The sequence below is a fragment of the Achromobacter marplatensis genome (assembly GCF_002209535.1).
GTDB classification, from domain to species: Bacteria; Pseudomonadota; Gammaproteobacteria; order Burkholderiales; family Burkholderiaceae_B; genus Achromobacter; species Achromobacter marplatensis.
Genome location: NZ_NJIG01000008.1, coordinates 111,253 through 168,923, shown reverse-complemented (window position 1 = coordinate 168,923; position 57,671 = coordinate 111,253). Strand labels below are relative to the sequence as shown.

General features: G+C 65.8%; 48 protein-coding genes (2 of these 48 only partly in view). 17 read left to right on the top strand and 31 right to left on the bottom strand.

Going from position 1 to position 57,671, the window contains the following annotated elements; genetic code table 11:
* Both CEY09_RS32705 and purN read right to left on the bottom strand, forming a co-directional pair.
* Positions 1-441, bottom strand: partial view of an RsmB/NOP family class I SAM-dependent RNA methyltransferase gene (locus CEY09_RS32705; protein ID WP_088590126.1) — the start only. Its footprint begins 1,020 nt before the window's first position; 441 of the gene's 1,461 nt are visible here — the first part of the coding sequence; the start codon lies at positions 439-441; the stop codon falls past the left edge of the window.
* 1,079 nt (positions 442-1,520) lie between these two features.
* Positions 1,521-2,186 (bottom strand): phosphoribosylglycinamide formyltransferase, encoded by a 666-nt coding sequence (gene purN / locus CEY09_RS20255; RefSeq protein WP_006227930.1) that lies wholly within the window; start codon positions 2,184-2,186, stop codon positions 1,521-1,523.
* Positions 2,187-2,352: 166 nt separating this feature from the next.
* Here purN and CEY09_RS20250 point away from each other — a divergent pair, with 166 nt between their 5' ends.
* The 4 genes from CEY09_RS20250 to coaBC all read left to right on the top strand — a co-directional run bounded on the left by CEY09_RS20250 (position 2,353) and on the right by coaBC (position 8,067).
* A complete protein-coding gene (locus CEY09_RS20250; RefSeq protein ID WP_006227929.1) occupies positions 2,353-3,318 on the top strand; it encodes a bifunctional riboflavin kinase/FAD synthetase in 966 nt (321 codons plus the stop codon).
* Positions 3,308-6,169 (top strand): isoleucine--tRNA ligase, encoded by a 2,862-nt coding sequence (ileS, locus tag CEY09_RS20245; protein WP_088590038.1) that lies wholly within the window; start codon positions 3,308-3,310, stop codon positions 6,167-6,169. The genes CEY09_RS20250 and ileS overlap by 11 nt, the downstream gene beginning before the upstream one ends.
* A 2-nt stretch (positions 6,170-6,171) precedes the next feature.
* Complete coding sequence (gene lspA, locus CEY09_RS20240; protein WP_088590037.1) at positions 6,172-6,705, top strand: signal peptidase II; 534 nt, start codon at positions 6,172-6,174, stop codon at positions 6,703-6,705.
* Between the two features lie 165 nt (positions 6,706-6,870).
* The gene (coaBC, locus tag CEY09_RS20235; protein ID WP_006227926.1) at positions 6,871-8,067 is read left to right on the top strand and encodes a bifunctional phosphopantothenoylcysteine decarboxylase/phosphopantothenate--cysteine ligase CoaBC; all 1,197 of its coding nucleotides are present in this window, start codon (positions 6,871-6,873) and stop codon (positions 8,065-8,067) included.
* A gap of 270 nt (positions 8,068-8,337) precedes the next feature.
* Here the strand turns inward: coaBC and CEY09_RS20230 are convergent, their stop codons facing one another.
* From CEY09_RS20230 to CEY09_RS20210, 5 genes are all read right to left on the bottom strand, one after another.
* Positions 8,338-9,330, bottom strand: coding sequence for a Bug family tripartite tricarboxylate transporter substrate binding protein (locus CEY09_RS20230; RefSeq protein WP_088590036.1), 993 nt, complete (start codon positions 9,328-9,330; stop codon positions 8,338-8,340).
* Between the two features lie 115 nt (positions 9,331-9,445).
* Positions 9,446-10,135 (bottom strand): AroM family protein, encoded by a 690-nt coding sequence (locus CEY09_RS20225; RefSeq protein WP_088590035.1) that lies wholly within the window; start codon positions 10,133-10,135, stop codon positions 9,446-9,448.
* Positions 10,132-11,061, bottom strand: coding sequence for a DUF1177 domain-containing protein (locus tag CEY09_RS20220; protein WP_006227923.1), 930 nt, complete (start codon positions 11,059-11,061; stop codon positions 10,132-10,134). The genes CEY09_RS20225 and CEY09_RS20220 overlap by 4 nt, the downstream gene beginning before the upstream one ends.
* Positions 11,058-11,762 carry a dipeptidase PepE gene (gene pepE, locus CEY09_RS20215; RefSeq protein ID WP_088590034.1) on the bottom strand — a complete coding sequence of 235 codons (705 nt, stop codon included), beginning with the start codon at positions 11,760-11,762 and terminating at the stop codon, positions 11,058-11,060. The genes CEY09_RS20220 and pepE overlap by 4 nt, the downstream gene beginning before the upstream one ends.
* A 67-nt stretch (positions 11,763-11,829) precedes the next feature.
* Entirely contained in the window at positions 11,830-12,597 is a 768-nt protein-coding gene (locus tag CEY09_RS20210) for an IclR family transcriptional regulator (RefSeq protein WP_088590033.1), read from the bottom strand.
* 158 nt (positions 12,598-12,755) lie between these two features.
* Between CEY09_RS20210 and CEY09_RS20205 the strand changes: the two genes are divergently transcribed.
* Both CEY09_RS20205 and CEY09_RS20200 read left to right on the top strand, forming a co-directional pair.
* The gene (locus CEY09_RS20205) at positions 12,756-14,015 is read left to right on the top strand and encodes a M24 family metallopeptidase (RefSeq protein ID WP_088590032.1); all 1,260 of its coding nucleotides are present in this window, start codon (positions 12,756-12,758) and stop codon (positions 14,013-14,015) included.
* Positions 14,016-14,047: 32 nt separating this feature from the next.
* Positions 14,048-14,683: a CerR family C-terminal domain-containing protein gene (locus CEY09_RS20200; RefSeq protein WP_088590031.1), complete on the top strand. Its 636-nt coding sequence runs from the start codon at positions 14,048-14,050 to the stop codon at positions 14,681-14,683.
* 18 nt (positions 14,684-14,701) lie between these two features.
* On the opposite strand, the gene CEY09_RS20195 is transcribed toward CEY09_RS20200, so the two are convergent.
* A complete protein-coding gene (locus tag CEY09_RS20195; RefSeq protein WP_088590030.1) occupies positions 14,702-15,742 on the bottom strand; it encodes a metal-dependent hydrolase in 1,041 nt (346 codons plus the stop codon).
* Positions 15,743-15,849: 107 nt separating this feature from the next.
* Between CEY09_RS20195 and CEY09_RS20190 the strand changes: the two genes are divergently transcribed.
* The 3 genes from CEY09_RS20190 (at position 15,850) to CEY09_RS20180 (ending at position 17,794) form a co-directional block, all read left to right on the top strand.
* Entirely contained in the window at positions 15,850-16,488 is a 639-nt protein-coding gene (locus CEY09_RS20190) for a DedA family protein (RefSeq protein WP_006227917.1), read from the top strand.
* A 16-nt stretch (positions 16,489-16,504) separates the two neighbouring features.
* Positions 16,505-17,044 carry a hypothetical protein gene (locus CEY09_RS20185; protein ID WP_088590029.1) on the top strand — a complete coding sequence of 180 codons (540 nt, stop codon included), beginning with the start codon at positions 16,505-16,507 and terminating at the stop codon, positions 17,042-17,044.
* A gap of 99 nt (positions 17,045-17,143) precedes the next feature.
* Positions 17,144-17,794 (top strand): dUTPase, encoded by a 651-nt coding sequence (locus tag CEY09_RS20180; protein ID WP_088590028.1) that lies wholly within the window; start codon positions 17,144-17,146, stop codon positions 17,792-17,794.
* A gap of 82 nt (positions 17,795-17,876) precedes the next feature.
* Here the strand turns inward: CEY09_RS20180 and CEY09_RS20175 are convergent, their stop codons facing one another.
* From CEY09_RS20175 to CEY09_RS20150, 6 genes are all read right to left on the bottom strand, one after another.
* Positions 17,877-18,989 (bottom strand): NADH:flavin oxidoreductase/NADH oxidase, encoded by a 1,113-nt coding sequence (locus CEY09_RS20175; protein WP_088590027.1) that lies wholly within the window; start codon positions 18,987-18,989, stop codon positions 17,877-17,879.
* Between the two features lie 105 nt (positions 18,990-19,094).
* Complete coding sequence (gene ehuA / locus CEY09_RS20170) at positions 19,095-19,865, bottom strand: ectoine/hydroxyectoine ABC transporter ATP-binding protein EhuA (protein WP_006227913.1); 771 nt, start codon at positions 19,863-19,865, stop codon at positions 19,095-19,097.
* Positions 19,862-20,533: an ectoine/hydroxyectoine ABC transporter permease subunit EhuD gene (ehuD, locus tag CEY09_RS20165; RefSeq protein ID WP_088590026.1), complete on the bottom strand. Its 672-nt coding sequence runs from the start codon at positions 20,531-20,533 to the stop codon at positions 19,862-19,864. The genes ehuA and ehuD overlap by 4 nt, the downstream gene beginning before the upstream one ends.
* Positions 20,530-21,183, bottom strand: coding sequence for an ectoine/hydroxyectoine ABC transporter permease subunit EhuC (ehuC, locus tag CEY09_RS20160; RefSeq protein WP_088590025.1), 654 nt, complete (start codon positions 21,181-21,183; stop codon positions 20,530-20,532). Before ehuC ends, ehuD begins: the two co-directional genes overlap by 4 nt.
* A gap of 9 nt (positions 21,184-21,192) precedes the next feature.
* Positions 21,193-22,104 (bottom strand): ectoine/hydroxyectoine ABC transporter substrate-binding protein EhuB, encoded by a 912-nt coding sequence (ehuB, locus tag CEY09_RS20155; RefSeq protein ID WP_006227910.1) that lies wholly within the window; start codon positions 22,102-22,104, stop codon positions 21,193-21,195.
* 178 nt (positions 22,105-22,282) lie between these two features.
* Positions 22,283-23,437 carry an ABC transporter substrate-binding protein gene (locus CEY09_RS20150; protein ID WP_088590024.1) on the bottom strand — a complete coding sequence of 385 codons (1,155 nt, stop codon included), beginning with the start codon at positions 23,435-23,437 and terminating at the stop codon, positions 22,283-22,285.
* Between the two features lie 243 nt (positions 23,438-23,680).
* Here CEY09_RS20150 and CEY09_RS20145 point away from each other — a divergent pair, with 243 nt between their 5' ends.
* Positions 23,681-24,106, top strand: a complete 426-nt coding sequence (locus tag CEY09_RS20145; protein WP_006227908.1) for an OsmC family protein — start codon at positions 23,681-23,683, stop codon at positions 24,104-24,106.
* A gap of 131 nt (positions 24,107-24,237) precedes the next feature.
* Positions 24,238-25,527, top strand: coding sequence for an Nramp family divalent metal transporter (locus CEY09_RS20140; protein ID WP_088590023.1), 1,290 nt, complete (start codon positions 24,238-24,240; stop codon positions 25,525-25,527).
* 88 nt (positions 25,528-25,615) lie between these two features.
* On the opposite strand, the gene CEY09_RS20135 is transcribed toward CEY09_RS20140, so the two are convergent.
* Positions 25,616-25,837: a hypothetical protein gene (locus tag CEY09_RS20135; RefSeq protein ID WP_006227906.1), complete on the bottom strand. Its 222-nt coding sequence runs from the start codon at positions 25,835-25,837 to the stop codon at positions 25,616-25,618.
* A gap of 180 nt (positions 25,838-26,017) precedes the next feature.
* Positions 26,018-26,635 carry a TetR/AcrR family transcriptional regulator gene (locus tag CEY09_RS20130; protein ID WP_088590022.1) on the bottom strand — a complete coding sequence of 206 codons (618 nt, stop codon included), beginning with the start codon at positions 26,633-26,635 and terminating at the stop codon, positions 26,018-26,020.
* A gap of 83 nt (positions 26,636-26,718) precedes the next feature.
* Between CEY09_RS20130 and CEY09_RS20125 the strand changes: the two genes are divergently transcribed.
* Positions 26,719-28,002 (top strand): MFS transporter, encoded by a 1,284-nt coding sequence (locus tag CEY09_RS20125; protein ID WP_052017967.1) that lies wholly within the window; start codon positions 26,719-26,721, stop codon positions 28,000-28,002.
* Between the two features lie 16 nt (positions 28,003-28,018).
* On the opposite strand, the gene CEY09_RS20120 is transcribed toward CEY09_RS20125, so the two are convergent.
* A complete protein-coding gene (locus tag CEY09_RS20120; protein ID WP_088590021.1) occupies positions 28,019-28,726 on the bottom strand; it encodes a GntR family transcriptional regulator in 708 nt (235 codons plus the stop codon).
* 128 nt (positions 28,727-28,854) lie between these two features.
* Between CEY09_RS20120 and CEY09_RS20115 the strand changes: the two genes are divergently transcribed.
* The 3 genes from CEY09_RS20115 to CEY09_RS20105 are packed head-to-tail and all read left to right on the top strand — an operon-like array spanning position 28,855 to position 31,986.
* On the top strand, positions 28,855-29,850 hold the full coding sequence (locus CEY09_RS20115; protein WP_088590020.1) for a tripartite tricarboxylate transporter substrate binding protein: 996 nt from the start codon (positions 28,855-28,857) through the stop codon (positions 29,848-29,850).
* A gap of 43 nt (positions 29,851-29,893) precedes the next feature.
* On the top strand, positions 29,894-30,694 hold the full coding sequence (locus CEY09_RS20110) for an enoyl-CoA hydratase/isomerase family protein (protein WP_088590019.1): 801 nt from the start codon (positions 29,894-29,896) through the stop codon (positions 30,692-30,694).
* Between the two features lie 20 nt (positions 30,695-30,714).
* On the top strand, positions 30,715-31,986 hold the full coding sequence (locus CEY09_RS20105; protein ID WP_088590018.1) for a CaiB/BaiF CoA transferase family protein: 1,272 nt from the start codon (positions 30,715-30,717) through the stop codon (positions 31,984-31,986).
* Between the two features lie 328 nt (positions 31,987-32,314).
* Here the strand turns inward: CEY09_RS20105 and CEY09_RS20100 are convergent, their stop codons facing one another.
* The 13 genes from CEY09_RS20100 to clpS form a co-directional block, all read right to left on the bottom strand.
* Positions 32,315-33,043, bottom strand: a complete 729-nt coding sequence (locus CEY09_RS20100; protein ID WP_088590017.1) for an ABC transporter ATP-binding protein — start codon at positions 33,041-33,043, stop codon at positions 32,315-32,317.
* Positions 33,040-33,843 (bottom strand): ABC transporter ATP-binding protein, encoded by an 804-nt coding sequence (locus CEY09_RS20095; RefSeq protein WP_006227898.1) that lies wholly within the window; start codon positions 33,841-33,843, stop codon positions 33,040-33,042. The genes CEY09_RS20100 and CEY09_RS20095 overlap by 4 nt, the downstream gene beginning before the upstream one ends.
* Entirely contained in the window at positions 33,840-34,928 is a 1,089-nt protein-coding gene (locus CEY09_RS20090) for an ABC transporter permease subunit (RefSeq protein ID WP_088590016.1), read from the bottom strand. Before CEY09_RS20090 ends, CEY09_RS20095 begins: the two co-directional genes overlap by 4 nt.
* Positions 34,925-35,776 carry a branched-chain amino acid ABC transporter permease gene (locus CEY09_RS20085; protein ID WP_390882138.1) on the bottom strand — a complete coding sequence of 284 codons (852 nt, stop codon included), beginning with the start codon at positions 35,774-35,776 and terminating at the stop codon, positions 34,925-34,927. Before CEY09_RS20085 ends, CEY09_RS20090 begins: the two co-directional genes overlap by 4 nt.
* 234 nt (positions 35,777-36,010) lie before the next feature.
* Positions 36,011-37,156 (bottom strand): branched-chain amino acid ABC transporter substrate-binding protein, encoded by a 1,146-nt coding sequence (locus tag CEY09_RS20080; RefSeq protein ID WP_088590015.1) that lies wholly within the window; start codon positions 37,154-37,156, stop codon positions 36,011-36,013.
* A 263-nt stretch (positions 37,157-37,419) separates the two neighbouring features.
* Complete coding sequence (putA, locus tag CEY09_RS20075; RefSeq protein WP_088590014.1) at positions 37,420-41,241, bottom strand: trifunctional transcriptional regulator/proline dehydrogenase/L-glutamate gamma-semialdehyde dehydrogenase; 3,822 nt, start codon at positions 41,239-41,241, stop codon at positions 37,420-37,422.
* Between the two features lie 144 nt (positions 41,242-41,385).
* Complete coding sequence (locus tag CEY09_RS20070) at positions 41,386-42,030, bottom strand: PqiC family protein (protein WP_377785551.1); 645 nt, start codon at positions 42,028-42,030, stop codon at positions 41,386-41,388.
* A gap of 5 nt (positions 42,031-42,035) precedes the next feature.
* A complete protein-coding gene (locus CEY09_RS20065) occupies positions 42,036-43,706 on the bottom strand; it encodes a PqiB family protein (protein WP_088590012.1) in 1,671 nt (556 codons plus the stop codon).
* Positions 43,707-43,749: 43 nt separating this feature from the next.
* Positions 43,750-45,099 carry a paraquat-inducible protein A gene (locus tag CEY09_RS20060; RefSeq protein ID WP_088590011.1) on the bottom strand — a complete coding sequence of 450 codons (1,350 nt, stop codon included), beginning with the start codon at positions 45,097-45,099 and terminating at the stop codon, positions 43,750-43,752.
* Positions 45,099-47,411, bottom strand: a complete 2,313-nt coding sequence (gene clpA, locus CEY09_RS20055) for an ATP-dependent Clp protease ATP-binding subunit ClpA (protein WP_006227890.1) — start codon at positions 47,409-47,411, stop codon at positions 45,099-45,101. The genes CEY09_RS20060 and clpA overlap by 1 nt, the downstream gene beginning before the upstream one ends.
* A gap of 55 nt (positions 47,412-47,466) precedes the next feature.
* On the bottom strand, positions 47,467-49,686 hold the full coding sequence (gene pbpC, locus CEY09_RS20050; RefSeq protein ID WP_088590010.1) for a penicillin-binding protein 1C: 2,220 nt from the start codon (positions 49,684-49,686) through the stop codon (positions 47,467-47,469).
* Positions 49,683-54,908, bottom strand: coding sequence for an alpha-2-macroglobulin family protein (locus CEY09_RS20045; RefSeq protein ID WP_167390119.1), 5,226 nt, complete (start codon positions 54,906-54,908; stop codon positions 49,683-49,685). The genes pbpC and CEY09_RS20045 overlap by 4 nt, the downstream gene beginning before the upstream one ends.
* Before the next feature lie 153 nt (positions 54,909-55,061).
* Positions 55,062-55,376 (bottom strand): ATP-dependent Clp protease adapter ClpS, encoded by a 315-nt coding sequence (gene clpS, locus CEY09_RS20040; protein WP_006220276.1) that lies wholly within the window; start codon positions 55,374-55,376, stop codon positions 55,062-55,064.
* 226 nt (positions 55,377-55,602) lie between these two features.
* Here clpS and CEY09_RS20035 point away from each other — a divergent pair, with 226 nt between their 5' ends.
* Positions 55,603-55,848: a cold-shock protein gene (locus CEY09_RS20035; protein ID WP_006220277.1), complete on the top strand. Its 246-nt coding sequence runs from the start codon at positions 55,603-55,605 to the stop codon at positions 55,846-55,848.
* A gap of 94 nt (positions 55,849-55,942) precedes the next feature.
* Positions 55,943-56,455, top strand: a complete 513-nt coding sequence (locus CEY09_RS20030; protein ID WP_088590125.1) for a DUF192 domain-containing protein — start codon at positions 55,943-55,945, stop codon at positions 56,453-56,455.
* Positions 56,456-56,569: 114 nt separating this feature from the next.
* Here the strand turns inward: CEY09_RS20030 and pcaF are convergent, their stop codons facing one another.
* Positions 56,570-57,671: the 3' portion of a 3-oxoadipyl-CoA thiolase gene (pcaF, locus tag CEY09_RS20025; RefSeq protein WP_088590008.1), read on the bottom strand. It continues 104 nt past the right edge of the window; the window shows 1,102 of its 1,206 coding nt (coding positions 105-1,206); the start codon falls outside the window, past its right edge — the gene reads right to left on this strand; the stop codon is at positions 56,570-56,572.

The window sequence follows — 57,671 nt, the reverse complement described above, 5'->3', positions numbered from 1 at the left end:
GGCCTTGAGCGGGTTGACGCGCAGATCCAGGCTGGCTTGGCGGTTCAGCGCTTCGACCAGGGTTTCCGGGCTGTCCATCTGGCTCAGGCGTTCGTCCAGCCAGTCGGGGATGCTGCCGCGCACCGCGCGGGGCAAGGTCGCCAGATCGATCTGCGACACGCGCTTGAGCCATTCGGCTTCGGCGGCGTCCATGCCCTCTTCCAGCGCTTCGGCGCCCAGCGTGGCGTTCAGGCCCAGGATGGCCAGACGGCGCGAGGCCGGGCCCACGCCGCTTTCACCGAACTGGCGGTAGCGGCGCAGATGGCGCAGCACGTCATAGACGGCTTCGGCGACTTCGGAACGGTCGCGCGCGCCCAGGTTGGGATGGTGGCGCAGCCAGTGCGAAAGCGCGGAATCGGCCGGATAGGTCCATTGCAGGATTTCGCCCAGGACACGCTGCACCTGGTCGATACGGATGGCCGCATAGGATTGGCGCGGACGGTTGAATTGCGGCTTTTGCGGGGCCTGCTCGCGATGGCCGTGCGAAGCGTCATCACCGCGCGGCGCATCATAGGACGGCCGGTTCTGGCCTTCGCGGCGCTCGGAACCATACGACGTGCGTTCGCCGCCCCGGCTGTCGCCGCGCGGGCCGTTGCCGTACGACGGACGTGAATCCGGACGGCCGGAGCCTTCGCGGCGATCCGAACCGTAGGAGGCACGTTCGCCGCCACGGCTGTCGCCGCGCGGGCCGTTGCCGTACGACGGGCGCGAATCCGGACGGCCGGAGCCTTCGCGGCGGTCCGAACCGTAGGGAGCGCGTTCACCGCCACGGCTGTCACCACGCGGACCATTGCCGTACGACGGACGCGAATCCGGACGGCCGGAGCCTTCGCGGCGATCCGAACCATAAGAGGCGCGTTCGCCGCCACGGCTGTCGCCGCGCGGGCCGTTGCCGTAGGACGGACGCGAGTCTGGACGGCCCTGGCCTTCACGGCGGTCCGAACCGTAGGGAGCACGTTCGCCGCCACGGCTGTCGCCACGCGGGCCGTTGCCGTAGGACGGACGCGAGTCCGGGCGGCCCTGGCCTTCACGGCGCTCCGAACTGTAGGAGGCCCGTTCCCCACCCCGGCTATCGCCTCGCGGGCCGTTGCCACGGTTCTCGCCACGCGGTGCGTCGTAGGACGGACGCGGCGTGGGCCGGCCTTGGCCTTCCCGACGATCGCCGCCGAAGGCGCCGCGTTCGCCACGGTTTTCACCGCGGTTCTCGCCGCGCGGCGCGTCGAACGACGGGCGCGGGGCCGGACGGCCGGCATCCCGGCTGGGACGCTCGTCGCGCCCACGATCGCTGCGCTCGCGCTGGGGCGCCTCGCGGGCGTCGCCCTTGGGACGCGAGAAAAAGGACCGACCGTCGCGCCCTTCGGAGGCTGCCCTCGGGGTGCCTGCCGGACGAGAACGCGGAGATTGGGGTTTAGTCATGGTGTGTTCCAGTGGGGCGGAGGAGTTCCGCCCGATAAAAGCGATTCAGTGCGATTCGGGGCCGCTCAAGCGGCCGGCGACCAGGTGAACAGGCGCGCGGGATCGCCCTGCACGTCCACCCGGTGGTCATTTGTCAGCGTAACCCGGCCTTCGGCCAGCCAGCGCACGGCAGCCGGAAAAGCCTGATGTTCCACTGCCAACACGCGATTAGCCAGCAGTTCCGGCGTATCGCCGGCCAGGACCGGCACGCAGCCCTGGGCGATGATGGGGCCGTGGTCCAGCACCGGTGTCACGAAATGCACCGTGCAGCCGTGTACGCGCACCCCCGTCGCCAGGGCTTGGGCGTGGGTGTGCAGCCCGGGAAACGCCGGCAGCAGCGAGGGGTGGATATTGACCAGCCGGCCGGCATAGTGGTTGACGAAGCCCGGGGTCAGGACGCGCATGAAACCCGCCAGGATGACGTAGTCGGGCGCGTAGCGGTCGATTTCAGCGGCCAGGGCCGCATCGAACGCTTCGCGGCTGGCGTAGTCCTTATGATACAGGGCTGCCGTGGGGATGCCCTGGGCGGCGGCCCATTCCAGGCCGCCGGCATCCGGCCGGCTGGCGATGACGGCGGCGATTTCGGCCGGCCAGCCCTCGTCGCGGCACGCTTCGGCCAGCGCCTGCATGTTGCTGCCCCGCCCCGAGATCAGGATGACGAGGCGGCGTTTAGAAAATTGTGTTTCCGGCAAGATAGAAGAATCCAAATATTTAGCCCCCAGGGCGCCCGGCAGGGGCGCCTTGCTTGTCGCAAAAGGGCTTGTCCGCCGCCATTGCGCACCCCGGAAATACCGGTCGCGCAGAAATGGTTGGGGGGATTAGAACAAACCCGGAATCCAAAATTGTAAACTCTCGCTCGTGAAACCATCGCTGCGCATCTACCGATCCCTGCCTCCGCCCGACCGGCGCGCCCCTTGCGCGCTGACGATCGGCAATTTCGACGGCGTCCATCGCGGGCACCAGGCCATGCTGGCGCGCGTCTGCCAAGTCGCTCGCGAGCGCGGCCTGACGCCCGCCGTCATGACCTTCGAGCCGCATCCGCGGGAGTATTTCGCCACCCTGAACCAACGCCCCGAACTGGCGCCCACCCGGATATCCGGACTGCGCGACAAGCTGGCGGCGCTGGCGCGCTACGGCGTGTCCCAGGTCGTGGTGGAACGCTTCAACGCCCGGCTGGCCGAAATGTCGGCCAACGCCTTCATCGAGAACCTGCTGGTGCAGGGGCTGCAAGCCAAATGGCTGCTGGTGGGCGAGGATTTCCGCTTCGGCCACAAGCGCAGCGGCGATATCGACCTGCTGCGCGAAGCCGGCATGCGCCATGGTTTCGAGGTGCAGACGCTGGCCGACGTGACCGATCAGCAAGGCCACCGGATTTCCAGTTCCGAGGTCCGCACGGCGTTGGCCGTGGGCGACCTGGACCGCGCCCGCCATCTGCTGGGCCACCCGTACCACATCAGCGGCCACGTGATCCATGGCCAGAAGCTGGGCCGGACCCTGGGCTTTCCCACGATGAACCTGCGCGTGGCCGAACGCTGCGCCGCCCGCTCGGGCATCTATGTGGTGCAGGTCTATGGCCTGGCCGAGCGCCCGCTGCCTGCGGTTGCCAGCCTGGGCGTGCGCCCGACGGTCGAAGACCGCGGCCGCGTGCTGCTTGAGTCGCACCTGCTGGACGACACGGTCAACGCTTACGGTAAACTCGTACGCGTCGAATTCCTGCACAAGCTGCGGGACGAAGAAAAATTTCCTGATCTCCCTTCCCTGACTGCCGCCATCGCCGAAGACGCGCGAAACGCGCGCGCCTATTTTGCCGTTCATGGACTATAAAAAGACCCTCAACCTGCCCGATACCCCCTTCCCCATGCGGGGCGACCTTGCCAAGCGCGAGCCCGCCTGGATTTCGCAGTGGGAGGAAAACCACGTCTACCAGGCGATCCGTGCGGCCAGCCGCGGCCGGCCCCGTTTCGTGCTGCACGACGGTCCGCCCTACGCGAACGGCGACATCCACATCGGCCACGCGGTCAACAAGATCCTGAAGGACATCATCGTCAAGAGCCGCAACATGGCCGGCTATGACGCGCATTACGTGCCGGGCTGGGACTGCCACGGCATGCCGATCGAAATCCAGATCGAAAAGAAGTACGGCAAGCACCTGCCCGTGGCGGAAGTGCAGTCGAAGGCCCGCGCCTACGCGCTGGAGCAGATCGACCGCCAGCGCAAGGACTTCAAGCGCCTGGGCGTGCTGGGCGGCTGGGACCGTCCGTACATGACGATGAATTTCAGCAATGAAGCCGACGAAATCCGCGCGCTGGGCCGCATCCTGGACAAGGGTTACGTATTCCGCGGCTTGAAGCCCGTGAACTGGTGTTTCGACTGTGGCTCGGCCCTGGCCGAAGCCGAAGTGGAATACGCCGACCGCGTCGATCCGGCCGTGGACGTCGCCTTCCCGTTTGCCGAACCGGCCAAGCTGGCCAAGGCCTTCGGCCTGGAGTCGGTGGAAGACGGCGCCATCGTGATCTGGACCACCACGCCCTGGACCATCCCGTCCAACCAGGCGCTGAACGTGCATCCGGAAATCGAGTACGCACTGGTGCGGGTGTCCCCGGCGCCCAAGTTCGGCCCCCTGCTGCTGGTCGCGAAAGACCGCGTCGAAGCCTGCCTGAAATCCTGGAACCTGGAAGGCGAAATCATCGCCACGGCACCGGGCGAAGCGCTGTCGGGCATCGAATTCCGTCATCCGCTGGCGCAGTTCAATGCCGCGTACGATCGTCGCTCGCCTATCTACCTGGGCGACTACGTCACGGCCGACTCGGGCACGGGCGTGGTGCACTCGGCGCCTGCCTACGGTATTGAAGACTTCGTGTCGTGCAAGGCGCACGGCATGAAGGACACTGATTTCATCAGCCCGGTCATGGGCGACGGCAAGTACGTGGACAGCCTGGCGCTGTTCGGCGGCCTGTCCATCTGGGACGCCAACCCCAAGATCGTCGAAGTGCTGACCGAAGCCGGCGCGCTGATGCACGTCGAAAAGCACAAGCACAGCTACATGCACTGCTGGCGCCACAAGACGCCGATCATCTACCGCGCTACCAGCCAATGGTTTGCCGGCATGGACGTGGCCCCCAAGGATGGCGGCCCGACCCTGCGCGAATCGGCGCTGGCCGGCATCGACGCCACGGCCTTCTACCCGGCCTGGGGCCGCGCCCGCCTGCACGCCATGATCGCCAACCGTCCGGACTGGACCCTGTCGCGCCAGCGCCAGTGGGGCGTGCCGATGGCCTTCTTCGTGCACAAGGAAACCGGCGAACTGCACCCGCGCACGTCCGAATTGCTGGAACAGGTGGCGCAGCGCGTCGAGCAAGGCGGCATCGAAGCCTGGCAAGCCATTGAACCCAGCGACTTGCTGGGCGACGAAGCCGACCAGTACGAAAAGAACCGCGACACGCTGGACGTCTGGTTCGATTCCGGCAGCACGCACGCCACGGTGCTGGGCGGCAAGGACGGCGAATTCGCCGGCTCGCACGGCGCTGAACTGGGGTGGCCCGCCGACCTGTACCTGGAAGGCTCGGACCAGCATCGCGGCTGGTTCCATTCTTCGCTCCTGACCGGCTGCATGCTGTACGGACAGCCGCCCTACAAGGCGCTGCTGACGCACGGCTTCGTGGTGGACGGCCAGGGCCGCAAGATGAGCAAGTCGGTGGGCAACGTAATCGCCCCGCAAAAGGTGTCGGACTCGCTGGGAGCGGAAATCCTGCGCCTGTGGGTGGCGTCCACCGACTACTCGGGCGAACTGTCCATTTCGGACGAGATCTTGAAGCGCGTGGTGGAAGGCTATCGCCGCATCCGCAACACGCTGCGCTTCCTGCTCGCCAACGTGGCCGACTTCGACGCGGTGTCGCAATCGGTGCCGTACGGCGACCTCTTCGAGATCGACCGCTACGCGCTGGCCATGACGGCGCAGATGCAGTCCGAAGTGCAGGCCAACTACGAACGCTATGACTTCCACCCGGCCGTCTCGCGCTTGCAGACGTTCTGCTCGGAAGACCTGGGTGCGTTCTACCTGGACATCCTGAAAGACCGCCTGTACACGTCGGCCCCCGGCAGCGTGGCGCGCCGCTCGGCGCAGACGGCGCTGCTGGACATCACGCAGACGCTGCTGAAGCTGATGGCGCCGATCCTGTCCTTCACGGCTGAAGAAGCCTGGAAGGAACTGGTCGGGTCCGCCCTGAAGCACCAGGCCGACGCGGCCCGCACGACGATCTTTACCGAGGTCTACCACGCGCTGCCGCCGTTTGCCGACGCCGACGCGCTGACCGCCAAGTGGGCGCGCCTGCGCGCCATCCGCGCCGACGTCCAGCGCAAGCTGGAAGCAGTGCGCACGGCGGGCGACATCGGTTCGTCGCTGCAAGCGGAAGTCGACCTGTACGCCAATGGCGACGACCAGCAACTGCTGGCCAGCCTGGGCGACGACCTGCGCTTCGTGCTGATCGTCTCGCGCGCCACCGTGCACGCGGGCGAAGGCGAGACCCGCATCGAGGTGACGCCGTCGACGCACAAGAAGTGCGAACGTTGCTGGCATTGGCGCCTGGACGTGGGCCAGGACGCTGACCACCCCGAGATCTGCGGCCGCTGCGTGTCCAACCTGTTCGGCTCGGGCGAAGCCCGCGACAAGGCTTGAACATGGCCCGCCCCTCCGATCCGGGAGTGACGGGCACGGCCCCCACCCGCGCCGCGCCGGCGCGCGTGGGCGGCTGGCTGGCGCTGGCGCTGTTGATCATCGTGCTGGACCAGTTGACCAAGGTGTACTTCAACACCTCGTTCCAGTACGGCGAACGGGTCAACGTGCTGCCGGTTTTCGATTTCACGCTGCTGTTCAACCGGGGGGCCGCATTCAGCTTCCTGGCGTCCGAAGAAGGCTGGCAACGCTGGCTGTTCACTGCCCTGGGCATCGTGGCGGCAGTGGTCATCACGATCATCCTGCGGCGCACGCATGGGCAGCCCCGGTTCAGCCTGGCGCTGACGCTGATCCTGGGCGGGGCCATCGGCAACGTCATCGACCGCGTGGTGTATGGCCACGTGGTGGACTTTCTGCTGTTCTATTGGAAAGACTCCTACTTCCCCGCCTTCAACCTGGCGGACGTGGGAATCAGCTGCGGCGCCGTGCTGCTGGTGCTGGACGAGCTGCTCCGCAGCCGCAAGAAACTGCAAGCCTGACGACCGCCGCCGGGGCGCAACGCCCCGGCCGCCCCTCCCACGGGGCTGGGTTTTGCCCTATTTGATCCCCCCTGAATGCATCGCGAACGGCGCAATGCCGCAATGCAGAATAAAATCACCCTCCATTCCTCGTTTTCACGGCGCTGAACCCGCCGCCACGCCCTCATGCTCGATCTCGCCCGCAAACGCATCGTCCTCGGTCTGACCGGGGGCATCGCCTGCTACAAAATCGCCGAGCTGGTGCGGCGCATGACCGAACAAGGCGCCACGGTCGACGTGGTGATGACCGAGGCGGCCACGCACTTCATCACCCCCGTCACCATGCAGGCCCTGTCGGGCCGGCCGGTGTTCGTGGACGCCTGGGATGCGCGCGTGCCCAACAACATGGCGCACATCGACCTGACGCGCGGCGCGGACGCCGTGCTGATCGCCCCCGCCAGCGCCGACTTCATGGCGAAGCTGGCGCATGGCATGGCCGATGACCTGCTGTCCACGCTGTGCCTGGCGCGCGCCTGTCCGCTTCTGGTGGCGCCCGCGATGAACCGCGAGATGTGGGCCAACCCGGCCACGCAGCGCAACGTCGAACAATTGCGCGCCGACGGCATCAGCGTCCTGGGCCCCTCGGCCGGCGAACAGGCTTGCGGCGAAACCGGCGACGGCCGCATGCTGGAAGCGCATGAGCTGTTGACCGACCTGATCGCCTTCTTCCAACCCAAGCTGCTGGCCGGCCGCCACGTGCTGCTGACCGCAGGCCCCACGTCCGAACCGGTGGACCCCGTGCGCGTGCTGAGCAACCGCTCGTCGGGCAAGACCGGCTACGCGCTGGCCCGCGCGGCCCGCGAAGCCGGCGCCCGCGTCACGCTGATCACCGGCGCCACCTTCCTGCCCGTGCCGCGCGGCGTCACCGCGCTGTCGGTCATGACCGCGCGCCAGATGCACGACGCCGTGATGGCCAGCGCCGCCGACGCCGACATCTTCATTGCGGTGGCTGCCGTGGCGGATTGGCGCGTGAAGAACGTCAGTACGCAGAAGCTGAAGAAGACCAGCGAAGGCGGCGGCGCGCCGCTGATGGAATTCGAACCCAATCCGGACATTCTGGCCGAAGTGGCCAAGCTGGAAAACGGCCCGTGGTGCGTGGGATTTGCCGCTGAAACCGAAAAGCTTGCGGAACACGCAGAAGCCAAGCGCGCCCGCAAGGGCATCCCGCTGCTGGTGGGCAACCTGGCGCATAAGGTCATGGACGCGGACACCACCGAACTGGTGCTGTTCGACGAGCAAGGCGCACACCCCCTGCCCGCCGCCGACAAGCTGGACGCCGCACGCCGCCTGATCGCCGAAATCGCCGCAAGGTACCCGGCGTAGGATGGGTGAAGCGCGGGAGATCGGCGGCAAGAACTCTGCCGTCGAACGCGCGTAACCCATCAAGCGGCGGCCGCGTTGTGGCTGAACCGGCTTAGCAAGCCAGCGTTGTTTGATGGGTTACGCGCGCTCCAGACGTGCGTTCTTACCCCCGATCTCTCGCGCTTCACCCATCCTACGAAGGATCGGGGGCATCGCGCATGCCACACGATGGCAGAATGAAGTCACCCGGCGCTTGCCGGGTGTCATTGGGACCAACTCTTCCTTAGCCGCTTACTGCTCCAGGCTGATGTTCGCGGCCTTCACGATATCGGCCCACTGCTTGCGGTCGTTTTCCAGGAACTGGCTGGTCTTCTCGGGCGTCATGTCCGTCACCGGCTCCGAGCCCAGGCCCGCCATCTTCTCGATCACACCAGGCTGCTTAAGCACGTCTTGCAGCGCGGCGTAGTAGGCCGCCAGCACGTCGGCGGGCAAGCCTGCCGGCGCGAACACGCCCTGCCACGTCGGCATGTCGAAACCCTTCAGGCCCTGTTCGTCCAGCGTCGGCACGTTGGGCAGTTGGGGCGCGCGCTTGATCGATGCGACCGCGATGGCCTTGACCTTGCCTTGCGAGGCCAGGGGCGCCGCGGTCGAGATGTTGTCCATCGTCATCGCGATGTGGCCGCCCAACAGGTCGGTGATGACCGGCGCGGCGCCCCGATAGGCGGCGTGCGGGACTTTCACGCCCATCTTGTACAGCATGGTTTCGGCGATCAGGTGGTTGGAAATGCCCACGCCCGCCGTGCCGTAGGTGGCGGTCGGCGTCTTCTGGAAATAATCCTTGAGTTCGGCGAGATTGTTGGCGGGCACGTCCTTGTTCACGATCACCACGTTCGGCTGGACCGCAGCCAGCGTGATGGGCGTGAAGTCCGCGGGCTTGTAGTTGGTGCCCTTGGGGTTCAGCACGTGGGTGATGGCCATGGAACCGGCCGCCGCAATGCCGATGGTGTAGCCGTCGGCGGGCGATTGAGACAGGCGGAACGCCATGATGTTGCCGCCGGCGCCAGCCAGGTTTTCGACGACGACCGTCTGGCCCAGCTGCTGCGACAGCGGTTCGGCCAGCAGGCGCGCCAGCGTGTCGGCCGAGCCGCCGGGCGCAAAGCCCACCAGCAGCCGCACGGGTTTTGTGGGTTTCCACGCATCGGCGGCGACCGCCGTAGAGGCGGCCGTCAGGGCGGTGATGGCGAACAAGGCGCCAACGGCGCGGTGCAGGGTAAGGCTGAACATGAAAGGACACTCCGAACGATAAATTGACGAAGACAGCTTCGTCTCCCCTCGCCGCTCATCCGGCACGGCGGCAGACAACGGATCCGCAACCGTGCATCGGCCAGCGTTGGCGGCGTTATTCCAATAGTTGCGACAGCGCCTGCGCGACCAGGCGGTTCGACAGCAGCACCGGGCGGCCGGACGCCTGCGCGACGGCCTGGCGCATGCGCTCCGCGTAGCCCATGCAATGCATGACGATCAGGTCGCATGACGCCAGCGCCTGGCCCGCTTCCGCGAAATTGCGGGCGGCCTGGCCGGCATCGGCTTCATAGGGCGAGGCGTGCACGACCTGCGTTTCGCAGGACAGCGGCACGGCCATGTGAAAGAAGTCGACCTGTTCGGCCAGCGGCACCACCAGCCCTACCTTGCGGCAGTGCTGCGACAAGCCCGCGACCAGATGGTCGACGACCTGCTGCGGCTCGACGACCAGTGTGCGCATTGGCGCGATGGCGGTGCCGGTGCACAGCGGCACCAGCACGTCGTAGCCGGCGCCGTCCGCCTGCTGCATGACCGCTGCCAGCCGGGCTTCGGCGGCGGCGGCATCCAGCTGGACCTGGGCGCCATCGCGCAAGCGCGTGGCGAAACGGTATTCGCCGTCCCGCGGGGCCATTGCGGCCAACGCCGCGGCATCCAGCCCATCGAGCGCGCCGAATTCATTGATCTGAACGGTCTCGCCCAGCAGCCGCGCCATCTCGGGCACGACATCGCTGCGCGGCGATTCACCGATGGTGAAGAAGGCCACGCGGCGCGAATGGGGCGCGCTCATGCTGCGCCGCCGTCGACACGACCGACGGTCTGCAGATGGGCCATCGAACCGTAGCGGCCTTGCAAGGCCGCCCATTCCGCGTCGTCGAAGAACGTCATCGTGCGCTGGCCGTACAGCTTGGCGATCTCGATGCAGAAACGCATCGCCACGTCGGCATCCACCGCGTTCGTGACGCCGGTCGCGCAACCGGGCACGGTGGTCTGCGCGGTCAGCGCCACGCCCACGACCGGCGCATCCGTCACGATCGCCGGCTGCATCAGCGAATTCACATGCCACAGGCCGTTCTCGTACGGCGTGATGTCCTGCGTGGTCAGCGGCAGGGTCACGGGCAGTTCCCCGCTGACCCAGCCCATCACGTCCAGCATCGTTTCCGGAATGCGCAGCAGGTAGCCCTGCTTGGCCACCGGCGTCAACGCCACGCCGCGCTTGTTGACCAGGCGATTGCCGCGCGTCGTGTCGACCGACAAGATGGCGTCCATGCGCGGATCGACTTCGTACGACATCATTTCGCGCATCGGGAACGGCGAACGCATCATCGGCACGGGATGGTGCGGACGCGTGCCGGCGCGCGGGCAGATGTGCGTGCGGATGCGCACGGTGCCCGGCATGACGTCACCCTGGCGTGCCATCGCCATCAGCTTGAGCGCCGCGGCAATGGCAACCACCGCGCCGTCGCTGTCCGACACCAGGCCCGTGACTGCGGGGCGGGCGCCGATGCCGCCCAAGCGGCCCACGATGCCCAGCTGCGGCGCCGTGTCATCCGCGCCGGGGATCACGATGGACAGAAAATCCGTGGCCGCGCCGTCGCGTTCAAGGCGGGTCACTTCCACCTCGCACTGGCCGGCATCGCGCAGCACCTGCGCCACGGCTTCGCCCGTGATGTGCGCGGACGACAGCAGCTCGATGGTATCGATCACCTGCTTCATGCCGGGATCTCCAGCGGACCCGGCCGGAACACGCGCGGCTCGGCGTGGCCCTGGAACAGCGGGGCATCATGCGGGCCGATCAACGAGACCTTGTCGCCGCGCACGCGCAGCGCCGCGCCTTCGGGCAGGCCCAGCACGGGCATCGTCGGATTCAGCGTGCAGAACTCGGCCAGGCGCTGGGCGCGCGTTTCGCCGCGGTGCCCCGGCGGGTGGGCGTTGGTGTAGTGCGGGTTGATCTGGAACGACAGCAGCCCCAGCGCGTCGAAACCTTCCGGATCAGTGATGGGCATGTCGTTGGTGGTGCAGATGCTGGGGCACGTCAGATTGGAACCGGCGCTCCACCCCAGGTAGGCCGCACCGGCACGCACGCGGCGCGCGACCACGTCCAGCAGGCCCTGGCGGCGCAGCTGGCCCAACAGATTGAAGGTGTTGCCGCCCCCGACGATGATGACCGCGGCGCTTTCCAGCGCGGCCACCGGGTCTTCGGCGCGGTGCAGGCCCTGGATGGCCAGGCCGGTGTCGGCCAGTGCCGACACGACCAGCGCGGTGTAGTCGTCCCAGTCGCGCGTGACGCCGGCGAACGGCACGAACACGGCCGGCGCGCCTTGCGGCAGGGATTCGATCAATTCACGGATGTCCGGCATCGCGTGGACCAGGTAGCCGGCGTCGCTGCTGGAATTGCTGAGGAGCAAGAGGTTCATGGGGGAAGATTCCGTCAAGGGATGTTCTGGATGGCGCCCGCGAGGACGCATCGGGAAAGGGAGAAGTTCAGCTCAACCAGTAAGGGTCATTCAATTCGCGGCCTAGCGCGGCCACCTGCTGCAGCACGGATTCACGCAGGCGCGCCACGCGCGCCGCATCGGCCTGGAATGACACGAACGACAGGCACAGCCCGCGCAATTCGCCCGTTGCCGGGTCGCGCACGGCGGCCGCCACGGCACCGATGCCGGGCATGGCCTGATCGATGGCCACGCCACAATGGTCTGCACGGGTCTGCGCGACCAAGCGGGCCAGGTCGCCGACCGTGGCGGGGCAGTCGCGCCCTTCCATCGGCAGGGGCTGGGCGGCATCCGTGCCATACAGGGCCTGGAATTCGGCATCGTTCAGGCGCGACAGCAGCGCGCGCCCCATGGCTGTGCCCGAGGCGTTGCGGCGCGAGCCGGGCGGCGACAGCACCTGCACGGGATGCGAACCGTTCAATCGTTGCAGCACCACGGTTTCACGCTGGTTAAGCGTGGAAAGATAGGCCGTCAGGCCGCTGTCGTCCGACAAGCGCGCCAGCACGGCGCGGCAAGCTTCATCCAGCGGCGTGGCAGCCATGCCGGCGCGCACGGCCTGGGCCAGTAACGCGCCGGGACGATAGCGGCGCGTGGCGGCGTCCTGGTCCAGCATGCCGTAGTGCTGCATCTGGTTCAGCAGGCGGGAGGCCGTGCTCTTGGGCATGGCCAGGCGCGCGGCCACGTCAGTGAAACTCAGTTCCGCCGCGCCTTCCGCATACAACCCGAGGACGCGTTGGACCCCATCGAGAATACTCATGCTTGTTCCATAAAACGGAACTTAAGTTCCTTATTAGGGAACCAGAATAAAACAACGCGCGACGGGCAGTCAATACGGAGGCTCCCCCTCAATTGATTAATTCATTTGAATGAATTAAATTGCGAGCCTGTCTCAACCCTCCCCATCAGGACTTCGCCTTGCCTGCCTTCCCTTCCCCCCCCCTCACCCTCGCTGAACGCGACCGCCGCTGGCAACTTGCCCGCGAGGTGATGCATGCCGAGCGCCTGGAAGCCCTGATCGTGTATGGCGACCGGGAGGCCTGCGCGCCTGCCGGTTTTGCCCAGGACTGCTACTTCACCAACGACCGCCCGGGATCGATGGTGGTTTTCATCGGCGACGAAACGCCGCGGGTCTACACCTTTGCGTCGTTGATGGTGGCTGACCACCTGCAAGCGGCCCTGCGCGGCGACCTGCAATGGATCGCGCCCGAACAGTTGTTCGTTGGCAAGACGGGCCGCGATGTCGGCGCCTGGCTGGCAAGCCGCGGGATGAACGGCACCCGGATCGGCATCATCGGGCTGGAACCCTATCCGCCCTTTTATTTCGACGGCGCCATGCCGGCCAGGACGCTTCAGGCATTGGAGGCAGCGATGCCCGACGCGGCATTCGTTCCGGTGTTCCGGGCCTTCTTCCAGCGCGCGTCCGTAAAAAGCGAAGAAGAACTTGGCTTGCTGCGTTACGCCGCACATATCGGCGAAGCCATGAGCGAAACCCTTCGGGCCACCGCCAAACCGGGCGTCTCCGAGGCCGAATTAGTGGCGGCGGTGACGGCAACCTGCTTTTCGATGGGCGGATATACGGCCGAAATACTGCTCGGGTCGGGCCCGGAGTATGTCGGTTGGGGACCTGCGGCATGGCAATACCGCGCCCAGGCGCCCAGGGTGCTGCGCGAAGGGGATTTGATCCTGTCCGAGATCTTCGCCCTGTACGGCATGATGGAAACGCAACACCAGGCTGCCGTGGCGCTCGGCGAGGTGCATCCCGATATCCTGCGCGCGGCCGACATCGCCCGCGCAAGCTACGAGGCAGGCGTGCAGACATTGCGCGTTGGCCGCACGTTTGGCGATGTGGTGGACGCCATGGAAGCCCCGTTGCTGGCGGCAGGCGGCTGGCACGTCCATCCGCTGATCCACAGCATCAATCCTTACGGTCCTGTAGGATTCGGCACCGCACCGGGCATCGAATCGCTACCCGAAGCCGCCCGCTATCCTGCGCTGAAGCGGCTGCCCACCGTCGGGCGCGACGTTCCGCTGCAAGAGGGCATGTGCTTTGCCTTCGAACCGAATTGCGCCTTCGGGCGGCACATGGCTAATATCGGCGGCACTGTGCTTGTCGGCGCCACGGCAGGGGTCGAATTGAACGACAACTCCACGCGGCTGATGCACGCCGATATCTAGCAAGGCGCGAACGCCTGGAAATGACGACATTGATGCAAGATCTGGACACGCTCAACGCGCGCACCCGCGACACCCGGGACCGGCTTATCCGGGCCGGGCTTGCCCTATTCAGCCGCCAAGGGCTCGACGGCGTACGGACGCGGCAACTGGTGGACGAAGCGGGCGTGAACCAGTCTGCCATCCCTTACCACTTCGGCGGCAAGGAAGGCGTGTACGCCGCCGTGCTGGAACAGGTGGCCGCGGGCATCGTCGACCGCCTGGATCTGCGGCAACCCGCGGCTGCCTCGGCCGACGCAGCCCGCGTCGCGCTCAAGTCGCTCATGCGGGACTTTGCCCGCACCCTGCTGGACTCCGAGGCATCGACAGCCGGCAGCCTGCTGCTGGCGCGCGAACAACTCCGGCCAACGGAAAAATTCGATGCGCTCTACACGCGGCTGTTCCTGCCGCTGCATACGAACGTCGCGGATCTGGTGGCCGACATCCGGAACGAGGACCGCGGCCGGCGGGATCAGGTGCTTCGTGCCCACGCGATCCTGGGCCAGGCGCTTGCGTTTGCGGTCGCGCGCGAGGCGTTGCTGCGTCGGCTTGGCGTGCCGGCCTTGTCTGAACAGGACGTCGCGGACATTGCCGAGATGGTCGGCGACATGGCAATCGCTGCCTGCACCTGAGCCAGACACGCCGCGCGCCTACTTCGTCGACAGCACCGACCAATCCGCCAACGGCAAGGGCGGCTGCGCGTGCAGAATGCGAGCCAACACCAATTTCAATTCGGCCCACCCGCCCCGCTCGCTGGGCCAACTGGACGGCGTGACCGGCTTCCAGCTGCCGTCCGCCGTGCGCTCGGCCATCTTGAAGCGGAAGGTATAGTGCCCCGCCATGCCCATGCGCAGGTCGGTCACCACCAGCGCGTCGCCGATCGCGTCGTAACGCAGCCAGTCATCCGTGAACCACCGCAGCCGCTGGAGCAAGGGCACGTCGGCCAGCGCCTGGCCCAGATCCAGGTTCAAGGGCTGGAGCAGCCATTCCGGCTGGCCGCGGTCAAACAGGCTGCTGACTGATTCGTAGTAGTCGCCGTCCGCCGTCTTGGCGATCACGCGCCACAACAGGGTATTGAACGGCATCGACACGGCGCGCAGTTCCGTGACGGCGATGCCCTGCTGCCGCATCGCGTCGCGCACGCGCTCTTCGGCCACCATGCGGCTGGCCAGGCCAAAGCCCAGGTAGGCCGTGCTGAAGATCAAGGCGGCCGCCAACAGCCGTCGCGCGCGGTCCGTCATGCCCACCGCGATGGCGAATACCACGCCCGCCAGCAGCGGCACCGTATAGACCGGATCGATGATGAAGATGGCCGACCAGCTTTCGGGAATGGTCGCCAATGGCCAGAAAAGCTGCGTGCCGTAGACCGTGAACGCGTCCAGCACCGGATGCGTCACCAGCACCAGCCATAAGGTAAGGAACAGCCTTCGCCCCCCGTACGGCGCCTGCGGCCAATATTTGCGTATCAGCCAGGTCAGCAAGAGCGCCAGGCCGGTCAGCACGAACACCGAATGGGAAAAGCCCCGGTGATAGGTCATGAGCGAAACCGGGTCCGGATAGCGCATCAGCACGTCCAGGTCCGGCACCGTGGCCAGCGCGGCGCCGTAGATCAGCGCCCGGCGCCCCTGAAAGCGCCCCAGCATGACGCCCTGTATGCCCGCGCCCAGCACGGCTTGTGTCACTGAATCCATAGTTCCTCAATGCGTCGCATCATTCAGATAGCCTAGATAACATTTGGCCACCAAAGCAGGCGTTAAGATACCCGATTGCTTTCAGCTAATTTTCAGACTTCGCCCTCATGGACCAATACATAGACAAAATCGGCCTTTTCATCGAGGCCAACCAGGTGTGGGCCGGCCCGATCACGTTCCTGCTGACCCTGGGTGAATCCATGGTGCTGCTAGGCCTGTTCATTCCTGCCACCGCGCTGATGCTGCTGACGGGCGGCCTGATCGGCGCCGGCACGCTGGACCCCTGGGGCATCATCGCCTGGGGCATCGCGGGCGCCATCGTGGGCGACGCGCTGTCCTATTGGCTGGGGCGCTGGGCCGGCCCCGGCGTCTTGCGCCGCTGGCCGCTCAAGCAACAACGCACCGGTGTGGCGCGCGCCCGTCTGTTCTTCTACCGCTACGGCTTCGCATCGGTGCTGATCGGCCGGTTCCTGGGACCGATCCGCTCCACAATCCCCACCGTCGCCGGCGTGATGGGCATGGCGCAAAGCCGCTTCCAACTGGCCAATGTGCTGTCGGCCTTCCTGTGGATGCCGCTGATGCTGGCGCCGGGGTATATCACCGCGCGCAGCCTGGGCACCGCGGAAAACGCGCAACAGATTGCCATGATGATCGGCGCAGGGCTCTCCGTGCTGCTAGGATGCGGACTTCTGCTCGCCATGGTCCGCAAGCGCCGTCAACCGGCGCGGGTCCGGCGCGGCAATTGAACCGAAAGAGGGAGTCATGGCGATAGATCTGGAGCCGAAAAACGGCGATTTCGCGCGCTATATCGAGAATCTGACGAATGCGGGCGGCACCACGCCCGGCCGGGTTCCCGACAAGCGCGAAGCCAGCCGTAAATCCGCCCCGCCGGCCGCCGTGCCCGTGCCGCCGCCTGCCTCCGACTCGCTGTCCACCGCGCCCTGGGGCAAACCGGCTTCGCCCCCCATGCAGGCCCGGCGCGACGCCGCCTCGCCGGGCGCCACCGCGCCGGCGCAAAGCGACGAAGGCACGGTCTCGCTGGCCCGGCGCGCCCGGCAGCGCAAGATCGGCGCCATCCTGACGATCGCGGGCATCCTGGCGGGCTGGGCCGCCGTCAACATCGCATTCCGTGCGTTCCGCAGCCCGCAGTTCGAGCTGGACGAATTCGTGCCCGCCGTCTTCCTGGGGTTCTTCGCATTCATGCTGATCAAGGCGGCCGGCGCCGCGCGCAATCCGCGCAAGACGCTGCCGGGGAAGCTGCCGCCGCTGAAAACGTCGTCGTACCGGAAGGACGGCGGCTGACGCCAGCGGCCCGACGGCACGGTGGCTAAGTGCTAACATTTCCGCCGCGATTGAATACCCCCATGAAACCCCGGAGTGAAAGTGAATAACGTTGTCGGATTGAACCAGGCCCAGGCGGCCACGATGCTGAAGTTGCAGGACCACTTGAACAGCATGATCAATCCCGACTGGGTCAACGGCGGAGCCCGCTTCCTGCGCGCCGCCTTCGTCGAGTCCGCCGAAGCCCTGGAGCACTACGGCTGGAAGTGGTGGAAGAAGCAGACCATCGACCTGCCCCAGGTGCAGATGGAACTGGTCGACATCCTGCACTTCTACCTGTCCCACACCATCGTCGAGGCCCGCGGCCAGCTGGATGGCGCGGCCGATGCCCTCGTGGCCGATCTGGCCACCGCGCCCTCGGTCGTGCTGGACGGCAAGACCTACGCGCTGAACGGCCTGCCCGTGCCGGAACTGCTGGAACTCATCGGCGGCCTGGCCGTCTGCGGCCGCGCCAGCTACAAGGTGCTGGAACAGACCATGACGGCGTGCGAAATGAGCTGGAACGACGCCTACACGCAATACGTGTCGAAGAACGTGCTGAACATCTTCCGCCAACAGCACGGCTACAAGGAAGGCACGTACATCAAGATCTGGAACGGCGAAGAAGACAACGTCGTGCTGGCGCGCCTGTTGTCGCAACTGGACCCGGCCAGCGCGGATTTTGCCGATGCGCTGAACCGCGAACTCGAACAGGCCTATTCGCGCCTGTAAACCGCGCCCTGCCCTGAATGAAAAACGCCGCATCAATGCGGCGTTTTTCATTCGCGTGTGAACGCGCGGCAATCAAGATGGGTCAGCGCTGGCCGAAGCGCGTCTCGCCGAACAGTTCCTTCAGCTCGCGAGGCTGCGAACGCCAGTACTGGCGCGGCGCCGTCACCTGGCCACCCAGTTGCGCCGCGGCATGCCACGGCCAGCGCGGGTCGTAGAGCATGCCGCGCGCCATCGCGACCATGTCGGCCTGCCCTTGCGCCAGGATGTCTTCGGCCTGTTGCGCTTCGGTGATCAGCCCGACCGTGATGGTGGGCATGCCGACCTGGCGCTTGATCGCTTCTGCGAACGGCACCTGGTAGTTCGGCCCCACGGGGATCTTCTGCTGCGACGACACGCCGCCGCTGGACACGTCGATGAATTCACAGCCGCGCGCTTTCAGCGCCTGCGCAAACACTAAGGTCTGTTCCAGGTCCCAGCCGCCCTCCACCCAATCGGTGGCTGATACGCGCACGCCCAGCGCCACGGAAGATGGGGTGACCTCGCGCAGCGCCTGGAACACTTCCAGCGGGAAACGCATGCGGTTTTCCAGCGAGCCGCCGTAAGCGTCCTGGCGCTGGTTCGACAGGGGCGACAGGAACTGGTGCAGCAGGTAGCCGTGGGCGGCATGCAGTTCGATGGCGTCAAAGCCCAGGCGGATGGCGCGGCGGGCGCTATCCACGAATGCGTCGCGCACGCGTGCCAGGCCGGCCTCGTCCAATGCATGGGGCGGAGGTTCGGACGCATTGTGCGCAATGGCCGACGGCGCCCAACCCTGCCAGCCGCCATTGGCGGGCGGGACAAGCTGGCCACCGTTCCAGGGGGCGTCACTGGACGCCTTGCGGCCGGCGTGGCCCAGCTGGATGCCGAGCTTGATGGGGGAATAGCGGCGCACCGCGGCCACCACGCGGCCCAGGGCGGCCTCGGTCTCGTCCGACCACAGGCCCAGGTCCCCCGGCGAGATACGGCCATCGGCCTCGACCGCGGTGGCCTCCGTGAACAGCAACGCCGCGCCCGACAAGGCCAGATGGCCCAGATGGATCATGTGCCAGTCGGTGGCACAGCCCTCTTCGGCCGAGTATTCGCACATGGGGGCGATGACGATGCGGTTGGCAAGCGGGACGTTGCCGATCGCCGTGGGACTGAACAGATGACTCATGCTGGGGCCTCCGGGCCGTTGGACGCCACAGCATAGCGCCCGCCGTTGGCCCCGATCCCAATCCCAACGCCCCCGTCAGGGTTAAATGCCGCCCCCGCGCATCCGCTATTGGCCTTCGATCACGCTGTCCAGGAACTGGCGCGTGCGCGCTTCTTTCGGCTGGCTGAACAGCACCGGGGACTCGGCGTCCTCGACGATATTGCCTTCGTCGAAGAACAGCGTGCGGTCCGAGCTGCGTTCGGCGAACTTCATCTGGTGGGTGACGATGATCATCGTCATGCTGCGCCGGGCGGACAGGTCCCGCAGGATCTGCAGGATGCCGCCGACAAGCTCCGGATCCAGCGCGGAGGTGACTTCGTCAAACAGCATGATCTCGGGGCACATGGCCAGCGCGCGGGCGATGCCCACCCGCTGCTTCTGGCCGCCGGACAATTGCGCCGGATAGACATCCAGCTTGTCGCCCAGGCCAACCATGTCGAGGTATTCCACGGCGCGCTCGCGTGCCTGATCTTTCGGCATGCCCAACACATGCACCGGCGCCTCCATCGCGTTGCCCAGCGCCGTCATGTGCGGAAACAGGTTGAAGTGCTGGAACACCATGCCGATCTTGCCGCGCACGCGGCGCAGGTGTTCGGAATTGGTGCCCACGGGGCGCCCCTGCTCGTCCTTCCACATGGATTGGCCGTCGATCTCGATATCGCCGCTGGTGGGCTGGTCCAGCGTCATCAGCACGCGCAGCAAGGTGGACTTGCCCGACCCGGACGGGCCGATCACCGCCACCGTCTGGCCTGCCGGAATTTCCAGATTGATGCCGCGCAGCACCTCCAGCTCTCCGTAACGCTTATGCAGATTCCTGATGTTCAAGCTGGCGCTCATCGCTTTCCTCCATATCGTTGCAGGCGGGCCTCCAGGCCGCGCACACCCCACGCCGCCACCAGGCTCAGGGCCAGGAACAGCAGGCCCACCAGCGTCAGGGGTTCGGTGTACCGAAACGTCGCGGACCCGATCATCTTGCTTTGCTGCAGCAGTTCCACCACGGTGATGGCCGACAGCAGCGGCGTGTCCTTGAACATCGCCACCAGGTAGTTGCCCAGCGCCGGCACCACGGGCGGGATCGCCTGGGGCAGCACGACGCCAATGGCGGTGCGCCAGCGCGACATGTTCAAGGCGGTGGCTGCTTCCCATTGCCCGCGGGGCACCGCTTCGATGCCCGCGCGGTAGACCTCGGCGCAATACGCGGCATAGTGCAGCCCCAGCGCCACGATGCCGGTCGTCAGCGGCGACATCTGCGCCCCCGTCAACGGCAGCACATAGAACAGGAAATACATCTGCACCAGCAGCGGCGTGCTGCGCACGAACTCGATCACGAACGCCGTGGGCAGCGACACGATGCGCAGCCGAGACCGCCGCAACATCGCCAGCACGAGGCCCAGCGTGACCGCCACCAGCATGCCCAATACCGTCGCCTGGATGGTGATGATGAGGGCAGACCCCAGCGTGGGCAGGATCTCCAGCGCGAAAGACCAATCGAATATCGGTGTCATCGGACGCGGACCCTCCGCTCAAGCAGGCGCACGCCCGCGGTGATCAGCAAGGCCACCCCGAAATACATCAACAGCATCAAGGCGAAGATCTCCGTCGTGCGCAGCGTTTCGCTGCGCAGCAGCTGGCCTCGGAAGGTCAGGTCGGTGATGGTGATCAGCGACACCAGCGCCGTGTTCTTCATCAGTTCGATCAGTAGGTTGCCGGCGGGCGGCAGCATGGCGGGAATCGCCTGCGGCACCACGATGCGGCGCAGGATCTGGGCACGGGTCAGGTTCAGCGCCACGCCGGCCTCGCGCTGACCGGGCGGCACGGCCCGGATGGCGCCGCGCACCACTTCGGCCCCGTAGGCGCCGGCGTTCAACGCCAGCACAACAATCCCCACCAGCATGGCCGGCAACTGGACCCCGAACAGCGGCAGCACGAAATAGAACCAGAACAGCTGCACCAGGGCCGACGTGCCCCGGAAGACTTCGACATAGACCGACGCCAGCCAGCGCACCGGCCGCAACGGCGACATGCGCCCGATGCCGGAGGCCAGGGCCAGCGGCACGGCCAGCACGACGGCGCCGGCCATGATTTCCAGCGTGACGACCAGCCCCTCAAGCAGGGGCGGCACCAGTTCCGCGATGTGCTCTGAAATCAGTTGCATCGGCGCCCCTTATTGTCCGGCGCAGAGCTTGGCGGCGGTCACGCCCTGAGGCAGCTCCTCGCTGGTGAAGCCGAAGGGCGCCACCAGTTTCTTGTGTTCATCGGTGCCGATGTACTTGGCCAGTTCCGCATTGAAGGCGTCGGCGAAGGCCTTGTCGTCGGTGCGGAACGCGTAAGCGCCATAGCCGCGCACGCCCTTGCCGTCGATCACGGGGTCCGTGAACGGGTCGGCCTTCTCCAGCCCGCTGCCGTCCTGCGTCTTGCCCATCAGGTCGTTGATGGTGAGCGCGGTGGCGGCGTAGGCGTCGGCCCGGCCGGCCTGCACGCCGGACAAGGCGCTGACGGCGTCCGGGAACACCACGACCTGGCCAGCGGGAATCTTCACTTTCTGGGCATAGTCGCCCTCGATGGCGCCCACCACGACGCCCAGCTTGGCGTCGGGATTCTTCACCACGTCTTCATAGCTGTGCAGGTTCTTGGGGTTGCCCTGCTTGACCAGGAAGGCTTCGCCCACCCCGTACGTCGGGTCCGAGAACGCCACCTGCTGGCAGCGCTCGGGCGTGACGTACATGCCGGCGGCAATGATGTCGAAACGCTTGGCGGCCAAGCCCGGAATCAGGGAGCCGAACTCGGTCAGCACGCCCTCGACTTCGTTGATGCCCATACGCTGGAGCACGACGCGGGCAATCTCGACAGATTCACCGGTGACCTTGGCCTCTTTGCTGTCCATGTAGGCGAACGGCGCCTCGTTGGCGTAGCCGATGCGGATCTTGCCTGCGGCCTTGGCCGCTTCCAACGTGTTCGTCGCGCCTGCTGGCGCGCCGCCGCCCGTTGCGGCCTTATCGGCCCCCGAGTCGGAACACGCGGCCAATACGCCCAGGCTCAAGGCCAACAACAAGCGTCTGGATTGGAGCAAGGTCATGGATTTTTTCTCCCAAATTTATTTCTAGGTGCATGGCTTCACTAAAAATAATACGCTATTAAATGATTTCTATACGAATCATATGGGCGTGAAAAAGCAGGCCTAAGCCTGCTTTTGGGGACTGATGCCCTATGGAGCGTCAGTAAATGCTACGAAAGGTAGATATCTATGTTTACGCCTACTGCGCGTAGGAGAACCGGCCGTTCTTGACGACACCCATCACGCGGGCGCGTTCGTCGAAACCCTGATGATTGTCCTTCGAAATATTCAGCACGCCGTTGGGCACGACCAGGTCGCGGGTATTTTCCAGCGCATCGCGCAAGGCCGCGCGGAATTCCGGCGTGCCGGGCTTGGCGCCCGTCTTCAACGCCCGGGCCACTGCCGAATCCAGCAGCATCCAGGCGCCATAGGCGTCGCCCGCGAACTGCGTCAGCGTATTGGCCCCGTACTGGCCTTCGTACTTGTCGGCGAACGCCACGGCCACTTTCTTGACCGGGTTGCTGTCAGGCAGCTCTCGCGCCACCACGCCCGGGCCGGTCGGGAACAGGGTGCCTTCCACGTCCTTGCCGCCGACCTGCAGGAATTCCAGCGTGCCGATGCCATGGGTCTGGTAGATGGCGCCGGTGTACCCGCGTTCCAGCAGCGTCTTCTGCGGCAAGGCAGACGGCGTGCCGGCGCCGGCGACCAGGACGGCGTCCGGCTTGGCGGCGATGACCTTCAACGCCTGGCCCACGACCGATGCGTCGGTACGCTGGAAGCGCTCCTGCGCCACGATCTTCAAGTCGTCGCCAGCGGCGGCGGTGAATTCCTTCCACCAGCTGTCGCCATAGGAATCCGCGAAACCGATGAAGGCCACGTTCTTCAGGCCCTTCTTCTTCATGTCTTCCACCAGCACGGTCGCCATCAGCGAATCGTTCTGCGGCATCTTGAACGCCCAGGCGCGCTTGGGGTCGGACAAGGGTTCCACGATGACGCTGGAGGCCGCCAGCGCGATCATCGGCGTCTTGGTTTCGGCCAGCACGTCCAGTCCGGCCAACGCGGCGGCCGTGGTGTTGGGGCCGACGATGGCGTCCACCTTGTCTTCGGAGGTCAGCTTGCGCATGTTCTTCACCGCGCGGCTGACATCGGTGCCGTCGTCCAGCACCACGTAGCGCGCCGGCTCGCCACCCAGCGTGTTCGGCCACAGGCGAATCGCGTTGTTGGTCTGGATGCCGATGGCGGCGGCGGGCCCCGTGGTCGACACGTTCACGCCGATCACGACGTCGGCGTGGGCGGACAAAACGGGTAAGACCAGCGCGGCGGCGCAGGCATAACGCAGGAAATGGCGTGACATGACAGCAGGCTCTTCGAGTTGAATGAAAGCGATGGCGCTATTTTGCCTGATGGGACTGGCGCGCTTCGGCCTGCCGTTACATCGGCTTGCCGTTGCGCACCGGTGGATTCCGCGCCCGCCCCCTAGCCTCGCCGTATCATGAACGATGCCGCCTTCGGCAACATGCACCGCCCGCAGCGGCGGATCGCATCCCTGCACCGGACGCGCCCGTGGTGGGCGCGCCCCCCTTAAACAGGAGTCACCATGAAGAAAACCGCATCCGCCGCCTGGTCGGGCGATCTGAAGACTGGCAAGGGCACGATCTCCACCCAAAGCGGCGCGCTCAAGAGCCAGCCCTACGGCTTCAATACGCGCTTCGGCGATACCCCGGGCACCAACCCCGAGGAACTGCTGGGCGCCGCGCACGCCGGCTGCTTCACCATGGCGCTGTCCAACATCCTGTCGGAATCCGGCCTGGTCGCCACCAGCCTGGACACCAAGGCTGAAGTCACGCTGGACAAAGTGGACGACGGCTTTTCCATCACCGCCGTCCACCTGACCGTGGAAGCCGTCATCCCCGGCGCCACTGCGCAAGCCTTCGAGGAGGCCGCCCGCAAGGCCGAAACCGGCTGCCCGGTGTCGAAGGTGCTCAAGGCCAAGATCACCATGGACGCCAAGCTCAAGTCCTGATTCCGCCCTGTCCCGGATGGCGTATCCCCTGGGGATGCGCCATTGGGCGCCCCTATCCCGGTCTTGCCCAAAATCAATTTGACGGCCGGCACTCTCTTCTAGACAATGAGAATCATTCTCAGGAGTGCCGTATGACCGGATTCATCTACGCGATATCGGGCGGTAAAGCCGCCCTTGCGCAAGACGCCCAGGTGTCGGCGAATCTGCGCCGCATGGTCGGTTCCGGCATCCTCGTGGCCGTGGGCTACATCGATCCGGGCAACTGGGCCACCGACATCGCCGGCGGCAGCGGCTTTGGCTACGGATTGCTGATGGTCGTCATCACCTCGGCGTTCCTGGCCCTGGGTTTTCAGATCCTGGTATCGCGCCTGGCGCTGGCCACCGGGCAAGATCTGGCCACGCTGACGGCCCGCCACCTGTCACCCCGCTGGTCCAAGGCGGCCTGGCTGGCTGGTGAAGCCGCCATCCTGGCCACTGCCCTGGCCGAACTGATCGGCGGCGCAATCGCGCTGCGCCTGCTGTTCGGCCTGCCGCTGATCGCCGGCGTGGCCGTGACCGGTGTCGGCACCTTCGCCGTGCTGGCGCTGACCCGCGGCAATGCCGACCGCCACGAACGCGTCATCGCCCTGCTGCTGGCGGTGGTGGCCGCGTCCTTCGTCTACCTGCTGTTCAAGGCCAATCCGGCGTGGACGGAAGTGGCGCACGGCGTCACGCAAACCGGCCATGCGCTGCGCGACCCGCAAGGCTTCCTGATCGCCCTGGGCATCCTGGGCGCGACCCTGATGCCGCACAACCTCTATCTGCACTCCGGGTCGCTGGCCGAACGCGCCAAAGCGCTGCCTCCGTCCGCGCTCGACATGGCGATGCGCCTGGCTCGCAACGACACCATCGTGTCCCTCGGCGTGGCCATGCTGATCAACTCGGCGATCATGATCGTGGCGGCGGCCTCGCTGTCCGGGTCGGGGTTGATCGTGTCCAGCCTGGACGATGCCCATGCCGTGATCGGCCAGACGCTCGGTATCGGCGCCGCGATCGTCTTCGCCGTGGCGCTCTATGCCGCCGGCCAAAGCTCCACGATCACGGGCGTGCTGGCCGGACGCATCCTGTCCAAGGGCTTCCAGATCCGCAGCAACTGGTCGGACCGCCGGCGCGCATTGATGACCCGGCTGATTGCGGGCGCCGCCGCCGTGGGCCTGCTGATCTTCACGGGCGGCAAGGATCCCGACGAACTGCTGGTGCTGAGCCAAGTCATCCTGAGCCTGGCCCTGCCCTTCGCCTTGGGGCCGCTGGTGCTGCTGGCCTGCCGCAAGGGCGTCATGGGCCAGCATGCGCTGCGCGGCGCCTGGGCCTGGGCCGCGGTCAGCGCCACGGTCGGCATCGTGATCCTGGACGGCTACCTGTTGGTCGACATGGTGGTCTGAGCCGGGACACCGGCATCGCCTGGGTCGACCCCCAGCGCAAAAAAAACGCCAGCAATCGCTGGCGTTTTTTCTGTCGGACCGCTTGCGCTCAGTGGCGGGCGGAGATGACCGGATGCTGCTGTCGGCCGGCGTCCATGTCATGCAGGACTTCGCCCACGGCGCCGCCCCACGAAGCCAGGCGCGTCTTCAGGCGCAGCCAGGTGCCGCGGGTGAAGGGGCCGGACAGAGTTTCCGCTTTGACGGCCTCGCGGATCAGGGACCGCTCCAGCGCATCCGACATACGGGCATTTTTCAACGCGGTATCGCTCATGATTCTCTCCTTGAGAAAGGCGATGTGGAACAACACGAATTCATGTTAGATCCGCGTTTGCTGCGTTGCAACGAAAATATCAACCATTAATTTGTTCGTTGCGCAATGGGTACAAACACCACCATAACGGTGCATTCGGCACCACATTAAGCACTGCTTTTGTGCAGCGCAATACACCTTTCAGCCGGGCAAATGGGCCTGGATCAGCTTATCGGCCATCTCGGCCACCCTTCCCGCCGGACCTCCTTGGCCGAACAACTGGCTGGAAACGAAAGCGCCCTCGATCAACAGCAGCAAGCCATCGGCCAGCGCCTCGGGGTCGCCCGCGCCCATGCCTGCCGCCATCTCGTTCAACCGGCGGCGTAACTCCAGCTTGTGTTCGACGGCAACCGCCCGGGCGGGATGCTCGGGTTCGGGATACTCGACCGCCGCATTGGTCAGCCCGCAGCCCCGGTAACCACTCAACACGGCGCGCTTGCTCAAACCCGACAAGTAATCCAGCAGCTGCGCGCGCGGATCGCCCGGATGCGCATCACAAGCGGCATTGAAACGCGCCCAGAATTCTGCGTCGTAATCGCGCAGATAGGTCGCCGCCAGCTCGTCCTTGGACGAAAAGCTGCGGTACAGGCTGGGTTTGGTCACGCCGGCCTGGGTCACGATGGCGTCGACCCCGACCGCCCGGATCCCGTCGCGGTAGAACATTTCGCGCGCGGTCTTGCGGATGCGGTCGGCCGCCAGCAGCGGTTTGGTTGCCGGCTGGTCCGGGGTGGCGGACGGGGCGGAGGGTTTGCTGGCCATTCGGGTCTCCATCAAATAGTGCTTGACGATGTTACTGACCGGTACGTACTATTCGCAAACCTAAATACGTACCGGTCAGTAACATGAGTATAGCACACCCCCCCATCCCGTTCCGGCGCGCCGGCCAAAAGTACGCTTTTGTCGTGGTCGCGGTGATTTTCCTTTCGTTGCTGGTGTCGGCCGGGCTGCGCTCGTCGCCCAGCGTATTGCTGGTGCCGCTTGAAGAAGCGTTCGGCTGGAGCCGCAGTTCGATCTCGTTCGCCGCGGCCGTCGGCATCTTCCTGTATGGCCTGATCGGCCCCTTCGCCGCCGCCGCGATGGAGCGCTTCGGCTTGCGCCGCATCCTGATCGGGGCGCTCGTGCTGATGTCCGCCTCCAGCGCTGTTAGCGCCTACATGACCGAACCCTGGCACCTGCTCATGACCTGGGGCGTGTTCTCGGGCATCAGCTCGGGCGCGGTGGCCTCGGTATTGGGCGCCACCATCGTCAATCGCTGGTTCACCAAGCATCGCGGCCTGGTAATGGGCCTGCTGACCGCCAGCACCGCCAGCGGTACGCTGGTGTTCCTGCCGGTACTGGCCACGCTGGCTTCCTCCGGCGACTGGACCCGCGTGGTCTGGACGGTGGCAGCCGCCGCCGCCGCGCTGGTGCCGCTGGCCTGGTGGCTGGTGCCCGACCGCCCTTCCAGCGTCGGTCTGGTGCCGTTCGGCAGCGATCCGAACGCGCCCCCCGCCCCCGCCGCGCCGCGCACCGGCATGGTCGCCGCCACCTTCGGCGCCCTGGCGCGCGCCGCCAAGACCCGCACGTTCTGGTTCCTGTTCGCGACCTTCTTCATCTGCGGCTTCACCACCAACGGCCTGGTCGGCACGCACCTGATCGCGCTTTGCGGCGACCACGGCATGCTGGAAGTCCAGGCAGCCGGCCTGCTGGCGATCATGGGCATCTTCGACCTGGTGGGCACCACGGCCTCGGGGTGGCTGACCGACCGCTACGACCCGCGCAAGCTGCTCTTCGTCTACTACGCGCTGCGCGGCCTGTCGCTGATCTATCTGCCCTATTCCGACTTCTCGTTCTACAGCCTGTCGATCTTCGCGATCTTCTTCGGCCTGGACTGGATCGCCACGGTGCCACCCACGCTGCGCCTGACGACGGAAGCGTTCGGCGAACGCGATGCGGCAATCGTCTTCGGCTGGATCGTCGCCGGCCACCAGTTGGGCGCGGCCACCGCCGCGTGGATGGCCGGCGCCATCCGCGAAGCGCAAGGCAGCTACATGACGGCCTTCATCATCTCGGGCGCAACCGGCCTGATCGCCGCCGTGATCGCGCTGCGCATCGGCAAGAAGCAACTGACGGCGCAGCCCGCCTGACAGGCGCGGGCCGGGTTCAGGATTTGACGGCAGCGCCTGGGCGGCCACGAAGGTTGTAGGCCTTCTTGCCGCCCACGTGCTTGCGGATCAGCGTTTCGGCGCGCTTGCCGTCGCGCGCCATCAGCGCCTGCACGAAGGCCTCGTGGTCCGCGACCGCCGTCGTCCATTCGTCCAGATCGAAGTTGGACTTGTAGCGCAGCGCCTGCACCTGCAGGTTCAGCCGGTCATAGGACTGTGTCAGCGCGGGATTGTGGGCGGCGCGGTTGATCGCGATATGCGTGCCCATGCTGGCCGCGAAGTACGCGCGGATATCGCGCTTCTCGTAGTTTTCAAGCATCTGCGCATGCAGGCGAGCGATCTCGGCAAGCTCCGCCTCGGACGCGCGCTCGGCCGCGCTGCGAACAGCCAATCCCTCCAGCACGGACAGCACATCGAAAATGTTCTCGATGTCGTCGGCCGACAACTCGATCACCATCGCCCCGCGCTTGGGTTGCAACGCCACCAGGCCGTCCGAGGCCAGCATCCGGTAAGCCTCGCGCAACGGCGTTCGTGAAATCTTCAATTGATCGCACAGGTCCCGCTCGTTGAGCCAGGTGCCGGGCTTCAACGTGCCGTCGATGATCAGCTGCCGCAGCCGCTCGGCCACGACCGCCGGCAGGGTCGGGTGGCGAATCGCCAAATCGGGGACGGACACTTCCGGGATCGGACTTTCAGGGTTAGCCATGGGTTGTTCACGCTCACAACATCGATTATTTTTGTATCTGGTATACCAAACACCAAAGGAATACCAACCTGACCCCATCATAAATCAAGCAACACCCGGGCAGGTTTCATCCACCAAGGAGACTCCATATGAACAAGCATGCTCGCGCCTGGACGGGCGCGCTGGCCTTGGCGGCCGGCGTGGCCGCCGCCAGCCCCGCCCTGGCGCAGGATCCGGCGAAGTGGCCGGAACGCCCCATCCGCCTGGTCGTCGGGTTTGTGCCCGGCGGCGGCACCGACGTCTCGGCGCGCATCGTGTCCGCGCGCCTGTCCACCCTGCTTGGCCAGCAGATCGTGGTCGAGAACAAGCCGGGGGCCTCTGGCCTGATCGCCGCCGATTACGTGGCAAAAGCCGACCCCGACGGCTACACGCTGCTGCTGGCGAACATGCAGTCCACGGTCGCCGCGCCCTATGTCGTGCAATCCAGCATCGATCCCATCCGGGATTTCACCGCGGTGCGGTACATCGGGTCGGTGCCCAACGTGCTGGTCGTGAACCCGGCCAAGCACCGCTACGCCACCGTCCAGAACCTGGTGGATGACGCCCGCGCCAAACCCAAGCAGCTGCTGTACGCCTCGTCGGGCATGGGCAGCCCGCAACATCTGAGCGCCGCGCGTTTCTCGCAGATCGCCGGCGTGTCGATGGAGCACGTTCCCTACAAGGGCAGCGGCCAGGCCATGACCGACCTGCTGGGCGGCAATGTGGACATGAACTTCGACACGCTGCCCGGCGCCATCAACCAGATCCAGGCGGGCAAGCTACGACCGCTGGCGGTCACCAGCGCCGAACGCAGCAAGCGGCTGCCCGACGTGCCCACCCTGGCGGAATCCGGCATCAAGGGCCTGGACATCGTGCAGTGGTACGCGGTGCTGGCCCCGGCGCAGCTGCCCCGCCCGATCATGGACAAGCTGGACCGGGCGCTGGCCCAGACCCTGGCCGACCCCGAGATCGCGGCAAAGCTGGCCGACCAAGGCATGGACCTGGGCGGCGGGCCGCAAACCCCCGCGGCCTTCGCCGCCTATGTGCGCGACGAATGGACCAAGTACGGCAAGCTCACCGCCAGCCTTGGCCTGACGAAACAGTGATCCCCTGCGGGGGCTCGCCCCCGCGCCCGACCAAAGGAACCCCATGAGCGCTACTTCTACCCCCGACTCCACGCCCATCCTGCTGCAACGCGAGGGCGACATCGCGACCGTGGTGCTGAACCGGCCCGAAAAGCTCAACGCCTTCACCATCGACGGCTGGCGTCTGCTGGGCGACATCTTCCTGGAACTGGACCGCGAAGACAACGTGCGTTGCGTGCTGTTGCGCGGCGCTGGCGAAAAGGCGTTCTCGCCCGGCAATGACATCAGCGAATTCGAAACCGCGCGCAGCAACAAGCGGCAGGCCGTGGAATACGGCGCCGTCATGCGCCGCACGATCGAGGCCATCGGCGGCTGCCGCCACCCGGTCGTGGCGCAGATACACGGTATCTGCGTGGGCGGCGGCCTGGAGATCGCCAGTCTGGCCGATCTACGCATCTGCGGCGAAAGTTCGCGGTTCGGCGTCCCGATCAAGAACCTGGGGCTCGTGATGTCGTATTCGGAACTGGCGCCGCTGGTGCGCCTGGTTGGCCCGACCACCGCGCTGCAAGTGCTGCTGGAAGGAACGATATTCGACGCCGCCGAAGCGTTGCGGCTGGGCGTGGTCACGCGCGTCGTGCCGGACGATCAGGTGGCCGAGCAAGCCCAGACCGCCGCGCGCCGCATCGCCGACGGAGCGCCGCTCGTGGCACGTTGGCACAAGAAATTCGTGCGCAACCTGGTCCAGGGCAAGACATTGACCGACGCCGACCGCGACGAAGCCTTCGACTGCTTCGACACCGAGGACTTCCGAGCCGGCTACCGCGCCTTTCTCGCCAAGGCCAAACCGCAATTCAACGGCCGCTAAACGCCGATCAAGGAACCTGCATGCATAACGACACCCGCGGCTCCGGCCGCCCGCCCTCCTCCACCTCCGATGCGCCCGTCGGCGCGTTGGCCGGCATGCGCGTGATCGAGCTGTCGCAGATCATGGCCGGCCCTACCTGCGGCATGATGCTGGCCGACCTGGGCGCCGACGTCATCAAGGTCGAAAAGATCGATGGCGGCGACGATTCCCGCCAGTATCGCGACCCGCAGATCAACGGCATCTCGGCGCCCTACCTCATGCTCAACCGCAACAAGCGCGCCATCGCCCTGGACTTGAAACACCCCGAAGGCAAGAAGGTTCTGCTGCGCATGATCCGCGACGCCGACGTCGTCACCGAGAACTTCCGCAAGGGCACGATGGAAAAGCTGGGGCTGGGCTACGACACGCTGCGCCAGGAAAACCCGGGCCTGATCTATTGCGCCGTATCGGGGTACGGCACCACCGGCCCCTACGCCGACAAGGGCGGCTTCGACCTGGTCGCGCAGGGCTTCTCCGGCCTGATGGCCATTACCGGCGAACCTGGCGGCCCGCCGCTGCGCACCGGCAATTCCGTGGCCGACATCAATGCGGGCCTGCTGGCCGCGTTCGGCGTGCTGGCCGCGTATCAGCACAAGCAGCGCACCGGCGAAGGCCAGATCGTCGAGACCTCGTTGTTGGAAGCCAGCCTGCAGCAACTGTACTGGCACGCCGCGATCTACTTCGGCAGCGGCGTCTCCCCCGGCCCCACCGGTTCGGCCCATGTACTGAGCGCGCCCTACCAGGCATTCCCCACGGGCACGGACTGGATCATCATCGGCGGCGCGAATGAAAAGAACTGGCAGCGCATCGCGCAAGCGCTGGGCAAGCCGGAGTGGGCGGACGATCCGCGCTACGCCCGCAACCGCGATCGCATGAACAACCGCGACGAACTGGTGGCGGAGATGTCGGCCATCCTGGAGACGCGCAGCGCGCAGGAATGGCTGGACGTTTTCGACGAGGCCGGCGTGCCCGCCGGCCCGGTGCATTCGATCGCGCAGGCGCTGTCGCATCCGCAGACGCTGGCGCGCGGCATGGTGGTCGAGCAGGACCACCCGGTGGCCGGCAAGGTACGCACCGTCGGTATGCCGGTGAAGTTGTCGGCCACGCCCGCGCAATACCACCGCGCGGCGCCTCGCCTGGGCGAGGACACCATCGCGATCCTGGGAGAGTTCGGCTACGGCCAGCAGGAAATCGACGCACTGATCGAGGCCGGCGCGGTCATGGCCGTGGACCGTGAACGCGCACCGGCTTAGCGCTTTGTTTTGGCAGCATTGCTGGCGATCGGTTTTGTGAGGCAGGGTTCTTGAGCCGCCGGCGTCCGGACTGCGGGATTCCGATGCTCGCCCCGGTGGGGCTGCGCTTCGGATCCCTCCGCCCGACCACCGGCTCACGGCATTTGCCCGTGAACGGGGTCCCAAACCAACGCATGAGGCCGCCGTCAGCCGAGGACCCCGGAGCCATCCGAAGCGCAGCCCCACCGGGGCGAGCATCGGAATGGCGCAGGGCAGCCTCGGCGGCTAAAGAACCTTGACATCCGCAAGCTCGAAGCCCTGCCGCCCCGCACCCAAGATCGGCCGCGCCCTACTCGGACTCGCCCAGATAGGCCGCGCGCACCTTGGGATCGTGCAGCATGTCGCCGGCGGGCCCGGACAGGATGATCTCACCCGACTCCATCACATAGCCGCGATGGCTGTTCTCCAGCGCCAGGCGCGCGTTCTGCTCGATCAGCAGGATCGTGACGCCTTCGCTGGCGATGGTGCGCACCACCTCGAAGACCTTCTCGACCATCAAAGGCGCCAAGCCCATCGACGGCTCGTCCAGCAGCAGCAGCTTGGGGCGCGCGATCATCGCGCGGCCCATCGCCACCATCTGCTGCTCGCCGCCGGACAAGGTGCCCGCCGCTTGCTTGCGGCGTTCGGCCAGGCGCGGGAACAGCGTGAAGACGCGGTCGGTGTCCTGGCGGACCTGCGCCGCATCCCGGCGGATGTACGCGCCCATCGCCAGGTTCTCCTCGATGGTCAGCTGGCCGAAGATGCCGCGGCCTTCCGGCACCATGACCAGGCCTTTGCGGACCAGTTCATGCGATTTCTGACCGCCGATCGATTGGCCGCCATAGACCACTTCGCCGCCCGCCAGCGGCACCAGGCCGCAGATGGCGCGCAACGTCGTGCTCTTGCCGGCGCCGTTGGCGCCGATCAGGCACACGAGTTCGCCTTCGTCCACGCGCAGATCGATCCCGCGCACCGCGCGGATGCCGCCGTACGAGACCTGCAGGCCGCGCAGTTCCAATAAGGGTTGGGATGCCGTCATGTTGCCGGGCTCTCTTTGTTAATCAGCGGGTCCTGCGCCGCGCCGGCGCCCAGATACGCTTCGATGACCTTGGGATCGCGTTGCACCTGGGCAGGCTTGCCCATCGCCAGCACCTTGCCGTATTCCAGCACCAGCACGCGGTCGCACAGCCCCATGACGAGCTTCATGTCGTGTTCGATCAGCAGCACCGTGACGCCGTCGCCGCGGATCTTTTCGACCAGCTTGCGCAGCACCACGGTTTCCGACGCGTTCATGCCGGCGGCGGGTTCGTCCAGCGCCAGCAGCTTGGGATCCGTCGCCAGGGCGCGCGCGATCTCAAGCCGGCGCTGGTCGCCATAAGGCAGCGAACGCGCGACGTCGTTGGCGCGATGGCCGATGCCCACGTAATCCAGCAGCTCTTGCGCCCGCGCCTCGATGGCGGCCTCTTCGGCGCGCGTGCCGCGCGTGCGCAGCACGGCGCCCAGCACGCCCGCCTTGGTGCGCATGTGGCGCCCGATCATCACGTTCTCGATGGCCGACAGGTTGGCGAACAGGCGGATGTTCTGGAAGGTGCGCGCCAGGCCCGCAAAGGCGACTTCATGCGGCTTCTTGCCCGACATGGATTCGCCATTGAAGGTGCAGCTGCCCTCTTCCGGGATGTACAGGCCGGTCAGCACGTTGAACAGCGTGGTCTTGCCCGCGCCGTTCGGGCCGATCAGGCCATAGATCTCGCCTTGCTCGATATCGAAACTGACGTCCGACAAGGCTTGCAGGCCGCCGAAGCGCTTGCCCAGGCCCTGGGCTTGCAGCAGTTTGCTCATGCCGCGCCTCCTTGCGTCTTGGTGGCCAGTTCACGCTTGCGCACCGCCGACGGCCACAGGCCCGCAGGACGGAACAGCATGACGCACACCATCGCCAAGCCGAACAGCAGCATGCGGATGCCTTCGGGGTCCAGGATCACGGCGCCGAACACCATGTGCTGGAACGGCTCGACGACCGCACGCAGGAACTCTGGCAAGGCCGCCAGGATCAACGCGCCCAGGATCACGCCCGGGATATGGCCCATGCCGCCCAGCACCACCATGCACAGGATCGAGATCGATTCCATCAGCGAGAAGCTCTCGGGGCTGACAAAGCCCTGCATCGACGCGAACAGCGCGCCCGCCACGCCGCCGAACGAAGCGCCCATCGCGAACGCCAGCAGCTTGATGTTGCGGGTGTTGATGCCCATCGCCTTGGCGGCGATCTCGTCTTCACGAATGGCTTCCCACGCGCGGCCGATGCGCGAATTCTGCAGGCGCACGCACACCACGATGATGATGAGCGTCAGCGCGAGCAGCAGGTAGTAGTACTTCTCGGGCCCGGTGAAGCGGATGCCGAAGAGGCTTTCCGTGCGCCCGAACGCGAATTCGCCCACCTTGAAGGTGTCGATGCGGTTGATGCCCTGCGGCCCGTTGGTGATGTTGATCGGGGCGTTCAGGTTGTTCAGGAAGATGCGAATGATTTCCCCGAAGCCCAAGGTCACGATGGCCAGGTAGTCCCCCCGCAGCTTCAGCGTGGGCGCCCCCAGCAGCACGCCGAACAGGCACGCCACCGCCAGCGCGATCGGCAGGATCGCCCAGAACGGCAGGTGCAGCCCGAAGTGCGGCGAGGCCAGCAAGGCCCAGGTATAGGCGCCCACCGCGTAGAACGCGATGTAGCCCAGATCCAGCAGGCCGGCAAAGCCCACCACGATGTTCAGGCCCAGCGACAGCATCACGTACAGCAACGCAAAGTTCAGGATGCGCACCCAGCTTTGCCCGGCCATGCCGATCACAAAGGGCAGCACCGCCAGCACGATGCCGATCAGCGCGATGCCGATCAGGTTGCGGGTCGACAGCCCGCTTGCTTTCAACGAGGAACTCATGCGCGGTCTCCCACTCGTTCGCCCAACAGGCCGGACGGACGGAAGATCAACACCAGCACCAACACGAAGAACGCGAACACGTCCTGGTAATGGCTGCCCAGGAAGCCCCCGGTCAGGTCGCCGATGTACCCGGCGCCCAGCGATTCGATGATGCCCAGCAGCAAGCCGCCGGCCATCGCGCCCACCATGTTGCCAATGCCGCCCAGCACGGCGGCCGTGAACGCCTTCAGGCCCAGCATGAAGCCCATCGTGTATTGAGACACGCCGTAATAGGTCGCGACCATCATGCCCGCCACGGCGGCCAGCGCCGAACCGATCAGGAACGCGGCCGAAATGACCGTATTGATGTTCACGCCCATCAGGCCCGCCACTTCACGGTTCTGCGCGGTAGCGCGCATCGCCGTGCCCAGGCGGGTCTTGTGCACCACGGCCAGCAGGCCGCCCATGATCAGCGCCGCAATCACCACGATGGCGATCTGCAGCGTGCTCATGCGCGCGCCGGCGAATTCGAAGACGTGCGGCGACAGCACCTGCGGGAAGTTCAGGTAGTTGCGGCCCCAGCCCATCATCGCCACGTTCTGCAGGATGATGGACACGCCGATCGCCGTGATCAGCGCCGCCAGGCGCGGTGCCCGGCGCAGCGGCCGGTAGGCCACGCGCTCGGCCGTCCAGCCCACCGCCATGCACAGCGGCACGGACACCAGCAGGCCCACGCCCAGCACCACGAAGGCGGACACGCCGGGATCACCGCCCACCAGCGAAATGGCGATCGTCGTGGCCGCCATGGCGCCGATCATGACGACGTCGCCATGCGCGAAGTTGATCAGCCCGATGATGCCGTACACCATGGTGTAGCCAAGGGCGACCAGGGCGTACACGCTGCCTAGCGTGACGCCGTTAATCAGTTGTTGAATGAAGATATCCATAGGGGCCGCGGAAATAAGCCTGGAAAAGTCGCGCGGGACGCGCGGCCGGAGCCGTCACGGGCCGGGCGCGGGGTGCGCGCCGCACACGCCGGGCGGCGCGTGCGGACAAAGTGGGCGGACACCGGCGCGGCCGGCATCCGCCTGGTTCAACCCGCCTTAGTTGGCCTGGCTGACCATCGTTTCAACCATCTCCCACTTGCCGTTCTTGACTTCGTAGATGGTGACCGAGATTTCCTTCAGATCGCCCTTGGCATCGTAGGAAATGTGCTCGCTGGTGGCGCCCTTGCGGTCCAGCTTGGCCAGCACGGGCAGGTACTTCTCGGGCTTGGCGGAACCGGCCTGCTCGATCGCGGTGATCATGTTCCAGGCGCCGTCGTAGGCGTAAGGCGCGTACACGCCGGGGGCCTTCTTGAAGCGCGCCTGATAGCGCTGTTCGAAGTCCTTGCCCGCGACCATCTTGTCCAGCGGCACGCCGGCAAGCGAGGCATAGGTGCCGTCGGCGGCGTCGCCGGCCAGCTTGATGAACGTGTCGCTGCGGGTCATTTCACCCGAGACCAGCGGCGCCTTCAGGCCCAGCGTGGCCAACTGGCGCTTCATCGGGCCGGATTGCGCATCCAGGCCGCCGTAGAAGATCGCGTCGGGCGCGGAACCCTTGATGTTGGTCAGGATGGCGGTGAAGTCGTTGGCCTTGTCCGTCGTGTACTCACGGCGGACCACTTCGCCACCGGCGGCCTTGACGGCCTTTTCGACTTCGTCGGCCAAGCCCTGGCCGTAGGCGGTGCGGTCATCGATGATCGCAACCTTCTTGGCCTTCAGGTTCTGCACCATGAACTTGCCGACCGCGGCGCCCTGCTGGGTGTCGCTGGTCATCATGCGGAACGTGGTTTCGTAGCCCTGCTTGGTGTATTCGGGCGAGGTCGCCATGGCGATCTGGGGCAGACCGGCCTCATGGTAGACGCGCGACGCGGGGATCGTCGTGCCGGAGTTGAAGTGGCCCAGGATGCCCACGACGTCCTGGTCGACCAGCTGTTGCGCCACCTGCACGCCCACGCGCGGATCGGCCTGGTCATCACGCGACACCAGCACGAATTTGGCCGGCTGGCCATCAACCTTGATGCCCTTCTTGTTCGCTTCTTCCAGGGCCAGGTTCAGGCCGTTCTGCATGTCTTCGCCGTAGTGCGATTGCGGACCCGTCAGCGGGGCGGCAAAGCCGAGCTTGATGTCGGCGGCGTGGGCGGCGGCCGTCATGCCGACGGCGGCGATGCTGGCGGCGAGAAGCTTCAAAGTGGTGCGGAACTTCATGGGGAATCCTCCGGGGTGTCGGACGTATTGCCTTGTTATACCTGAGCTTTTAGCCAGGCTTTTGGTTTCTTTTACTACCGCAGCCCCGGCGGTGACCAGGTGCTGCGCATGCATTTTCTGCAAAGTCCGGATGCCGGGTTGCGACATCCGGACTTGAGGTGCGACCGGATTTTGCTTCCAGTGCAACCTTGCCCGATATTGGAGATAACCCTCGGTTACTGGACGATCACCCCGGTAGTCCGGGAGTTACCGTCCGGTCACCTTCAGCCGATCGTCATGAGGCTGGCGTTGCCGCCTGCCGCGGCGGTGTTGACGCTGATGGAGCGCTCGGTCAGCAAGCGTTCCGGCACGTAGCCGGCGCCGGCCGCCAGGGCGTCGGACGTCAGGCCATGCACCGACAGGATGGCACCCGGACGCTGCGCGATGCGCTGGTTCAGCGCCTGCAGCGCGTCGCCATCACCCTCGAACAGCACGGCCTGGTAGTCCGCCTGATCGACCTCGTCGTCGGCCAGGATGCCCGCCTGCCCTTGCTGTTCGGCATCCAGCGTGGCCAGCAGCGCCTGCGCGGCCGGCGTGTCGGCGAACCAGGCATGGTTGCCCGTCAGGCGGGCCACCGACCATTGCGCCCGTGCGCCGGCCTCGGTCGCCGCCACGCAGTAGACGGCGCCGCGCGGTTCGACCATATAGGTATTGGTCTCGCCGGTGGGGCCGGGCAAGGCCATGCGCTGCGGCAGGGGCGCCGCGGCGTCCAGCGCAGGCGGCAAGCCCGCCGGACGCGTGCCCAGCAGACGGTACATATACAGCGGACCGCCCGCCTTGGGACCAGTGCCCGACAGGCATTCCCCGCCAAAGGGCTGCACGCCCACGACCGCGCCCACAATATTGCGATTGACGTAGACGTTGCCGGCGTGCACCTGCCCCGTGACGTGTGCGATCGTTTCGTCGATACGGGTATGCACGCCGAAGGTCAGGCCGTAGCCGGTGCCATTGATGGCGTCCAGCAAGGCGTCCAGCTCATCGCGCTTGTAGCGCACCACGTGCAGCACCGGGCCGAACACTTCGCGCGTCAGTTCGCTGATGTGGTCGATTTCGATGATGGTGGGCGCCACGAAGGTGCCATGGCGGCATTCGCCGTTCAGTTCAACCTGGTCCACGCGATGGCCTGCGGTACGCATCGTCTCGATGTGCCGCTGGATGCCGTTGCGCGCGTCGGTATCGATGACCGGACCCACGTCCACAGACAGGCGATCCGGATTGCCCACGCTCAGCTCGCGCATCGCGCCGCGCAGCATCGTCAGCACGTGGTCGGCGTTGTCTTCCTGTACGCACAGCACGCGCAGCGCCGAGCAGCGCTGGCCGGCCGAGTCGAAAGCCGAGCTCAGCACGTCGAACACCACTTGCTCGGACAGCGCCGACGAATCCACCACCATCGCGTTCTGGCCGCCGGTTTCAGCGATCAGCGGAATGGTGTGGCCGTTATCGTCCAGGCGATCGGCCAGCGTGCGCGCGATGATGCGCGCCACGTCGGTCGAGCCCGTGAACATCACGCCGCGCACGGCGGGGCTGGCGACCAACTGGGCGCCCACGGTCTCGCCGCGGCCCGGCAGCAGTTGCACGGCGCCGGCAGGCACGCCGGCCGCGCGCAGGATGGCCACCGCTTGCGCGGCGATCAACGGTGTCTGCTCCGCAGGCTTGGCCACCACGGTATTGCCAGCGGCCAGGGCCGCCGCGACCTGACCCGTGAAGATGGCCAGCGGAAAGTTCCAGGGGCTGATGCACAGCACGGTGCCCAGCGGGCGGTGCGTGTCGTTGCTGAATTCCTGTTCGGCCTGGTCGGCGTAGTAGCGCAGGAAGTCCACGGCTTCGCGTACTTCGGCGATGGCGTTAGGCAGCGACTTGCCGGCTTCGCGCACGATCAAGCCCAACAGGGTCTGCATCTGCTCTTCCAGCAATTGCGCCGCGCGGCGCAGGCACTGCGCCCGCTCCGCCACCGGCGTCGACTGCCAGATGGGGGCCGTGTTGGCGGCCGCGCGCAAGGCGGTGTCGGCCTCGTCGGCTTGCGCTTCGATCACATGGCCCACGATGTCGCGCAGGTTGGCGGGGTTGCGCACTTCGATGGCGCGCGCCGCATCCCAGGCCTCTGCGCCCTCGCCCAGCATCGGACCCGCACGCCACGGCGTGCCGGCGCTGGCCAGCAATGCGGCGGACAGCGACCCCAGCCGGTGTTCGTTCGTCAGATCCAGGCCCGCCGAGTTGGCGCGGGCGCCCTGCTGCGGATTGCCATAGAGTTCACGCGGCAGCGCGATCTTCTCGTGCGGCGCGCCCAGCGGCACGATGCGCGAGGCGGCTTCGACCGGATCGGCGACCAGCGTTTCCACCGGAATGCTGTCGTCGCCGATCAGATTCACGAACGAAGTGTTGGCGCCGTTTTCCAGCAGGCGGCGCACCAGGTAGGCCAGCAGCGTTTCGTGCGTGCCGACCGGTGCATAGATGCGGCACGGACGGTTCAGCTTGCCCTGGGCCAGCGGGCCCACCACTTCGTCGTACAACGGTTCACCCATGCCGTGCAGGCACTGGAACTCGTACTGGCCGGGATAGTAGTTCTGGCCAGCCAACTGATAGATGGCCGCCAGCGTGTAGGCGTTGTGCGTAGCGAACTGCGGATACACGGCTTCGGGCGCGCCCAGCAGCTTGCGGGCGCACGCCAGGTAGGCCACGTCGGTGTACAGCTTGCGGGTATAGACGGGATAGCCTTCCAGGCCGTCCACCTGGGCGCGCTTGATCTCGCTGTCCCAGTATGCACCCTTGACCAGACGCACCATCACGCGATGGCGGCTGCGGCGGGCCAGGTCGATCACGTAGTCGATCACGAACGGCGCGCGCTTCTGATAGGCCTGGATGACGAAGCCGATGCCGTTCCAGCCGTCGAGCTCGGGCGCGAAACAGAGCGCTTCCAGCAAGTCCAGCGAGATCTCCAGGCGATCGGCTTCCTCGGCGTCGATGTTCAGGCCGATGTCGTAGCTGCGGGCCAGCGCCGTCAGCGCCTTCACGCGCGGCAGCAGTTCCGCGATGACGCGTTCGCGCTGGCTGCGCGAATAGCGCGGGTGCAGCGCGGACAGCTTGATCGAGATGCCCGGGCCTTCATAGATGCCGCGGCCGGCCGCGGCCTTGCCGATGGCGTGGATGGCCTGCTCGTACGAAGCGTAATAGCGTTCGGCGTCTTCCGCGGTGGTCGCGGCTTCGCCCAGCATGTCGTAGGAATAGCGGAAGCCACGGGCTTCCATCTTGCGGTTGTTGGCCAGCGCTTCGGAAATGGTCTGGCCCGACACGAACTGCTCGCCCATCATGCGCATGGCCATGTTCACGCCCTTGCGCACCAGCGGCTCGCCGCCCTTGCCGATCAGGCGGGTCAGCGCCTTGGACAGCGATTGCTCGCTGCTCACGGCCACCAGCTTGCCGGTGATCATCAGGCCCCAGGTCGCGGCGTTGACGAATAGCGACTGCGAACCGCCCATGTGGGACTTCCAGTCGCCGCGGGCGACCTTGTCGCGGATCAGCGCGTCGCGCGTGGCGCGGTCGGGAATGCGCAGCAGCGCTTCGGCCAGGCACATCAGCGCCACGCCTTCCTGGCTGGACAGCGAAAATTCCTGGATCAACCCTTCGACGCCGCCGCCCTTGCGCTTGCCACGCAGCTTCTTGACGAGGTCGGACGCCATCGCATGCACCTTTTCCAGGTTCGGCATGCGGGCCTGGCCCAGCAGCAGCGGCACGCACTCCGGCTCGGGGCGGCGATAGGCCGCGGTGATGGCTGCGCGCAGCACGGACTGCGGCTGCACGTCCTGGCCAAACTCGTAGAACGGCGGCGTGGGCGCCGACTGGGTATCGCCGGCGTCGTCTTCCGTGCCGGCATCGATGCCCAGATGCGACATTTCGGCAGGCAGATGGCCGCGCTCGATCTTGTCCAGGTAGGCAAGGATTGCCTGCTTGTGCAGCCAATGCGGCGTGCAATTGAGCTTGTGCGCGGCTGCCTTCAGGCGGTCGCGTAGTGCGTCATCGACTTTGACGCCAAGGGTCGTGCTGGCCATAAGAGATTGCTTCCTGTCGCATGGCAAAGGTAATACTGGATCCGAAAGGAATCCAGCATGGGTAGGACCGTATGCTAGACAGGTTGCAACCGTGTTTGTATTAAGGTTAACCCTAGGTTAACCACTTGAGATCACGCGGCTTTCTCAGTCCTTCAGGGCTGAGCAACCCAGCATTTGCACCGAACCCGAGCCTGCCGGGGTCTGCCCACGCATGGCCGAGGCCATGGCGCCAGCCAGGCTGACCACCGCGCGCTGCTGGGCGGTGATCAACGCCGGCACGCCGGCTTCCGAAACGTTTTCCGTGACCACGCTGCGGCAAATCAGGCCCGTGCCCTTCATGTTGACCGGGCGTACGCGCCAGGTGGCATCCAGCTGCGCCATGCTGCCCGAGACGAGCTCAAAGCGCTGCACGTCGGTCTGCACCCGCCACACCGCGGCGCCGGGGCCGGGCTTGACCATCTGCACATCCAGCGCGCCCAGCTCCCGCTTCAACGCATCGGATAGCGCGCCGCGCAGCTCGTCGCCCAGCGGCGAACTCCAGCGTTCGGAATACAACGCCGACACACTGCCGTCGCCGGTGCGCACCATCAACTGCGGCTGATCGGCCTGAGTGGACAGGCTGACGGGCTGGACTTCGATCAGGAAGGCCGCCGGAGCAGCCGCCGCCGACGCCGGGGCCGCCGGCCCTTGCAGCGTGTAGTAGTGCACCGGTGGCGACGAGCCGCAGCCCGCCAGGGCAGCGCCCGCAACCAGCAGGGACAGGACGGTACGCATCGAGGAAATAGTCATGTTCTTCAGTTCCTGACAGGGCCAGCGCCGGGAATCGGATCATTGCCGCGGCCACGCAGCAAGGCTTCGGGGTTCGATTGCAGGAAATCGGCCAGTGCGCGCAGGGAACGCGCCGCGCGGCTCAGCTCCTGCATCGCCTTTTCGGTATTGACCGGCAGGGACGCGTCCGAGGCCAGCATGGCATTGATGTTCGCCATGGACTCCTTGGCCTGCTTCAGCATGCTCTGCGCTTCCGGCGCCACCTGCTTGTCCAGGCGGTTCATCAGCTTGGACGTGCTGGCCAGCGTAGTCCGCAGGTCTTCGCCAATCTTGTCGAACGGAATCTTCTCGATCTTGGCGACGATATTGCTGACCTGCTGCTGCAACTGATCCAGGTTGCCCGGGATGGTCGGGATGATCGCCGGGTCGGACGGCTTGAAATCCACCGGCTTGGCATTCGGGAAATCATCCAGCACCACATACAGCTGGCCCGTCAGCAGGTTCGACGTGCGCAACTGTGCGCGCAGGCCGTGCTTGATCATCACGCCCAGCAGGCGGTTGCCAGCCGCGTCGCCGTCCTTCACTGCCCGGTCGCGCACTTCTTCGTACACCCGGCCCAGGCGTTCCGGATACAGCGTCGCGTCCACCAGCGAATAGAAGCGCTTGGAGACCGGATCGAAGTCCAGGTTGATCTGCGTGACGTTGCCCAGCGTGATGCCGCTGAAGTCGATCGGCGCGCCCACCGCCAAACCGCGGATCGATTGGTCAAAGCGCATGCGGATCGGGAAAGCCTCGCCGTCCGGGTTGGCCTTGGCGGCCGACTCGGTGGGATACAGGTCGAAATGGGCATCGGCAGGTGCCGGCGAGGCGCCGTCGCGCGCACTCTGGACGGGCTCGAACGCCACGCCGCCCACCGCCATGGACACCAGCGACTGCGTGCGCACCTTCAGGCCGTCCGCGTTCACGCTGAAGTCCACGCCGCTGGCATTCCAGAAGCGCGTGCCGTTGGTCACGAACTTGTCGTTGGGCGCATCCACGAACACTTCGACATTCACGGCGCCGCCCGTCTTGTCCAGCGCATAGCCGATCACGCGGCCAACATTGATGCGGCGGAAGTAGACGGGTGACCCGATGTCCAGCGAACCCAGATCCGAGGCCTTGAGCATGAAGCGCTTGCCGGCACGATCATGCGTGACCGCTGGCGGAATCTCCAGCCCTTCGAAACTGAGCTTGGTGGCCTTGCTGGTGGATCCGTTCTTGCCCTCGACCGCGTCCACGCCAATGTAGGCGCCGGACAACAATGTGCCCAGGCCGGACACCCCGCTGACATCCAGCCGCGGCCGGACCACCCAGAAATTGGTCCCTTCGCGGGCCAGGTCCGCCACTTCCTTGGCCAGCTCCGCCTGCACGACCACCTTGCTGCGGTCGCTGTTAAAGCCGATGGACTTCACCGTGCCGATGTTCACGTCCTTGTAGCGCAGCTGGGTCTTGCCCACTTCCAGCCCTTCGGCCGTATTGAATGAAATGGAGATGTCCGGGCCGGCCTGCATCCACGTGCGCACGACCAGCGATATGCCCATCAGCGCCGCGACGATCGGCACCAGCCAGATCCATGAAATCCGGCTCTTTTGCTTGCGCGAGATGGTCGGCGATTGGTACTTCTTTTCGTCACCGGATCCAGGAGCTTGGTCGGACATCAATTTTCCTTTTTTCTTCTCGTGTGGCGAACCACGGGTGTTGCTAGCCCACTTCCTTGCTTGTTACAGGCGCCACGGGCGACGGCGCGGACTGCGGCGCTTGCTCGGGGCGGGTCCGGCCCTCGACCTCAGGCATATCGATCTCGCTTTCGCCTGCCAGATCCCAACTGCGCCGCAGATCGAAGCTCATGGCCGCCAGCATGGTCAGGATCACCACCACGCCAAAGGCCGCGGCGCCCGCGCCGGCGCTGATTTCCATCAGTCCCTGAAAATCAGCCAGCGCCGCCAGCAATATAACGACAAAAACGTCAAGCATCGACCATTGGCCAATGAACTCGACCATTTGATACAGGCGGGTACGCGGCCGCAGGTTGGTGGTGCTGCGCCATTGCTCGGTCAGCAGCAGCAGGATCAGCGCCAGCAGCTTGGTCAGCGGCACGGCCACGCTGGCGATGAAGACGATCAGCGCGATGTCCCAGGACCCCATCTGCCAGAGCTCGACCACGCCGCCCAGGATGGTGTGGGCGCTGTCGCCCAGCACGGAACTGACCTGCATGACGGGCAGCACGTTGGCGGGAATGTAGAAGACGACCGCCGCCAGCAACAGCGCCCAGGTGCGGGCCAGGTGGTCCGGCTTGCGGTAATGCACGACGGCTTCGCAGCGCACGCAATGGTGTTCTTCTTCGGGGTCCGCGTCGCGCGGCAGGGCCTGGACCTGCCCGCACACATGGCAGCCGGCCAGCACCGTATCAGGGCTGCTTTCGGGGATATGGACGGGTGCGACGCCCGCGGATTCCGCGAAACGCCACAGCACATGCGGCGACAGGCGCCCCAGCATCGTCAGGAAAATGGTCAGCACGCCGAAGGCGCCCAGCCCGATGCCGGGCGACACCGCGGCCATGCCGGCCAGCTTCACCACCGCCACCAGCACGCCCAACAGGAACACGGGCACCATGCACCAGGGCCGCAGCACGCCCAGCAGACGCATTGCGCCACGGAATCCCGCGGGCTCGCGCCCTTGCGACAAGGGGCCCAGCACCCAGAGCAGCACCGTCAGTTGCAGGAGCGGCAGCGCAAAACCGGCCAGGCCGGTCATGATGGCGACCACCCAATGGCCTTGGCGCCAGGTGATGGAAATGGCGTCCAGCAACGACGCCTGCTGCACCATGCCCTGAACGGACATGGAAGCGACCGGGTAGGCGTTGGCCACCCCGAAGATGATCAGGGCAGAGATGGCGAGAGCCAGCCAATTGGACAAAGTAAGCCCGCTGTAGCGCCAGAGTATGGCTCCGCAGCGGGCGCAATTGGCAGTCTCGCCAGGTTCAAGCTGATGTCGGCGATAAACGCTTGCGCAATGTTCGCACTCGATCAGCGGCTGGCGGTCCGCGGTCATCAATCGATCAGTTCGACTTCCTGCTTGTCCGGCGCATCCGACGAAGGCGGCTTGCCGCTGTCGTCGAAGTCCAGCGTCACCTTGCCCGCATCGTCCAGGTCGACCGTGACCGAACCCCCGTCGACCAGCTTGCCGAACAGCAGTTCGTCGGCCAGCGCGCGGCGGATGGTGTCCTGGATGAGACGTTGCATGGGACGTGCGCCCATGAGCGGATCGAACCCCTCCTTGGCAAGGTGTTCGCGCAGTTTCGTGGTGAACACGGCTTCCACGCGGCGCTCATGCAGCTGGTCTTCCAGTTGCATGAGGAACTTGTCCACCACGCGCAGGATGACCTCGCGGTCCAACGCGGCAAACGGAATGATCGCATCAAGGCGGTTGCGGAATTCCGGCGTGAACATGCGGCGAATTTCCGCCATTTCGTCGCCCAGCATCCGCGAATTGGCAAACCCGATCGACGGGCGATTCAAGGTTTCGGCGCCCGCATTCGTCGTCATGATCAGGATGACGTTGCGGAAGTCCGCCTTGCGGCCGTTGTTGTCGGTCAGCGTGCCGTGATCCATGACCTGCAGCAGGATGTTGAACACATCCGGATGCGCCTTTTCGATTTCATCCAGCAGCAGCACGCAATGCGGCTGCTTCGTGATGGCTTCGGTCAAGAGGCCGCCCTGGTCGAACCCCACGTATCCCGGCGGCGCACCGATCAGGCGCGACACCGCATGGCGTTCCATGTATTCCGACATGTCGAAACGCAGCAGCTCGACACCCAGCGTGAACGCCAGTTGGCGTGCCACTTCGGTCTTGCCCACGCCCGTGGGACCCGACAGCAGGAATGCGCCGATCGGCTTTTCCGGTTTGCCCAGGCCCGAGCGCGCCATCTTGATGGCGGCAGCCAGCGCATCGATGGCGCCGTCCTGGCCGAACACGACCGTCTTCAGGTCGCGGTCCAGCGTCGCCAGCTTGCTGCGGTCGTCGTTGGAGACGGATTGCGGCGGAATACGGGCGATCTTGGAGACGATGTTCTCGATGTCCACCTTGCCGATCACCTTCTTCTGGCGCGAACGCGGCAGCAGGCGCTGTGCGGCGCCGGCCTCGTCGATCACGTCGATGGCCTTGTCGGGCAGATGACGGTCATTGATGAAGCGCGCGGACAGCTCGGCGGCGGCCGACAGGGCGGCAGCCGAATAGCGCACGCTGTGGTGTTCTTCGAAGCGGCTCTTCAACCCGCGCAGGATCTGCACGGTCTGCTCGACGCTGGGTTCGGGCACGTCAATCTTCTGGAACCGGCGCGACAGCGCGTGGTCCTTTTCGAACACGCCGCGATATTCCGTATACGTGGTGGCGCCAATGCACTTGAGCTGCCCGGATGACAAAGCGGGCTTCAACAGGTTGGACGCGTCCAGCGTGCCGCCCGAGGCCGAACCGGCGCCGATCAGCGTATGGATTTCGTCGATGAACAGGATCGCATCGGGGTTGCCGCGGATCTGCTTGAGCACGCCCTTCAGACGCTGTTCGAAATCGCCGCGGTACTTGGTGCCGGCCAGCAACGCGCCCATGTCCAGCGAAAAGACCTGGGCGGCCTGCAGGATTTCGGGCACTTCGCCGCGCGTGATGCGCCAGGCCAGGCCTTCGGCGATGGCGGTCTTGCCCACGCCGGCCTCGCCGACCAGCAGCGGGTTGTTCTTGCGGCGGCGGCACAACACCTGGATCACGCGCTCGACTTCGTGCTCGCGTCCGATCAGGGGATCGATGCGGCCCGCCAGCGCAGCGGCGTTCAGGTCGGTGGCGTACTGATCCAGCGGCGACTGACGCGATTCGCCCTGCTCTTCACCATTGGTCTGCTGCTCTTTCTGCACGGCGGCGGACTCCACCTGGGGCTGTTTGGTAATGCCATGCGACAGGAAATTGACCACATCCAGCCGTGTGACGCCCTGCTGTTGCAGGTAATACACAGCGTGGGAATCCTTTTCGCCGAAAATGGCCACCAGCACGTTTGCGCCGGTGACCGGCTTCTTGCCGGTGCCGCCTGCGGAAACATGCATGATCGCGCGCTGGATCACGCGCTGGAAGCCCAGCGTCGGCTGCGTGTCGACCTCGGCGCCGCTGGGGATCACGGGCGTGTTCTCCGAGACGAACTGGCGCAGGTTGCGGCGCAAGTCGTCCAGGTTCGCCGCGCAAGCGCGAAGGACCTCGACTGCCGAAGCGTTATCGAGCAGTGCCAACAGCAGATGCTCGACGGTAATAAATTCGTGCCGGGCCGAACGGGCCTCGACGAAAGCCATATGCAGGCTGACTTCAAGCTCTTGAGAAATCACGCTTCCTCCGTATTGCATCGAAGCGGTCAAATACACGATTCATATTCTATGCCGATCATGGCGTAACGCCAGCGATTTCAAAAACCACGCTGTCGTGACGGCCTTGTGTGTCCATGACGGTAAGCGTATACCGGCCGTCTTGCGCCAGCACCAATTTAAACGGATGACTCGACGCGCCGTGATTCACCACGCGCCCATCAAGCATCCACCATACTTCGCCTTCAGCGCCCTGCACATCCACATCCAGCGCCACCTGCCGACTTCCGGGCACGGGCCGCAGCACCGATCCCTTGGCCACGCCACCCAGGCGCAATGGCCCCTGCGTGGCGTCGGCGTAGCCGGCAAAAGACGGCGGCGCCGTATCATTCAGCAGCCAGGCCGCGCGCTGTTCGGGGCATTCCCCCGAGGGCACGCTGCCCAGTCTGTAACCCAAGGGCCAGCACGTAACTGCCGCCTGCACCGTTTCGGGCCGGCTACGCACCTGCTGCACCCCTTCCGGCAACGCCTGCACAATGTCCTGCAGTAGCGGCGCCGCCACATTCGCCCCGAAAAACCCGGGGTTCGGTGTCCCGTCCGGCCGGCCGACCCAGACGCCAAGCGTCCATCTGTCGGTCACCCCGATCGCCCAGGCGTCCCGAAAACCGAAGCTGGTCCCGGTTTTCCAGGCCAGCCGCCGGGCCGGGCTGCCCGACTGGTAGAAAGGCCGGTCGGGATGCCCGCCGCCTTCCAGAATATCGCGGACGATCCAGGCGGCTCCAGCACTCATCATACGGGACTCGATCCGCGGCTGCTCCGCGCCCAAACGCGGCCGGCCGGAGATCCCGCCCCGGGCCAACGCCCGATAAGCGCCGACCAGTTCTTCCAATGTGGTGCCACCCCCGCCCAAAATCAAGCTCAAATTCGGTTCGGCACCGGCCGGCAAACGTAACCGGACCCCGCCAGCCAGCATAACCGAGGCGAAACTGACGGGGCCGACGCGGTCCAGCAGGTCCACGGCCGGCACGTTCAACGACCGCTGCAGCGCCTGCGACACGCTGATCGGCCCGGAAAACGCCGCCTGGAAATTACCCGGCGCGTAGCCGCCGAACGACATCGGCGCGTCGATCAGCAGGCTTTCGGAATGGATCAGGCCTTCATCCAGCGCCTGCGCATACAAAAACGGCTTCAGAGTAGAACCCGGCGAACGCACGCCGCGCACCATATCCACATGGGCGTAACGGGTATCGTCGGAAAAATCGGCGGATCCGGCGTAGGCCTTGACCTCAAGCGTATCGTTGTCCATGACCAGCACCGCCATCGACACCTTGGGCGGCAGGCCGTCGACGCGGTCCAGCAACATGCGTTCCACCGCGGCCTGCATGTCGGCGTCCAGCGTGGAAGCAACCAGAGGCGGGCGCTCGCCCGGCCGGCGCTTGGCGGACTTGCCGCCCGCTTCCTGCAACAGGCGCTGGGCGGCCAGCGGCGCCAGCCAGCGCGCCCGCAACGGCGGCGCGATCACGGTTTCGATCTTGGCGTCGGCGACTTCCGCCGGCGTCCACCGGCCCAGTTCGGCCATGCGGTCCAGCACCTTGTCGCGGGCCGTCTGCGCCGCCTCGGGATGGCGGTCTGGGCGCAGGCGCGACGGCGCCTGGGGCAAGGCGGTCAGCATGGCGGCTTCGGCCGGGCTCAGGTCGCGGGCAGGCTTGCCCAACCACAGGCGCGACCCCATTTCCACGCCTTCCACAATGCCGCCCATTGGCGCGTGCGTCAGATACAAGGACAGGATTTCGTCCTTGCTGTAGTGCATTTCCAACTGCACGGCGCGCCACGCCTGGCGCAATTTCGCGGACATCGACCGCGACGGCTTGCCTGCCAGTTGCGGATCGATCAGGCGTGCGACCTGCATGGTCAACGTGGACCCGCCCGACACGATGCGACGGTTGGTGGCCCATTGCCAGCCCGCGCGCGCCAGCGCGACCGGGTTCACCCCGGGGTGCCAGTAGAACCAGCGGTCCTCATAGGTCAGCAAGGTATCCAGATAGCTGGGCGACACCTGATCCGGCTTGACCGGATAACGCCAGATGCCGTCGCGGCTGGGGTAGTTGCGCAGCGGCGTGCCGTCGGCGGCGACGACAACCGCCGCCCCGCCGGAGTCGATGGCGGGAAGCGGATACAGGCGGTCGAGCACGAATAACAACGCGGCCAGCGCAAACAACACGCTGGCCGCGATGATGCCGCGCCGCCGCCAGCGACGGGCGCGCTGGGCGCCCGTCGCTGGGGTGGCGGCGGCGGTCAAGGACGCTTGGCGCCGCGATCGCGGATGTCGACCGTGCTCCACTGCTCACCCACGCCACGGATTTCCGGACGGTACATATCCTCGGCCACCGTCGACGGCACCGCGAAGCGGCCCGGCGTCACGACGCGCACCAGATAGAACACGTCCACCTTGCCGCGGCCGAGAGACACGGCGGCCACGTAACGGTCGTCGCGGAACTCGCGATGCTTGATGTTGGAATCGGACATGGCTTCGGCCACGCGGCGTCCGCCAATCGTCCATTCCTGCATCTCGGGGCTTTGCGACAGGTTCAGGTTCTCGACTTCGAAGCCCGCGGGCACGCGGTCCTCGATCAGGGCATCGGGGATGCTCTGGTTGGCCGATGCCTGCAGCCACACCACCAGCATGTCACCGGTCTGCAGCGTGCCGCCATCCCACGGCTTGCCGTCCGGGCGGTACCAGCCGCGCTTCAACTGGATCACGTCATTGCGCGGCTTGGGCGCAACCGTCGGGCTGCCCTGGATGTCGTACTCCACAAACAGCGATTGCGAACCGGTGTTGACCAGCTGCGTATTGGCCAGGTCGGCGGCCGACAGCGCCACCGTCTGGTCGCTCTTGCCGCCATCCAGCGGCTTGTGCGCGCCGTTGACCGTCAGCGAAGCTTCCCACGGGGTGCCCTTGTCGCCGCCGATCGCACGCGCGGCCAGCAACAGCGACATCCGTTCCTGCGTCGACAGGTACGAGCGGTTGCCCAGGCGGGCGGTCAACTGCGTCAGCAGGTTTTCCAGGCGCTCGTGCTTCAAGCCGTACTGGTTGGCCAGCGCATACGCCAGCGAGTAATCACGCACGCTGCTGCCATAGTCGCCCAGCCATTCGTCGTAATAGGCGTTGTAGTTGCGGCGCGGGAAACCGTACTCGCGCGTCATGGCGGCGTCCAGCGCGGACTTCATGCGCCCTTCGTCGCCCATCAGCTTGAATGCGGCGGCCAGCTGGATCAGCGGCAGCGGCGAACGCGCGCGCTCCTGGTAGTTGTCGAACAGCTGGCGGACCGTCGACAACGGCGCCTTCTTGTCGCGGGCCAACGCCAGCACTGCAGTCGCCAGGCCGGCGAAACGGCGATGGTCTTCACGCAGGATGTTGGCGTCATTGCCATCGATGCGGCCTGCCTCGACGTTGCGGCGCAAGTTCACGGACCAGGTGCCGAAGCTGTTCGACGTCTGCTGCACTTGCTCCAGCAGCCACTGGCGCGAACGGTCCAACGTGGCTTCCGGCACTTCGAAGCCCTTGTCGCGTGCATCTTGCAGGAAGCCCACGGCATAAGCCGTCAGCCAGACGTCGCGGGATGTCGAACCGCTCCACAGGTTGTAGGAACCCACGGCGTTGCGCATGCCCGACAGGCGGGCGATCGCGCCCGAGACCTGGGTGGCGCGCTCCGTCTGCGAGCGCGGCTTCAGGCCGAACTGCTTGGCGACGTCTTCGTCGATCAGCACCCACGGCAAGGCACGGCTGATGGTCTGCTCGGTGCAGCCGTACGGATAGGCAAGCAGGCCTTCGACCAGGCGGTTGACGTTGAACGGCGGACGGTTCGACACCGTCATGCTGATCAAGGCCGAATCCGGATAGTACGAAGACACCCACGACGCCTGCGGCGTGTTCGACTCGCCCGGGTTCAGGCGCAGGCGGCGCACCTGGCGTTCGCCCGCATAGGCCGGCTGCACCTGCAAGACGGATTCGCGCACGATGTGCACCGGCTTGCCGCCCCCCTGGCCGTCGACGGTCAGGCGCATCAGGCCCAAACCGTACGAGCCGGTGGTGGTAGCGTTAAAGCGCAGGGTCGTGCGTTGCTTATCCTTCAGCGTCAACGTGCGCACGCCATCCGGAATCGCCAGGGGGTCCAGCGCTTCCAGCTTGACCGTGATCTTCTGTTCGGCGCCGCTCAGGTTGGTCACGTCCAGCGCAATCGCCGCCTGGTCGCCCGGGGTGATGAAACGCGGGGTGTTCAGTTCAGCCACGATCGGCGCCGCCACCACCATTTCGGTGTCGGTGCTGCCGTAGTTGTCGGCCGTGAAGGCCACGGCCATCAGACGCAGCGTGCCGTTGAAATCAGGCAGGTCCAGCGGAATGTCCGCTTCGCCTTGCGCGTTCAGCGTTACCGGGCCCGAGAACAGGTCGACCAGCTTGACCTTCTTCGGCAGGCTCTTGCTGTCGCCGCGCATGGCGGCGTCACCGCCCCACTTCAGCTTGCCCTTGGTGCCGTCCATCTTTTCGATCAGCTTGCCGTACATGTCCAGCAATTCGGGCGCGTAACGGTGCTTGCCGAAGAAGAAGTCCAGCGGATCGGGCGTGGCGTATTGGTTGATGTTCAGGATCCCGACGTCCACGGCCGACAGGGTCACCGTGGCCTGCTTGCCCTGGGCGCCGTCCACCTTGACGCGCACGGTCGTCTTGTTTTCCGGCACGGCCTTGGGCGGCGCGGTCAGCTTGACGTCCAGCTTGCGGTCGGCGCTGGCGATCGGCAGGAACGCCAGGCCCAGCGCACGCGCCGGGGTCACGCGGTCGCCTTCGCTGCCCGGACGGAATACGGCGGCAGCCACGTACAGATCGTGACGCTTCCAGTCCTTGCTGATGGGGATTTCGACTTGGGTGCCCGTCGCCTTCACGGCAACCCACGTGGACCACAGCATGCGGTCGCCTTCGACCGTCACCAGGGCCTGGCCGTCATGCGGCGGGGTCAGCGTCACTTTGACGGTGTCGCCCGGCTTGGCCGGCACGCCTTCAAGCTTCATCTGGACGCGGTCCGGACGGTTGCCCATCGCATCGGCGTCCTGCGCGTTCCAGCCCGCATAGAAGCGGTAACGCATCGTCTCGCCCGTTTCCGGGTCGGTCAGTTCCAGGCGATAACGGCCCCACTTGACCGGCACGGTCAGTTGGGTGCGGTCGGTCAGCGCGATCTCGCGCGAATCGAGCAGTTCGTCGGTTTCGGTATAGCCGCTGTTCCAGCCGCGCTGGTCATCGAAACGCCAGTAGTACTGCCGCTCTTCGCGGAACAGGCGCATCTGGGCCTGGGCCAGCGGTTCGAGCTTGCCTTGCGCGTTTGCGCGGATCACTTCAAACGTGGCGGGCGCGCCTTCGCGGGCCACGTCACTGTCGAATTGCGGACGCACGCCGATCAGCTTGTCGGCGGGCCAGACGCTGCGTTCGATGGAACGCACCACCGGACGGCCGCCGGATTCCAGCAGGCTGGCCGATACCCGCAGCTTCATGGGCGAATGCGTGCCGGCGGTGCTGGAGGGGACTTCCAGCTGCGCATAGCCCTTGTCGTCCAGCGCCGCTTCCGGCAGTTCGCCGAACGAGCGGCGCGAATCGTCAGCCACGTCACCGAAAATGAAGCCCGGCCATTGCTGGGCCAACGCAAAGCGGTCGCGCTTGACCTGGAAGGTCGACAGCAGCCGATTGCCGGCGGCCGGCGCCCCATACAGGTAGTCGCCCTGCACGTCGACGGTCAGGTCGTCGCCGACCGACAGCACTTCCTGTTCAGAGGTCAGCGCCATCTTCATGCGCTCGGGCAGGAATTCCTCGACCTGGAACTTCCACGACGCGTCCGGCGCGCGCGAAGCGGGATCCACCCTCAGCTCGAGCAGCCACGAACCGGTCTGCGCATCCAGCGGCAGCTCGATCGAACGCTCGACGTAACCCACCAGATCTTTCTTGGGCTGCCACAAGGTGGTCTGCACCACGCGGCCGTCAGGACGCTTGATCGTAGCAGTGAGCGGCGCCGGGGTCAGCACGCGGCCGTCCAGGTCGCGCGGCAGCACCGACACGTTGAACGTTTCGCCGGGGCGGTACAGATTGCGGCCCGCGTAGACGAACAGGTTGTTCGGGCGCGAGGTATGGCCGCCCGTGTCGAATTCCGACAAGTCCAGCGCGGGCTCGGCCAGCGCCAGAACGGTCATTTCCTTGTCGCGCGATGCGCGAATGACGCGCGCATTCGTGAAGCTGCCTTCGAAACGGACATGGCCCTGCGAATCGGCGGCGGCCTTGGCCAGCGACTTGCCGGCGCCGTCCACCAATTCAAACGTGGCGCCCGAAATGGCCTGGCCCGTCTTCAACGACACGGAATAGGCTTCGATGCGGTCGCTGTAGCGGCGCGCATGCAGGCCGATGTCGCTCACGTAGAAATACGTGACCTGGTATTCGTAGCGGAAACGGCCGGGCTGGCTCATGACCGCGATGTAGATGCCGGGCTCTTGCAGTTCCTTCACGCCTTCGACAGGCAGGAACGTCACATGGCGGCGGTTGGGCTTGTCGTCAGTGAGGAAACGGCCTTGATAGACGCTGGTCGTCAGCGAATTCAGGCGGTCCAGGTCCCAGTTGCTGACCGAGCCCTTCAGGCTGCGGTTGTCCGAATAGCGCCAACCGTCTTCTTCGTCGTAGCCGCCTTCTTCATCGTTGGACTCGGCAGCGGTGTTGCGGCCGATGCCCAGGACGGTTTCGAACAGCTCCGGCACACGGTCCGGGGCCACGCGCAGGAACTGCACGTCCACTTCGGACACATTGACCGTCGCCACGGGCAGGCCGCCATTCTGACCGGCCGGCAGCACGACCCCGCGGCTGGCGAAGTAGAACGACGGCGGCATGGCCTGGGTATCGACCTCGCAGTTCGACGATTCGGCCAGCACGACCTTGTCGCCCACGCCGGGCAGACCCGAACGCACCGTGATTGCATACTTGCGCTGCGGCTGGATGTACGGGAAATACACCATCCGCGGATTCTCGCCCACGACCCAGTTGCCCTTGACGATCTTGCCCTTGGGCGCGGCGTCGCCCGGCTTCACGGAAGCCGGCTGGTCGTTCGGGGACGCGGCGGATTCGCTGTCCTGGTCGTCCTTGCCGGACGTGGAGCCGATGTCGGTCACCTGGAGGAAGCTATCCAGGTTTGCCTTGCCGTCCACGGGTTGCGTGAACGTGACGGAGAGCGACAGCGTGTCGTTATATTGACGCGGCTGGCAGGTCAGCGCCGCGAAGGGGTCAGCCGCCCCGACCACCGCGCTGGCCGGCAGCGCCGGTTTGCCGTCGCCGGAAGCCGCAGCTGGCGTATTCGCCGCCGGAGAGGTTGCGGCGGGTACGGGGGAAGGCGTGGCCGCTTGGCGGTCCTTGCCCATCCACCAGCCCGCGCCGATGGCCCCTGCCAAAACCACAACGCCGGCTACCGCCAGCCATGTCTTGCTGATCTTTCCACTCACGGCAAACCCCTCCGCCTTACTCAAATTCAATGCTCCTTTGCGGCGGAGCTGCCGACCAACTTGTCCGCGTGCTTCCCGGTACGCGGATACTACTTTCCTGCAAATGACGGACAGCACAACGCCGCCATCGCTGGCGGCGTCTTCTCTTGGTTATTAGACCGGTTCCATCACACACTGCAGCGGGTGCTGACGCGCCCGCGCATACTGCCCGACCTGGGCAATGCGCGTCGCCGCGAGGTCACGGGGATACACCCCGCAAACCCCACGCCCTTCGTGATGCACCTGAAGCATGATCCGCGTTGCCTCTTCGTGGTTCTTATTGAAGAATTTTTGCAGGACTTTCACGACGAACTCCATCGGCGTGTAGTCGTCATTGAGCAACAGGACCTGGTACATCGGAGGCGGTGCGGCGCGTGCCGGTGCCTTCTCGACGGCCAAATCATGCTGGGTATCCAAGGTAGAACTCATAGGGCGGCTATTCTATTTAAACTGGGGACGCCTAACGTGTAACTTACGCAAAATTACACGCAGAAATACGTAGTTTCCATACTTGACGACACGAAGAAAAGCAGCGCATTATCAGCGCATTCTGGGGTTTTCAACTCATCGAAAATCTGCCAGGAAGCCGGAGGGGGGACAGGGGTCTTGACCGCGATGCCCTTCTGTCAACATACGATTCAATGAGGCAGGCCGCATGTCTGATACGACCGCAACCGCCGTCCAAGGGGACAATCCCAAATCGACGGGCACCGTCAAATGGTTCAACGATGCAAAGGGGTTCGGCTTCATTACGCCCGACGACGGCGGTGAAGATCTGTTCGCCCACTTTTCGTCCATCCAGATGAATGGTTTTAAAACCCTGAAAGAAGGCCAGAAAGTGGCCTTCGAAATTATCCAGGGGCCCAAAGGCAAACAGGCACTTAATATCACGGCTGCCTGAGTTACCCTTAAAGTGCAACGGTAAGGTTGCGCCATTAATTCAGGCGGGGCTTTCGAGCCCCGCCTTGTTATTTTCACTATTACTACGCCAGGCCATGCTGAAGAATGCTGTGTTGTTCCCTGTCAGTCGCACGTTGTTTAAGACAGCGTTCTTTAAATCAGCACCGGTGAGAGCGTTATCCGCCGCACTGGCCGCCGCCGCGCTCACTTTGAGCGCCAGCGTCTACGCCCAGACCGGCCCGCAGCCGACGCTGCCGACCACTCAGCTTTCGGCGGGTATCCATATTATCCGCGCAGAAGTCGCCAATACGGATGCCACGCGCCGCGACGGGCTCATGTTCCGCAAGGAACTTCCCGGCAACGACGGCATGCTATTCGTATTCGAACAGCCCGACGTACAGTGCTTCTGGATGCGCAATACGTTGCTGCCGCTCTCGATAGCCTTTATCGCCGACGACGGCACGATCGTCAACATCGACGACATGGCCCCGCAGACCGAAGACCCCCACTGCGCCAAAAAACCTGTCCGCTACGCCCTGGAAATGGCCCAAGGCTGGTTTGACCAGCACGGCATCAAGGCGGGGCGGAAAATCGACGGCCTGCCCTGAGGGGCGTGCCCCCGGGGCGGCAACACCCCTTCCGGATGCAACAAGGGAGCCCCGCGGGGCTCCCTTGTCATTCCCACCCTGGAAAAACGGCGGGAAAAAACAACACTTCGCGCGTCAGACGCGCTCGATGATCAGCGCAATGCCCTGGCCCACGCCGATGCACATCGTGCACAGCGCATAGCGGCCGCCGGTACGGTGCAGCTGGTTGATCGCGGTGGTGGCCAGACGTGCGCCGCTGGCGCCCAGCGGATGACCCAGGGCGATCGCGCCGCCGTTGGGGTTCACGCGCGGATCATTGTCGGCGATGCCCAACTGGCGCAGCACGGCCAGACCCTGGGCGGCGAAGGCTTCGTTCAATTCGATCACGTCCATCTGGTCCAGCGTCAGGCCGGTCTGGGCCAGCACCTTCAGCGTGGCGGGGGCCGGGCCGATGCCCATGATGCGCGGCGCGACGCCGGCGGTGGCCATGCCGACCACGCGGGCGCGCGGGGTCAGGCCGTGGCGGGCAGCAGCCTTTTCGTCGGCCAGCAGCAGCGCAGCGGCGCCGTCGTTCACGCCGGACGCGTTGCCCGCCGTGACGGTGCCGCCTTCACGGACCACGCCTTTCAGCTTGGCCAGCGATTCCAGGCTGGTTTCACGCGGGTGTTCGTCCTTGGCGACGATGATGGCATCGCCCTTTTTCTGGGCGATCGACACCGGCACGATCTCGGCGTCGAACACGCCTTCCTTTTGCGCACGGGCCGTCTTCTGCTGGCTGGCCAGCGCGAACAGGTCCTGGTCTTCGCGGCTGATCTTGAAATCGTCGGCGACGTTTTCGGCGGTCTCGGGCATCGAGTCCACGCCGTATTGCGCCTTCATCAGCTTGTTGATGAAGCGCCAGCCGATGGTCGTGTCAAAGATGGCGGCATTGCGCGAGAACGCGCTGTCGGCCTTGCCCATGACGAACGGCGCGCGGCTCATGCTTTCCACGCCGCCAGCCAGCATCAGGCCAGCTTCGCCGGCGCGGATGGCGCGGGCAGCGGTGCCGATGGCGTCCAGGCCCGAACCGCACAGGCGGTTGACGGTAGCGCCGGGCACTTCGATCGGCAGGCCGGCAAGCAGGGTCGCCATGCGAGCGACGTTGCGGTTGTCTTCGCCGGCCTGGTTCGCGCAACCCATGATCGCGTCATCCAGCTCTTCCCAGCGCACGCCGGGGTTGCGCGCCACCAGCGCCTTG

Excerpts from the sequence above, each read along its gene's own strand:
- CEY09_RS20080 (WP_088590015.1), bottom strand. The coding sequence starts at position 37,156 with ATGAAGTTCCGCACCACTTTGAAGCTTCTCGCCGCCAGCATCGCCGCC.
- CEY09_RS20140 (WP_088590023.1), top strand. The coding sequence starts at position 24,238 with ATGACCGGATTCATCTACGCGATATCGGGCGGTAAAGCCGCCCTTGCG.
- CEY09_RS20190 (WP_006227917.1), top strand. The coding sequence starts at position 15,850 with ATGGACCAATACATAGACAAAATCGGCCTTTTCATCGAGGCCAACCAG.
- CEY09_RS20145 (WP_006227908.1), top strand. The coding sequence starts at position 23,681 with ATGAAGAAAACCGCATCCGCCGCCTGGTCGGGCGATCTGAAGACTGGC.
- CEY09_RS20225 (WP_088590035.1), bottom strand. The coding sequence starts at position 10,135 with ATGAGCGCGCCCCATTCGCGCCGCGTGGCCTTCTTCACCATCGGTGAA.
- CEY09_RS20185 (WP_088590029.1), top strand. The coding sequence starts at position 16,505 with ATGGCGATAGATCTGGAGCCGAAAAACGGCGATTTCGCGCGCTATATC.
- CEY09_RS20070 (WP_377785551.1), bottom strand. The coding sequence starts at position 42,030 with ATGACTATTTCCTCGATGCGTACCGTCCTGTCCCTGCTGGTTGCGGGC.
- CEY09_RS20200 (WP_088590031.1), top strand. The coding sequence starts at position 14,048 with ATGCAAGATCTGGACACGCTCAACGCGCGCACCCGCGACACCCGGGAC.
- ehuB (WP_006227910.1), bottom strand. The coding sequence starts at position 22,104 with ATGACCTTGCTCCAATCCAGACGCTTGTTGTTGGCCTTGAGCCTGGGC.
- ileS (WP_088590038.1), top strand. The coding sequence starts at position 3,308 with ATGGACTATAAAAAGACCCTCAACCTGCCCGATACCCCCTTCCCCATG.
- CEY09_RS20100 (WP_088590017.1), bottom strand. The coding sequence starts at position 33,043 with ATGACGGCATCCCAACCCTTATTGGAACTGCGCGGCCTGCAGGTCTCG.
- CEY09_RS20065 (WP_088590012.1), bottom strand. The coding sequence starts at position 43,706 with ATGTCCGACCAAGCTCCTGGATCCGGTGACGAAAAGAAGTACCAATCG.
- ehuD (WP_088590026.1), bottom strand. The coding sequence starts at position 20,533 with ATGACACCGATATTCGATTGGTCTTTCGCGCTGGAGATCCTGCCCACG.
- CEY09_RS20115 (WP_088590020.1), top strand. The coding sequence starts at position 28,855 with ATGAACAAGCATGCTCGCGCCTGGACGGGCGCGCTGGCCTTGGCGGCC.
- ehuA (WP_006227913.1), bottom strand. The coding sequence starts at position 19,865 with ATGAGCGCCAGCTTGAACATCAGGAATCTGCATAAGCGTTACGGAGAG.
- CEY09_RS20095 (WP_006227898.1), bottom strand. The coding sequence starts at position 33,843 with ATGAGCAAACTGCTGCAAGCCCAGGGCCTGGGCAAGCGCTTCGGCGGC.
- CEY09_RS20150 (WP_088590024.1), bottom strand. The coding sequence starts at position 23,437 with ATGTCACGCCATTTCCTGCGTTATGCCTGCGCCGCCGCGCTGGTCTTA.
- lspA (WP_088590037.1), top strand. The coding sequence starts at position 6,172 with ATGGCCCGCCCCTCCGATCCGGGAGTGACGGGCACGGCCCCCACCCGC.
- CEY09_RS20195 (WP_088590030.1), bottom strand. The coding sequence starts at position 15,742 with ATGGATTCAGTGACACAAGCCGTGCTGGGCGCGGGCATACAGGGCGTC.
- CEY09_RS20175 (WP_088590027.1), bottom strand. The coding sequence starts at position 18,989 with ATGAGTCATCTGTTCAGTCCCACGGCGATCGGCAACGTCCCGCTTGCC.
- clpS (WP_006220276.1), bottom strand. The coding sequence starts at position 55,376 with ATGAGTTCTACCTTGGATACCCAGCATGATTTGGCCGTCGAGAAGGCA.
- CEY09_RS20130 (WP_088590022.1), bottom strand. The coding sequence starts at position 26,635 with ATGGCCAGCAAACCCTCCGCCCCGTCCGCCACCCCGGACCAGCCGGCA.
- putA (WP_088590014.1), bottom strand. The coding sequence starts at position 41,241 with ATGGCCAGCACGACCCTTGGCGTCAAAGTCGATGACGCACTACGCGAC.
- CEY09_RS20220 (WP_006227923.1), bottom strand. The coding sequence starts at position 11,061 with ATGAAGCAGGTGATCGATACCATCGAGCTGCTGTCGTCCGCGCACATC.
- CEY09_RS20030 (WP_088590125.1), top strand. The coding sequence starts at position 55,943 with ATGCTGAAGAATGCTGTGTTGTTCCCTGTCAGTCGCACGTTGTTTAAG.
- CEY09_RS20210 (WP_088590033.1), bottom strand. The coding sequence starts at position 12,597 with ATGAGTATTCTCGATGGGGTCCAACGCGTCCTCGGGTTGTATGCGGAA.
- CEY09_RS20085 (WP_390882138.1), bottom strand. The coding sequence starts at position 35,776 with ATGGTGTACGGCATCATCGGGCTGATCAACTTCGCGCATGGCGACGTC.
- ehuC (WP_088590025.1), bottom strand. The coding sequence starts at position 21,183 with ATGCAACTGATTTCAGAGCACATCGCGGAACTGGTGCCGCCCCTGCTT.
- CEY09_RS20035 (WP_006220277.1), top strand. The coding sequence starts at position 55,603 with ATGTCTGATACGACCGCAACCGCCGTCCAAGGGGACAATCCCAAATCG.
- pepE (WP_088590034.1), bottom strand. The coding sequence starts at position 11,762 with ATGAACCTCTTGCTCCTCAGCAATTCCAGCAGCGACGCCGGCTACCTG.
- CEY09_RS20060 (WP_088590011.1), bottom strand. The coding sequence starts at position 45,099 with ATGACCGCGGACCGCCAGCCGCTGATCGAGTGCGAACATTGCGCAAGC.
- CEY09_RS20110 (WP_088590019.1), top strand. The coding sequence starts at position 29,894 with ATGAGCGCTACTTCTACCCCCGACTCCACGCCCATCCTGCTGCAACGC.
- CEY09_RS20105 (WP_088590018.1), top strand. The coding sequence starts at position 30,715 with ATGCATAACGACACCCGCGGCTCCGGCCGCCCGCCCTCCTCCACCTCC.
- CEY09_RS20120 (WP_088590021.1), bottom strand. The coding sequence starts at position 28,726 with ATGGCTAACCCTGAAAGTCCGATCCCGGAAGTGTCCGTCCCCGATTTG.
- CEY09_RS20230 (WP_088590036.1), bottom strand. The coding sequence starts at position 9,330 with ATGTTCAGCCTTACCCTGCACCGCGCCGTTGGCGCCTTGTTCGCCATC.
- coaBC (WP_006227926.1), top strand. The coding sequence starts at position 6,871 with ATGCTCGATCTCGCCCGCAAACGCATCGTCCTCGGTCTGACCGGGGGC.
- CEY09_RS20125 (WP_052017967.1), top strand. The coding sequence starts at position 26,719 with ATGAGTATAGCACACCCCCCCATCCCGTTCCGGCGCGCCGGCCAAAAG.
- CEY09_RS20090 (WP_088590016.1), bottom strand. The coding sequence starts at position 34,928 with ATGAGTTCCTCGTTGAAAGCAAGCGGGCTGTCGACCCGCAACCTGATC.
- CEY09_RS20135 (WP_006227906.1), bottom strand. The coding sequence starts at position 25,837 with ATGAGCGATACCGCGTTGAAAAATGCCCGTATGTCGGATGCGCTGGAG.